This is a genomic window from Streptomyces sp. NPDC085460, from assembly GCF_044541975.1.
GTDB lineage: Bacteria > Actinomycetota > Actinomycetes > Streptomycetales > Streptomycetaceae > Streptomyces.
In genome coordinates this window covers 226,964-280,053 of record NZ_JBITTO010000004.1, presented here as the reverse complement: position 1 = coordinate 280,053, position 53,090 = coordinate 226,964, and the positions used below count along the sequence as shown (strand labels likewise).

At 75.7% G+C, this 53,090-nt stretch carries 46 protein-coding genes (1 of these 46 cut by a window edge); 24 read left to right on the top strand and 22 right to left on the bottom strand.

Translation table 11 applies throughout. The features are described from left to right. Positions 1-169: 169 nt before the first annotated feature. A complete protein-coding gene (locus ACIGHB_RS12330) occupies positions 170-958 on the bottom strand; it encodes an IclR family transcriptional regulator C-terminal domain-containing protein (protein WP_360322542.1) in 789 nt (262 codons plus the stop codon). A 158-nt stretch (positions 959-1,116) separates the two neighbouring features. Here ACIGHB_RS12330 and bla point away from each other — a divergent pair, with 158 nt between their 5' ends. After that, positions 1,117-2,055 (top strand): class A beta-lactamase, encoded by a 939-nt coding sequence (gene bla / locus ACIGHB_RS12325; RefSeq protein ID WP_399912147.1) that lies wholly within the window; start codon positions 1,117-1,119, stop codon positions 2,053-2,055. Here bla and ACIGHB_RS12320 read toward each other — a convergent pair. Next, positions 2,052-2,531, bottom strand: a complete 480-nt coding sequence (locus tag ACIGHB_RS12320; protein ID WP_360322548.1) for a GNAT family N-acetyltransferase — start codon at positions 2,529-2,531, stop codon at positions 2,052-2,054. The two genes, bla and ACIGHB_RS12320, sit on opposite strands and share 4 nt — an antisense overlap. Before the next feature lie 367 nt (positions 2,532-2,898). Between ACIGHB_RS12320 and ACIGHB_RS12315 the strand changes: the two genes are divergently transcribed. The 10 genes from ACIGHB_RS12315 (at position 2,899) to ACIGHB_RS12270 (ending at position 14,858) form a co-directional block, all read left to right on the top strand. Continuing rightward, entirely contained in the window at positions 2,899-4,359 is a 1,461-nt protein-coding gene (locus ACIGHB_RS12315; protein ID WP_360321436.1) for a tetratricopeptide repeat protein, read from the top strand. Positions 4,360-4,583: 224 nt separating this feature from the next. Further along, positions 4,584-6,959, top strand: a complete 2,376-nt coding sequence (locus ACIGHB_RS12310) for a collagenase (protein ID WP_399912142.1) — start codon at positions 4,584-4,586, stop codon at positions 6,957-6,959. Between the two features lie 89 nt (positions 6,960-7,048). After that, positions 7,049-8,350, top strand: coding sequence for an NAD(P)/FAD-dependent oxidoreductase (locus ACIGHB_RS12305; protein WP_399912139.1), 1,302 nt, complete (start codon positions 7,049-7,051; stop codon positions 8,348-8,350). A 5-nt stretch (positions 8,351-8,355) separates the two neighbouring features. Further along, a complete protein-coding gene (locus tag ACIGHB_RS12300) occupies positions 8,356-8,673 on the top strand; it encodes a (2Fe-2S)-binding protein (protein WP_360321427.1) in 318 nt (105 codons plus the stop codon). After that, a complete protein-coding gene (locus ACIGHB_RS12295) occupies positions 8,654-10,063 on the top strand; it encodes an NAD(P)/FAD-dependent oxidoreductase (protein WP_399912136.1) in 1,410 nt (469 codons plus the stop codon). Before ACIGHB_RS12300 ends, ACIGHB_RS12295 begins: the two co-directional genes overlap by 20 nt. A 100-nt stretch (positions 10,064-10,163) precedes the next feature. Beyond that, positions 10,164-11,063, top strand: coding sequence for a dihydrodipicolinate synthase family protein (locus ACIGHB_RS12290; protein WP_360321421.1), 900 nt, complete (start codon positions 10,164-10,166; stop codon positions 11,061-11,063). A gap of 21 nt (positions 11,064-11,084) precedes the next feature. Continuing rightward, positions 11,085-12,089, top strand: coding sequence for a proline racemase family protein (locus tag ACIGHB_RS12285; RefSeq protein ID WP_399912133.1), 1,005 nt, complete (start codon positions 11,085-11,087; stop codon positions 12,087-12,089). Next, complete coding sequence (locus ACIGHB_RS12280; protein ID WP_399912130.1) at positions 12,086-13,156, top strand: proline racemase family protein; 1,071 nt, start codon at positions 12,086-12,088, stop codon at positions 13,154-13,156. The genes ACIGHB_RS12285 and ACIGHB_RS12280 overlap by 4 nt, the downstream gene beginning before the upstream one ends. Then, complete coding sequence (locus ACIGHB_RS12275) at positions 13,153-14,091, top strand: ornithine cyclodeaminase family protein (RefSeq protein WP_399912127.1); 939 nt, start codon at positions 13,153-13,155, stop codon at positions 14,089-14,091. The genes ACIGHB_RS12280 and ACIGHB_RS12275 overlap by 4 nt, the downstream gene beginning before the upstream one ends. Before the next feature lie 50 nt (positions 14,092-14,141). Beyond that, entirely contained in the window at positions 14,142-14,858 is a 717-nt protein-coding gene (locus tag ACIGHB_RS12270; protein WP_399912125.1) for a GntR family transcriptional regulator, read from the top strand. A gap of 75 nt (positions 14,859-14,933) precedes the next feature. On the opposite strand, the gene ACIGHB_RS12265 is transcribed toward ACIGHB_RS12270, so the two are convergent. From ACIGHB_RS12265 to ACIGHB_RS12250, 4 genes are all read right to left on the bottom strand, one after another. Further along, positions 14,934-16,379 carry a glyceraldehyde-3-phosphate dehydrogenase gene (locus ACIGHB_RS12265; RefSeq protein WP_360320297.1) on the bottom strand — a complete coding sequence of 482 codons (1,446 nt, stop codon included), beginning with the start codon at positions 16,377-16,379 and terminating at the stop codon, positions 14,934-14,936. Positions 16,380-16,487: 108 nt separating this feature from the next. Beyond that, a complete protein-coding gene (locus ACIGHB_RS12260; protein WP_399912120.1) occupies positions 16,488-17,018 on the bottom strand; it encodes a hypothetical protein in 531 nt (176 codons plus the stop codon). A gap of 35 nt (positions 17,019-17,053) precedes the next feature. Beyond that, complete coding sequence (locus tag ACIGHB_RS12255) at positions 17,054-18,091, bottom strand: serine hydrolase domain-containing protein (RefSeq protein WP_399912117.1); 1,038 nt, start codon at positions 18,089-18,091, stop codon at positions 17,054-17,056. 97 nt (positions 18,092-18,188) lie between these two features. After that, entirely contained in the window at positions 18,189-19,931 is a 1,743-nt protein-coding gene (locus ACIGHB_RS12250) for a VanW family protein (protein WP_399912114.1), read from the bottom strand. Positions 19,932-20,158: 227 nt separating this feature from the next. On the opposite strand from ACIGHB_RS12250, the gene ACIGHB_RS12245 reads away from it, so the two are divergent. From ACIGHB_RS12245 to ACIGHB_RS12225, 5 genes are all read left to right on the top strand, one after another. After that, on the top strand, positions 20,159-21,193 hold the full coding sequence (locus ACIGHB_RS12245; RefSeq protein ID WP_360320309.1) for a LacI family DNA-binding transcriptional regulator: 1,035 nt from the start codon (positions 20,159-20,161) through the stop codon (positions 21,191-21,193). Between the two features lie 97 nt (positions 21,194-21,290). Continuing rightward, entirely contained in the window at positions 21,291-22,361 is a 1,071-nt protein-coding gene (locus ACIGHB_RS12240; RefSeq protein WP_399912109.1) for a phosphatase PAP2 family protein, read from the top strand. Positions 22,362-22,404: 43 nt separating this feature from the next. Further along, positions 22,405-24,624, top strand: coding sequence for an NADP-dependent isocitrate dehydrogenase (locus ACIGHB_RS12235; RefSeq protein WP_399912105.1), 2,220 nt, complete (start codon positions 22,405-22,407; stop codon positions 24,622-24,624). Between the two features lie 97 nt (positions 24,625-24,721). Beyond that, a complete protein-coding gene (locus tag ACIGHB_RS12230; protein WP_360320318.1) occupies positions 24,722-25,012 on the top strand; it encodes a hypothetical protein in 291 nt (96 codons plus the stop codon). A 133-nt stretch (positions 25,013-25,145) separates the two neighbouring features. Further along, positions 25,146-26,855 carry a sigma-70 family RNA polymerase sigma factor gene (locus ACIGHB_RS12225; RefSeq protein WP_399912102.1) on the top strand — a complete coding sequence of 570 codons (1,710 nt, stop codon included), beginning with the start codon at positions 25,146-25,148 and terminating at the stop codon, positions 26,853-26,855. Positions 26,856-26,862: 7 nt separating this feature from the next. Here ACIGHB_RS12225 and ACIGHB_RS12220 read toward each other — a convergent pair whose 3' ends face one another. The 4 genes from ACIGHB_RS12220 to ACIGHB_RS12205 all read right to left on the bottom strand — a co-directional run bounded on the left by ACIGHB_RS12220 (position 26,863) and on the right by ACIGHB_RS12205 (position 31,199). Continuing rightward, positions 26,863-27,906 (bottom strand): CAP domain-containing protein, encoded by a 1,044-nt coding sequence (locus ACIGHB_RS12220; protein ID WP_399912099.1) that lies wholly within the window; start codon positions 27,904-27,906, stop codon positions 26,863-26,865. Between the two features lie 182 nt (positions 27,907-28,088). Further along, positions 28,089-29,021, bottom strand: a complete 933-nt coding sequence (locus ACIGHB_RS12215; protein WP_399912096.1) for a universal stress protein — start codon at positions 29,019-29,021, stop codon at positions 28,089-28,091. Positions 29,022-29,188: 167 nt separating this feature from the next. Then, positions 29,189-30,499: an acyl-CoA dehydrogenase family protein gene (locus tag ACIGHB_RS12210; RefSeq protein WP_399912093.1), complete on the bottom strand. Its 1,311-nt coding sequence runs from the start codon at positions 30,497-30,499 to the stop codon at positions 29,189-29,191. A 244-nt stretch (positions 30,500-30,743) separates the two neighbouring features. Further along, positions 30,744-31,199 (bottom strand): Rrf2 family transcriptional regulator, encoded by a 456-nt coding sequence (locus tag ACIGHB_RS12205; RefSeq protein WP_360320333.1) that lies wholly within the window; start codon positions 31,197-31,199, stop codon positions 30,744-30,746. A 221-nt stretch (positions 31,200-31,420) separates the two neighbouring features. Here ACIGHB_RS12205 and ACIGHB_RS12200 point away from each other — a divergent pair, with 221 nt between their 5' ends. Together ACIGHB_RS12200 and ACIGHB_RS12195 are read left to right on the top strand one after the other, a co-directional pair. Then, positions 31,421-31,543, top strand: coding sequence for a hypothetical protein (locus ACIGHB_RS12200; RefSeq protein WP_360320336.1), 123 nt, complete (start codon positions 31,421-31,423; stop codon positions 31,541-31,543). Between the two features lie 151 nt (positions 31,544-31,694). Further along, a complete protein-coding gene (locus ACIGHB_RS12195; protein ID WP_399912089.1) occupies positions 31,695-32,582 on the top strand; it encodes a glutathione S-transferase C-terminal domain-containing protein in 888 nt (295 codons plus the stop codon). A 43-nt stretch (positions 32,583-32,625) separates the two neighbouring features. Here the strand turns inward: ACIGHB_RS12195 and ACIGHB_RS12190 are convergent, their stop codons facing one another. Continuing rightward, on the bottom strand, positions 32,626-33,663 hold the full coding sequence (locus ACIGHB_RS12190; protein WP_399912086.1) for an NAD-dependent epimerase/dehydratase family protein: 1,038 nt from the start codon (positions 33,661-33,663) through the stop codon (positions 32,626-32,628). 142 nt (positions 33,664-33,805) lie between these two features. Here ACIGHB_RS12190 and ACIGHB_RS12185 point away from each other — a divergent pair, with 142 nt between their 5' ends. After that, complete coding sequence (locus ACIGHB_RS12185; protein WP_360320345.1) at positions 33,806-34,036, top strand: DUF5133 domain-containing protein; 231 nt, start codon at positions 33,806-33,808, stop codon at positions 34,034-34,036. On the opposite strand, the gene ACIGHB_RS12180 is transcribed toward ACIGHB_RS12185, so the two are convergent. After that, positions 33,942-35,240, bottom strand: a complete 1,299-nt coding sequence (locus tag ACIGHB_RS12180) for an MFS transporter (protein WP_399912082.1) — start codon at positions 35,238-35,240, stop codon at positions 33,942-33,944. The genes ACIGHB_RS12185 and ACIGHB_RS12180 overlap by 95 nt on opposite strands. A 57-nt stretch (positions 35,241-35,297) precedes the next feature. On the opposite strand from ACIGHB_RS12180, the gene ACIGHB_RS12175 reads away from it, so the two are divergent. Then, complete coding sequence (locus ACIGHB_RS12175; RefSeq protein WP_399912079.1) at positions 35,298-35,906, top strand: CGNR zinc finger domain-containing protein; 609 nt, start codon at positions 35,298-35,300, stop codon at positions 35,904-35,906. Between the two features lie 27 nt (positions 35,907-35,933). Here ACIGHB_RS12175 and ACIGHB_RS12170 read toward each other — a convergent pair whose 3' ends face one another. The 6 genes from ACIGHB_RS12170 to ACIGHB_RS12145 form a co-directional block, all read right to left on the bottom strand. Then, complete coding sequence (locus tag ACIGHB_RS12170) at positions 35,934-37,256, bottom strand: D-alanyl-D-alanine carboxypeptidase family protein (RefSeq protein WP_399912077.1); 1,323 nt, start codon at positions 37,254-37,256, stop codon at positions 35,934-35,936. A gap of 738 nt (positions 37,257-37,994) precedes the next feature. Beyond that, positions 37,995-38,282: a hypothetical protein gene (locus ACIGHB_RS12165; RefSeq protein WP_388869384.1), complete on the bottom strand. Its 288-nt coding sequence runs from the start codon at positions 38,280-38,282 to the stop codon at positions 37,995-37,997. 62 nt (positions 38,283-38,344) lie between these two features. Then, on the bottom strand, positions 38,345-38,818 hold the full coding sequence (locus ACIGHB_RS12160; RefSeq protein WP_399912072.1) for an NUDIX domain-containing protein: 474 nt from the start codon (positions 38,816-38,818) through the stop codon (positions 38,345-38,347). Positions 38,819-38,885: 67 nt separating this feature from the next. Next, positions 38,886-39,950 carry an FAD-dependent oxidoreductase gene (locus tag ACIGHB_RS12155; RefSeq protein WP_399912069.1) on the bottom strand — a complete coding sequence of 355 codons (1,065 nt, stop codon included), beginning with the start codon at positions 39,948-39,950 and terminating at the stop codon, positions 38,886-38,888. Next, entirely contained in the window at positions 39,947-41,386 is a 1,440-nt protein-coding gene (locus ACIGHB_RS12150; RefSeq protein WP_399912066.1) for an FAD-dependent oxidoreductase, read from the bottom strand. The genes ACIGHB_RS12155 and ACIGHB_RS12150 overlap by 4 nt, the downstream gene beginning before the upstream one ends. A 236-nt stretch (positions 41,387-41,622) precedes the next feature. After that, complete coding sequence (locus ACIGHB_RS12145; protein WP_399912063.1) at positions 41,623-43,116, bottom strand: FGGY family carbohydrate kinase; 1,494 nt, start codon at positions 43,114-43,116, stop codon at positions 41,623-41,625. A 353-nt stretch (positions 43,117-43,469) separates the two neighbouring features. On the opposite strand from ACIGHB_RS12145, the gene ACIGHB_RS12140 reads away from it, so the two are divergent. Both ACIGHB_RS12140 and ACIGHB_RS12135 read left to right on the top strand, forming a co-directional pair. After that, the gene (locus ACIGHB_RS12140) at positions 43,470-44,453 is read left to right on the top strand and encodes a hypothetical protein (protein WP_360316517.1); all 984 of its coding nucleotides are present in this window, start codon (positions 43,470-43,472) and stop codon (positions 44,451-44,453) included. A 122-nt stretch (positions 44,454-44,575) separates the two neighbouring features. Beyond that, on the top strand, positions 44,576-46,114 hold the full coding sequence (locus ACIGHB_RS12135) for an amino acid permease (protein ID WP_399912059.1): 1,539 nt from the start codon (positions 44,576-44,578) through the stop codon (positions 46,112-46,114). 19 nt (positions 46,115-46,133) lie between these two features. Here the strand turns inward: ACIGHB_RS12135 and ACIGHB_RS12130 are convergent, their stop codons facing one another. After that, positions 46,134-46,979, bottom strand: a complete 846-nt coding sequence (locus ACIGHB_RS12130) for a GntR family transcriptional regulator (RefSeq protein ID WP_388867932.1) — start codon at positions 46,977-46,979, stop codon at positions 46,134-46,136. A gap of 182 nt (positions 46,980-47,161) precedes the next feature. Between ACIGHB_RS12130 and ACIGHB_RS12125 the strand changes: the two genes are divergently transcribed. After that, positions 47,162-48,502 carry a DUF2252 domain-containing protein gene (locus ACIGHB_RS12125; RefSeq protein WP_360316526.1) on the top strand — a complete coding sequence of 447 codons (1,341 nt, stop codon included), beginning with the start codon at positions 47,162-47,164 and terminating at the stop codon, positions 48,500-48,502. A gap of 52 nt (positions 48,503-48,554) precedes the next feature. Here ACIGHB_RS12125 and ACIGHB_RS12120 read toward each other — a convergent pair whose 3' ends face one another. From ACIGHB_RS12120 to ACIGHB_RS12110, 3 genes are all read right to left on the bottom strand, one after another. After that, positions 48,555-49,946 (bottom strand): FAD-dependent oxidoreductase, encoded by a 1,392-nt coding sequence (locus tag ACIGHB_RS12120; protein WP_399912054.1) that lies wholly within the window; start codon positions 49,944-49,946, stop codon positions 48,555-48,557. Between the two features lie 277 nt (positions 49,947-50,223). Beyond that, positions 50,224-50,775 carry a PadR family transcriptional regulator gene (locus tag ACIGHB_RS12115; RefSeq protein WP_399912051.1) on the bottom strand — a complete coding sequence of 184 codons (552 nt, stop codon included), beginning with the start codon at positions 50,773-50,775 and terminating at the stop codon, positions 50,224-50,226. 48 nt (positions 50,776-50,823) lie between these two features. Further along, a complete protein-coding gene (locus ACIGHB_RS12110; RefSeq protein WP_399912048.1) occupies positions 50,824-52,848 on the bottom strand; it encodes an FAD-dependent oxidoreductase in 2,025 nt (674 codons plus the stop codon). Positions 52,849-52,989: 141 nt separating this feature from the next. Here ACIGHB_RS12110 and ACIGHB_RS12105 point away from each other — a divergent pair, with 141 nt between their 5' ends. Further along, positions 52,990-53,090, top strand: the 5' end (the start) of a protein-coding gene (locus ACIGHB_RS12105; protein WP_399912045.1) for a hypothetical protein. It continues 451 nt past the right edge of the window; only the first 101 of its 552 coding nucleotides appear in the window; the start codon lies at positions 52,990-52,992; the stop codon falls past the right edge of the window.

Genomic DNA, 53,090 nt, shown 5'->3' with positions numbered 1-53,090 from the left:
TTGGGGTCTCCCCTGGCCCGCCCCCTCCTATTTGTGGGGGTGGGGTAATCCCCCCCGCGGCGGGCACCCGTGAGGGCCCGGGCCGCCCCCCCGGCCCCCCCCTTCTCGCTTCCCCTCCCGCTCCGCTTCCCCCTCCGCCGGACTCCGTGCGCGCCCCGCGGACACCCGGTCAAGGCTCGTGGCTGTGCGCGGCGACCGCGAAGGTCTGGGCGAGCAGGACCTGCTCCGCCCGTCGCTGGAGCCGGTCCGCCAGGTCGCGCAGCCGCGCCCCCTCGGAGGCGGGGATCGACAGCGCGATCGCCGCCGTCTCCGCGCCGACGGTGATCGGCACGGCGGCGCACGCCGTCCCGAGCGCGTACTCCTGGTGCTCCAGGACGGGGAGCCGTCGCGGCAGGGTGGCGAGCCGCCGCTCGAAGTCGCGGGGCAGCTCGACCGTGTGCGGGGTGAGCGCCGTCACCGGGTGGCGGCGCAGGTGGTCGAGGCGCTGCTCCGGCTCCAGCTGGAGCAGCAGGCTCTGGCCGGCGGCGTGGGCGTGCGCCGTCGCCCGGAAGTCGGCCCACTCCTGGACCGGCGGGCGGGCCGGGTTGTCCGACACGGCGCCGAGCTCGACCTCGCCGTCCCGGTACTGGACGAAGTACACGGCCGCGTCCAGGTCCAGGCTCAGGGTGTTCACCCATGCCTCGATCCGGAGGGCCGGCTCGTGGATCGTGGGGCCGGCGTCCCGGCGCAGCGGCGAGACCAGCGTGTAGACACCGTTGTCGTTGCGGATGAGTCCCTCGTGGACCAGGGTCCGGAGCAGGTGGTACGCCGTCGGCAGCGGCAGCAGCGCCTCGCGGGCCAGCTGCTTGGCGCTGCCCGCGCCTCCGCGCCGCTCCAGCTCGTCCAGCAGCCGTACGGCCCGGCGTACCGACTGGATCAGGGTCGGTGCCGTGCCGCTCTCCCCCTCGCGCAATGCCATGTGCGTCCTTTCCCTGGGCGTGGAGCACTGTGCTCCGGGAACCATGATCGGGCAGTGACGCCCGAATTACATACCGTCAGGTAACCGGGAGTGTCGGAACCGGCACCGCCGCCTCCGCGTGGTGCACTGCGGAAGGACCCACCACCGAAAGGACGTTCGTGCGCCCCCAGAACCCCGGCGCCTCCCGCCGGACCGCCCTCGCCCTCGGTGCCGGCACCGCGCTCACCGCCGCCCTCGGTCTCGCCGGCTCCGGCTCCGCCCACGCCTCGGCCGCCCCCCTCGCGACCCCCGGAGAACGGCGGGCCGCCGCCCGCTTCCGCGCCCTGGAGGAGCGGTACGGCGCCCGGCTCGGCGTCCACGCCCTCGACGTGCGCACCGGCCGCACCCTCGCCCACCGGGACCGCGAACGCTTCCCGATGTGCTCCCTCTTCAAGACCCTGGCCGCCGCCGCCGTCCTGCGCGACCACGACCACGACGGCACGTTCCTCGCCCGCCGCGTCCACTACACCGCCGCGTACGTCGAGCGCTCCGGCTGGTCGCCGCAGACGGGGCTGAAGGAGAACATCGCCGCGGGCATGACCGTCGCCGAACTGTGCGACGCCACCATCCGCTTCAGCGACAACACCGCCGCCAACCTGCTCCTGCGCGAGCTGGGCGGACCCACCGCGATCACCCGCTTCGCCCGTTCCGCCGGCGACCCGGTCACCCGGCTCGACCGCTGGGAGCCCGAGCTGAACTCCGCCGAGCCCTGGCGGGACACCGACACCACCACCCCGCGCGCCATCGCCCGCACCTACGGACGGCTCGTCCTCGGCCGGGTCCTGGACCCCGCCGACCGCGCGCTCCTCACCGACTGGCTGCTCCGCAACACCACCAGCTCCACCCGGTTCCGCAAGGGCCTGCCGGCCGAGTGGACGGTCGCCGACAAGACCGGCGGCGGCGACTACGGCACCAACAACAACGCCGGAGTCGCCTGGCGGCCGGACGGCGGGCCGGTCGTCCTCGCCGTCCTCACCACCCGGACCGACCCGGAGGCCCCCGCCGTGGACGAGCTCGTCGCCGACGCCGCCGCGGTCGTCGCGGAGGAGCTCCGCTAGCGGAGCCCGGTCCCGGGCGCCATGTCGTACGTGATCCACATCGTGCGCGTCGCCACCTGGTCGTACTTGGAGCGGGCGCGGTGGTTGTCGTCGGCCGTGATCCAGCGGACGACGCTCCAGCCGCGCTCCGCGCCGATCTCGCGCAGCGCCGCGAGCAGCCCGTCCGCCGCGCCGGTGCCGCGGCTCGCCGGGTCCACGAACAGGTCGTCGAGCCAGCCGCCGACGGAGGCGGAGAGCGGCCGGGCGAACGGACGGAAGTGCGCGAGCCCGACGAGCCGCCCGTCGGCGTCCTCCGCCACCAGGCCCTCCACCTCGTGCCCCGGGTCGTGGATCCAGGACCAGACGAGCCGCGCGGCCTCCTCGGTCTGCTCGACCTCGTAGAACTCGGCGTACCCGCGGTACAGGGCACGCCACTGGTCGAAGTCCTCCTCCCGGACCGGACGGACCCGGACGGCGGCGGCGTCGGCGACGGACATGAACGCTCACTCTCCTCGTGCACCGCGCCCTGCGGTGCACGAGCAAGTGGATCACGCGGCCCCCGGGGCCGGTGCCGGAGGGAGGCCGTGCGCGCGGGGGCCGGGTGCGAGAGGGACGGGTGCGAGAGGGGCGGACGGCGGCACGCGGGGCGCGCGGGGAGGCGCGGGCGGCGTGGCGCGCCGGCGGTCGGGGCACGCTCCCGGTGCCGGTGCGGAGCCGCCGCTCCGGACGGGCCGGACGGCACGGCCGCGGTCGGCCCGCCGGCCGTACCCCAGGACCGGTCGAGGCCGGACCGCCGTCCGTACCCGAGGACCGGCCGCGGCCGGACCGCCGGCAGTATCCGAGGAACCGAGGTGAGGAACCGCATTGGCGACCGACCGTCACGGCAACACCCTGCACGCCTGCACCCGCGAGGGCGCGGACCATCTGGACCGGGCCGTCGAGGCCCTGCTCTTCTTCCGGCCCGAGGTGACCTCGGCCGTCGAGGACGCCCTCGCGGCGAGCCCCGAGTCGCCCGACGCCCAGGCGTTCGCCGTCTACCTGGGTGTGCTCGGCACCGAGCACACCGGCGCCGCCAAGGCCCGCACCCGCTTCGACGGCTACCTCGCGGGCCGCGACACGAGCGCGCTGCCCGCGCGCGAACGGCTCCACCTGGCCGCCGCCGGCGCCCTGCTCGCCGGCGACCTGCACGGGGCGGCCGGCCTCCTGGAGGAGCTGTCCCTGGCGTACCCGAGGGACGTGCTCGCGCTGTTCGCCGGGCACCAGCTGGACTTCCTCACCGGGGACGCCGTCCGGCTGCGGGACCGGATCGGCGGGGCCCTGTCGGCGTGGGGGAGGGCGGACGAGCACCGGGGGCCGCTGCTCGGCATGTACGCCTTCGGGCTTGAGGAGTCCGGCCATTACGGGCGGGCCGAGGAGACCGGGCTCGCGGCGGTCGAGCGGCATCCCAGGGACGTGTGGGCGGTGCACGCCGTCACCCACACCTACGAGATGCAGGGCAGGGTCGCCGAGGGGGTGGCCTTCCTCGACGCGCGGGCGGACGACTGGACCCGCGGCAACTACCTGACCGTGCACAACTGGTGGCACTACGCCCTGTACGCCCTGGAGGCGGGGGCGGAGGAGACCGCGCTGCGCGTGTACGACGCGGCCGTCCGGCACGAGGAGTCGGCGGGGCTCGCGATGGAACTCCTCGACGCCGCCGCGCTGCTGTGGCGGCTGCGGCTCGCCGGCCGCGAGGAGCCGGAGCGGTGGGCGCGGCTCGCCGACGCCTGGGCCGAGCGGGCCGACCCGCCGTTCTACGCCTTCAACGACGCCCACGCGGTGATGGCCTACGTGGGGGCCGGCCGGCTCGCGGAGGCGGAGGCGCTGGTCGCCGACCGCCGGCGGTGGCTCGCCGAGGGCGCCGCCGACACGGCCCGGCGGACCCTGTCCAACCACGCCATGACGGCGGAGGCCGGACTCCCGGTCTGCGAGGCGCTGGTGGCGCAGGGGCGCGGTGACCACGCGGCCGTGGTCGAGCTGCTGTGGCCGGTACGGCGCAGGATCCAGGTCTTCGGCGGCAGCCACGCGCAGCGGGACGCCGTCCAGCGGACCCTGCTGGAGTCGGCGCTCGCCGCGGGCCACCACGACCGGGCCCGGCTGCTGCTGAGCGAGCGGGACGGGCTGCGCCCGGACAGCCCGTACAACTGGCTGGGCCGGGCCCGCCTGGCCGACGCGATCGGCGACGCGGCCCGGGCCGCGGTGGCGCGGGAGCGGGCGGAGAGTGCCGTGAAGGGGCTGAAGCCGACGGCGCCCGGGCTCGTCCCCGTACCGAACTCCCCGGTCTGACCAGCGGGTTCGGCTCCCGGTCGGGAAACCGGGCGTCCGCCTCCCCCGTTCCCTTCACGGAGGCGGACGCCCGGTGGCGCAACTGACCCGTGCACAGGGGTTGTCAGTGCAATTTCACATTACTATGTTACACCTCGCGTGGTGGACGGCTCCCCGTCAACTTCCGTTCAGGTCCGTCCGATCGGCCGCGCACCCCCGCATCCCCACCCCTCGCAGGAGACCTTGTGTCCCACCACAGAGTCGTGCGCTCCTCCCTCCTCACCACCGCGATAGCCGTGACCCTCCTGGCCTCCGCCGGCCAGGCGGCGCCCCAGGCAGCCGAGGCCCCCGCCGCGAGCGCCGCCACCGCCGTCCCCGGCGCCTTCGCGCCCACGGCCGCCGCCGAGCCGAACCCCTTTGACGAGGTCGAGCGCTTCGCCACCGCCCGGACCGCCGCACCCGCCCCGGCACCGGCGCCCGGAGGCACCGGCGACACCCGGGCCCGCGTCCCCGGCCAGGCGAAGAAGGGCGCGCAGCCCGCCGCCAAGAAGCAGAACGCCCAGGCGGCGCCCGCCGCCACCGCCACGACCGCCGGCGTGCCGTGCACCCTCGACGGCGTCACCGGACTCTCCCCGGCCGCCTTCGCCGACTTCATCGCGGACCCCGCCGTCACCGCCGACGGCTGTCTGGGCGGCCTCATCTGGACCTGGGACGCCCGCCTCGCCCCGGTCATGTCCGACGCCCACGTCCAGGCCGTCGCCCAGCGGATCTCCGGCCTGGCCGCCGCCCACGACGGCCGCAACTCCTCGCACCTGGAAGAGCTGTTCACCTACCTCCACGCGGTCGCCTACCACGACTTCTCGCGCACCGAGATCGACATCACCGACGCCCCGACCGTCGACGCGATCCGCCGCGCCATCGCCGCCTTCGGCTCCGCCGCACGCACCTTCGACGTCACCCCGAGCAACGCCCGCACCCTCCGCGAGGCGCTCTACGCCGGCAGCGCCCCCGGCCTGCGGCAGCACCAGCTGGGGCTCATCACCAAGGTCCTGGCCGCGATGGACCCGGCGCACACCGCCACGCACAAGGACCCGGTCTGGGCCGGTGCCGCGCTCGCCGCCCTCTCCGTCAACTACCTGGGCATCTACTCCGGCAACCAGGACGCGGCCTTCCACGCCGCCGTCGCCGCCGATCCGGCCTACCGGGCCGTGTTCAAGGCGTTCGCCGGATACACCCACCTCAAGGGCACCGCCAACGCCTGGGTCGTCCGCGACGCGCTGAGCGAGTACGGCCGGTTCGGCGAGGTCGCCGGGCTGCGGGACGGGATCGTCGCGGACCTCGGCACCCTGATCGGCCCCGTCGAGTCCGCCTTCGGCTCCGGCAGCCAGCCCTGGGCCAAGATCGTCTCCTGGCTGAACTTCTACGGCGCCTGCGCCCCGTACGGCGTCTGCAAGGCCGACATCGAGGCCCGGATCTTCCCGTACACGTACACCTACGACAACGGCGCCCTCAAGGTCCGCACCGGTCTCGACCGGGCCACCGTCGACCAGCTCTACTACGCGAGCAAGCAGGTCAAGGCGCAGTTCCACCGGGTGGTCGGCAGCGAGCAGCCGCTCGCCGGCGACCCCAACACGACGCTGAACATCGTCCTGTACGGCTCGCGCGCCGACTACGAGAACTACCACCCGGTCCTCACCGGGTACGACACGAACAACGGCGGCATCTACATCGAGAACGGCGCCACCTTCTACACCTACCAGCGGCGCGTCCCGCAGGACTCCTCGCTCACCCTCGAAGAGCTGTTCCGCCACGAGTACGTGCACTACCTCAACGGCCGCTTCGCCGTCCCGGGCTTCTTCGGCCAGGGCCCCTGGTACCAGGGCGACCGCACCACCTTCATGGACGAGGGCACCGCCGAGTTCTTCGACGGCGCCACCCGGGACGACGGCATCGCCGTCCGCAAGTCCCTGGTGCGGGGGGTCATCAACGACACCGCGGCCGGCGGCCCCCGTATGAGCGTCCGGCAGATCCTGCACGCCACCTACGCGGGCGACGGCTTCCGCTTCTACAACTACGCGGGCACCTTCTTCGAGTACCTGTGGACCGAACGCCCCTCGCTCATCCGCGAGATGTACGACCGGCTGCGCGCGAACGACGTCACCGGGTACGACGCCTGGCGCGGGCGGCTGAGCGCCGACACCGGTCTCCAGCAGGGCTACGACCGCTTCCTCGACGCCCAGATCGCCCAGGTCGACCGGCTCTTCGTCCCGAACACCACCTACACCGCCAACGGGTACCTGAAGGACTGGGACGTGGCCGCCGTCCGCTCCGCCTTCGCCGCGGCCACCCAGAACACCCCCGACTGCGCCGAGGCGGGCGAGTACGGCAAGCGCCGCTTCGTCTGCACCGGCCGGATCACCGCCAACCTGGCGGACGCGAACGACCCCGACAAGGTCTTCAAGGACATGTCCGAGACCGTCGACTACTTCATCCTCGACCGGGCGGGCGCCGCCACCAACAACCTGGCCGACATGAACTGTTCCTTCGGTCCGGTGGACATCTGGTCCAATCGGGTCGCGGGCACCTCGGCCTTCCGCTGCGAGGGCCCGCTGCGCAGCTGACGGTCCCTCCGCACGCGCCCGCCGAAGGTTCCGGTGCCCGGGCCCGAAAGGGTCTGGGCACCGCCTGAAGAATGTGACATATTACTGCCGTGCCCAACAGACACTCCCCGGACGTGGTGATCGTCGGAGCCGGCGCCGTCGGCGCCGCCTGCGCCTACTACGCGGCCCGCTCCGGACTCACCGTCGCCGTGGTCGACCGCGGTCCCGTCGCGGGCGGCACCACCGGTGCCGGGGAAGGCAATCTGCTCGTCTCCGACAAGGAGGCGGGCCCCGAGCTCGACCTCGCGCTGCTGTCCACGAGACTCTGGCGCGACCTCTCCGCGACACTCCCGCCGGAGACCGAGTACGAGCCCAAGGGCGGGCTCGTCGTGGCGCCCGACGAGCCCGCCCTCAAGGCCCTCCGCGTCTTCGCGGAGGGCCAGCGGGCGGCCGGCGTCACCGCCGCCGAGATCCCCGCCGACCGGCTCGCCGACCTCGAACCCCACCTCGCCCCCGGCCTCGCCGGCGGCTTCCACTACCCGCAGGACGCCCAGGTCCAGCCCGCCCAGGCCGCCGCCCGGCTGCTCGCCGCCTCCGGCGCCGCGCTCCACCTCGGCGAGGAGGTCACCGGGATCCTCCTCGGCCCGTCCGGCGCCGTCCGGGGCGTGCGCACCGCGCGCCGCGAACTCCTCGCCCCCGCCGTCGTGAACGCCGCCGGCACCTGGGGCGGCGAGCTCGCCCGGATGGCCGGCGTCCACCTCCCCGTCCTGCCCCGCCGCGGCTTCGTCCTCGTCACCGAACCCCTGCCGCGGATCGTCCGGCACAAGGTCTATGCCGCCGACTACATCGCCGACGTGGCGAGCGGCTCCGCCGCGCTCCAGTCCTCGGCCGTCGTCGAGGGCACCCCCGGCGGCCCCGTCCTCATCGGCGCCACCCGCGAACGCGTGGGCTTCGACCGCGGCCTCTCCACCGAGGCCCTGCGCCGGCTCGCCGCCCAGGCCGCCGCGCTCTTCCCGGTCCTCGCCGACGTCCAGGTGCTCCGCGCCTACCACGGCTTCCGCCCCTACCTGCCGGACCACCTCCCGGCGATCGGCGCCGACCCCCGGGTCCCCGGCCTCCACCACGCCTGCGGCCACGAGGGCGCGGGCATCGGCCTCGCCCCCGCCACCGGCGCCCTCCTCGCCGCCGCCCTCACCGGCGCCGCGCCCCCGCTCGACCCGGCACCCTTCCGCCCCGAGCGCGACTTCGGCCCCGCGGACCCCGCCGGTACCGCGGAATCCCGTACCGCGGACACCGGTACCGCAGAATCCCGTACCGCGGACACCGGTACCGCAGAATCCCGTACCGCAGACACCGGCCCCGCAGAAGCCGGCCCCGCAGACCCCGTTCCCCCGCAGGAGCAGCAGAGTTGAGCCGCTTGAGCCGTCGCACCCCGCGCGCCCTCGTCGGAGGCGCGCCCCAGGAGACCTTCACCTTCCGCTTCGACGGGCGGGAGATCCCGGCCGCCGCCGGGCAGACCGTCGCCGCGGCCCTCTGGGGCGCGGGGATCCTCGCCTGGCGCACCACCCGGCACGGCGGTGAGCCCCGTGGCGCCTTCTGCGGGATCGGCCAGTGCTTCGACTGTCTCGTCACCGTCGACGGCGCCCCGAACCGCCGGGCCTGCCTCGTCCCCGCCCGCCCCGGCGGTCTCGTCACCAGCCAGGAGGGAACCGGCCATGACGACCTCGCCGTGTGACCCCCGGCCCGAGCCCGCGGACCTCGCCGTCGTCGGCGCCGGGCCCGCCGGCCTCGCCGCCGCCGTCACCGCCGCCGCGCTCGGCCGCACCGTCATCCTCCTCGACGCCGGCTCCCGCCCCGGAGGCCAGTACTACCGCCACCCCGACCCCGCCCTCGGGGCCGTCCGGCCCCAGGCCCTGCACCACGACTGGGCGGCCTTCGCGGACCGCGAGGCCGAGCTGCGGGCGCACGAACGGGCGGGCCGCGTGCAGTATCTGGCGGACCATCAGGTCTGGGGCGTGACCGGCTCCGGAACCGACTGGACCGTCCACGCCCGGACCGACTCCGCCGCCGAGCCCGTACGCGCCCGCGCGGTGCTGCTCGCCACCGGGGCGTACGAACGCCAGCTGCCCTTCCCCGGCTGGACCTTGCCCGGGGTCGTCGGCGCCGGCGGAGCGCAGGCCATGCTCAAGAGCGGGCTCGTGCTGCCCGGCCGCCGTGTCGTGGTCGCGGGCAGCGGTCCGCTGCTGCTCGCCGTCGCCGCCTCGCTGGCCGCCGCGGGCGCGCGGGTCCCCGCCGTCGTCGAGGCCGCCGGGTACGCCGGGTACGCCCGCCACACCGGCACCCTGCTGCGCAACCCCGCCAAGCTCGCCGAAGGCGCCCTCTACGGCGGGGCGCTGCTCCGCCACCAGGTACGCCCGCTGCTCCGGCACGCCGTCGTCGAGGCGCACGGCACCGACCGGGTCGAGGCGGTCACCGTGGCCCGGCTCGACCACGCGTGGCGGCCCGTGCCCGGCACCGGGCGCCGCGTCCCCTGTGACGCGCTCGCCGTCGGCCACGGCCTGGTCCCCGAGCTCTCCCTCGCCACCGCGCTCGGCTGCGCCACCCGCACGGCCGCCGACGGCACCGTCGCCCTCGTCCTCACCCCCGGGCTGCGCACGTCGGTGCCGGGCGTCTGGGCGGCGGGGGAGACGGGCGGTGTCGGCGGGGCGCAACTCGCCCTGACCGAGGGCGAGATCGCCGCCCACTCGATCGCCGGGCGGGCCGTTCCCGCCGCCCTGGCGCGGCGCCGCGCGCGGCTGCGGGCCTTCGCCGACGCCATGGGCGCCGCCCACCGGCCGGGACCCGGCTGGACCGGCTGGCTCCGCGAGGAGACCGCGGTCTGCCGCTGCGAGGAGGTGCCCGCGGGGCGCGTCCGCGAGGCGGTGGAGGAGCTGGGCGCGACCGACGCGCGCACGGTGAAGCTGCTGACCCGGGCCGGGATGGGCTGGTGCCAGGGCCGGATGTGCGGTCCGGCCGTCGCCGCGCTCGCCGGCGGCGGACCGACCCCCGACCGGCGTCCCCTGGCCTGCCCGGTCCGCCTCGGCGAACTCGCCGGGCTCCCCGTCGACCAGGGCCCGTCCGGCTGATCCGCCGGACACGCCCTGGACCCCTCCGGTGGCGACCGCACTCTTGTGGCCGCCGCACACCCCCTAGTAAAATGTCACACACTACAAAGGAGCTCTCACGATGACCGACACCCGCACCCGCCCCTGGCACGGCATCATGGTCGCCACCACCCTCCCGCTGCGCGACGACCTCTCCGTCGACCTCGACGCCTACGCCGACCACGTCCGCTGGCTCCTCGCCCACGGCTGCGACGGCGTCGTGCCCAACGGCTCGCTCGGCGAGTACCAGACCCTCACCGACGACGAGCGCGCCGCCGTCGTCCGCACCGCCGTCGAGGCCGCCGGCGACGGCTCCCGCGTCATGCCCGGCGTCGCCGCCTACGGCTCCGCCGAGTCCCGCCGCTGGGCCGAACAGGCCGCCGAGGCCGGCGCGGGATCCGTCCTCCTCCTGCCGCCGAACGCCTACCGCGCCGACGAGGAAGCGGTCCGCGCCCACTACGCCGAGGTCGCCCGCGCGGGGCTGCCGATCGTCGCCTACAACAACCCCATCGACACCAAGGTCGACCTCACCCCGGCCCTCCTCGCCCGGCTCCACGCCGACGGGCACATCGTCGCCGTCAAGGAGTTCAGCGGCGACGTCCGCCGCGCCTACGAGATCGCCGAACTCGCCCCCGGACTCGACCTCCTCATCGGCGCCGACGACGTCCTCCTGGAGCTGGCCGTCGCGGGCGCCGTCGGCTGGATCGCCGGCTACCCCAACGCCCTCCCCGAGTCCGCCGCCACCCTCTACCGCGCCGCCGTCGCCGGCGACCTCAGCACCGCGCTCCCGCTCTACAAGGCGCTGCACAGCCTCTACCGCTGGGACTCCAAGACCGAGTTCGTCCAGGCCATCAAGCTCTCGATGGACCTCGCCGGACGCCCCGGCGGACCCACCCGCCCGCCGCGCCTCCCGCTCACCGGCGCTGTCGAGACCGCCGTCCGCGCCGCCACCGAGAAGGTCCTGGCCGAGGGCCTCCGCTAGATCCAGGGGGAAGACCAGCCCATGCGCACCCGACACGTCTACCACGCGGTGGACTCCCACACCGAGGGCATGCCCACCCGGGTGATCACCGGCGGAGTGGGGGTGATCCCCGGCGCCACCATGGCCGAGAAGCGGCTCCACTTCATCGAGCACCGCGACTCCCTGCGCACCCTGCTCATGTACGAGCCGCGCGGCCACGCCGCCATGAGCGGCGCGATCCTCCAGCCCCCGACCCGGCCCGACGCCGACTACGGAGTCCTCTTCGTCGAGGTCTCCGGACTGCTCCCGATGTGCGGCCACGGCACCATCGGCGTCGCCACCGTCCTCGTCGAGACCGGCATGGTGCCGGTCACCGAACCCGTCACCACCGTCCGCCTCGACACCCCGGCCGGCCTCGTCACCGCCGCCGTCCGCGTCGAGGACGGCGCCGCCCGCTCCGTCACCCTCACCAACGTCCCCGCCTTCGCCGTCGGTCTCGACCTCAAGGCCGACGTCCCCGGCCACGGCACCGTCACCTACGACCTCGCCTACGGCGGCAACTTCTACGCCTTCGTGGAACTCGACGCCCTCGGCCTCCCCTTCGACCGCGCCCACAAGCAGGAACTGCTCACCGCGGGGCTGGCGATCATGGACGCCATCAACGCGAGCGACGACCGGCCCGTCCACCCCGAGGACCCGGCCGTCGCCGGAGTCAAGCACGTCTACCTCGCCGCCCCCGGCTCCGACGCCACCCGCTCCCGGCACGCCATGGCCATCCACCCCGGCTGGTTCGACCGCTCCCCGTGCGGCACCGGCACCAGCGCCCGCATGGCCCAGCTGCACGCCCGCGGCCTGCTCGCCCTGGACACCGACTTCGTCAACGAGTCCTTCATCGGCACCGAGTTCACCGGCCGGCTCGTCGCCGGGACCACCGTCGGCGGCCGGCCCGCCGTCGTCCCCACCGTCACCGGACGGGCCTGGATCACCGGCACCGCCCAGTACTTCCTCGACCCCACCGACCCCTTCCCCGCCGGATTCCTGCTGTGACCGCGCTCCCCGCGGACGGGATCCGCGTCACCGACTCGGACGGTATCCGCGTCACCGACTACCACACCGCGGGCGAACCCTTCCGGATCGTCGCCGAAGGACTCCCGCCCGCCCCCGGAGACACCGTCGCCGAGCGGTGCGCCACCGCCATCGGCTCCGGCGGCTCCGGCACCGCCCCCCGCCCCGGCCCCCTGGACGCGTTGCGCCGCCTCCTGGTCCAGGAGCCGCGCGGGCACGCCGGCATGTACGGCGGCTTCGTCGTCCCGCCCGACGACGACGGCGCCCACCTCGGCGTCCTCTTCTGGCACAAGGACGGCTTCTCCACCGCCTGCGGCCACGGCACCATCGCCCTCGCCGCCTGGGCCGTCGACACCGGACGCGTCCCCGCCGGCGCCGGCGACCGGGACGTGCCCGTCCGGGTGGACGTGCCCTCCGGGCGGGTCACCGCCACGGTGCACCGGTCCGGCGGCCGCACCACCGGCGTCACCTTCCGCAACGTGCCCGCCCGGGTCACCGCCCGCAAGGTCCCCGTCGCCACCGGCCTCGGCATCGTCGAGGTCGACCTCGCCCACGCCGGCGCCTGCTACGCCTCCGTCTCCGCCCGCGACCTCGGTCTCACCGTGGACAGGGCGACCCTGCCCGAACTCACCCGGGTGGGACGGGAGATCCGCACCGCGCTCGCCGGACACCCCGCCACCTGGCACCCCGAAGGGCCGCTGCTGTCCGGCGTCTACGGCGTCATCCTGTACGAGGAGCTGCCCGACACCGCCGAGGGGCCGCGCCAGCGGAACGTCACGGTCTTCGCCGACGGCCAGGTCGACCGCTCCCCGTGCGGCTCCGGCACCTCCGCCCGGCTCGCCCTCCTCACCGACGAGGGCCTGCTGAAGGAGGGCCAGGTCCTCACCCACGAGTCGATCGCCGGCACCGTCTTCACCGGCCGCGCGGTCCCCGGCGGCGACCCGGCCACCGGGCTCGTCACCGAGGTCACCGGCACCGCCCACCGCACCGGCGAGGCGCGCTTCACCCTGGACCCGGACGACACCCTCGGCGCGGGGTTCCTCCTGTGACCGCGCTTCCGTACCTTGACGGCGGCGCCGTCGCCCGGGCCCTCACCCCGGCGGCGGCCGTCGAGGCGCTCGCCGGCGTCCTGCGGGACGGCCTCGACCCCGAGACCTGCCCGCCCCGCTCCGCCGTCCCCGTCCCGGCCGGCGAGCTGCTCCTCATGCCCGCCGCCGCGGGGAGCTGGGCCGGGGTCAAGATCGCCGGGGTGGCGCCCGGCAACGCGGCCCTCGGACTGCCCCGCATCACCGGCGCCTACCTCCTGCTCGACGGCGCCACCCTGAGGCCCCGCGCCCTGCTCGACGGCGCCGCGCTCACCGCGCTGCGCACCCCGGCCGTCTCCGCCCTGGCGGTCCGCCACCTCACCTCGGGGGAGCGGCCGCTGCGGGTGGTCGTGTTCGGGTCGGGGCCCCAGGCGTACGGGCACGTCGACGCGCTCCTCGCGGTGCGGAAGCTCGCCTCCGTCACCGTCGTCGGCCGCGACCCCGGGCGGGCCGAGGGGCTCGCCGCGTACGCCCGGGCGGCCGGCGTCCCCGAGGCCCGCGCCGGCACCGCCGCCGAGGTGGCCGGGGCGGACCTGGTGGTCTGCTGCACCACCGCGCGCGAACCTCTGTTCGACGGGCGCCGGGTGGCGCCGGGGACGGTGGTCGTCGCGGTCGGCTCGCACGAACCGGACGCCCGTGAGACCGACACCGCCCTGGTCCGCCGCTCCGAGGTGTGGGTCGAGGCGCGGACGGCGGCCCTGCGGGAGGCCGGTGACCTGCTGGTCCCCGAGGCGGAGGGGGCGATCGGCCCCGGCCATGTCACCGGCACCCTCGCCGATCTCGTCCGGGGCCCTCGGCTGCCCGCCCCGGGACCCGCTCCCCGCCTCTTCAAGAGCGTGGGCATGGCCTGGCAGGATCTCGCCGTGGCCGTCGCGGTCCACCGGGCGGCCACCGCCTGAGAAACGTGACATTGTACGCTGGGCGCCTGCGGATTCTCGGAGGATACGGCGTGGGTGACCTGAAGCAGCACAGTCTCATCAAGGCCCAGGAGCGGCTTCGCGACCAGGTGGGCCACGCGCTGCGCGCGGCTCTCACCGCCGGCGAGCTGAAGCCCGGGACCGTCTACTCGGCCCCGGGCCTCGCGGCCGAGCTCGGGGTGTCGGCCACCCCGGTGCGCGAGGCCATGCTCGACCTCGCCCGCGAGGGCCTGGTCGAGCCGGTGCGCAACAAGGGCTTCCGTATCACCGAGGTCAGCGAGCGCGAGCTCGACCAGTGCACCGAGCTGCGCATGCTCATCGAGGTGCCGACGGTCGGCCGGGTCACCGAGACCGCGACGACCGAGGAGCTGGAGGCGCTGCGTCCGCTGGCCGAGGAGATCGTCGTCAACGCCCGCGAGCACAACCTCATCGGCTACCTGGAGGCCGACCGGCAGTTCCACCTCACCCTGCTCGGCCTGTGCGGCAACGACCGGCTGGTGGAGACCGTGGGGGACCTGCGCAAGCGGTCCCGGCTCTACGGGCTGACCGGCCTCGACGAGGCGGGCAAGCTGGTCTCCTCCGCCGAGGAGCACGTCGAACTGCTCGACCTCATGATCGCCCGTGACCGGGCGGGCGCCGAGGCGTGCATGATGCGCCACCTCGGCCATGTGCGCTCGCTCTGGGCCGAGGCCCGGGACGAGCCGGTCGAGCCGGCGACGGGCGCCCTCCGCCCCGTACGCAAGGGCTGACCGGTACCGAGAACGCGGCGCGCCGCACTCCCGGCGGGGAGTGCGGCGCGCCGTTTCGCGTGGCGGGGGCGGGGATCAGACCGCCGGGGCCGGGAAGGTCGGGTACTCGACGCCCGAGACGTGCTGGACGACGCGGATGACCTGGCAGGAGTAGCCGAACTCGTTGTCGTACCACAGGTACAGGATCGCGTTGTCGCCGTCGACCTTGGTCGCGCCGGCGTCCACGATGGAGGCGTGGCGCGAGCCCACGAAGTCCATCGAGACGGCGTCGGGAGCCGTGGTGAAGTCGATCTGGCGCTTCAGCGGCGAGTGCAGCGAGACGTCGCGCAGGTACTCCAGGACCTCGTCGCGGGTGGTCTCGCGGCCCAGGCGCAGGCTGAGGATGGCGATCGAGACGTCCGGGACGGGGACGCGGATCGAGCTGCCCGTGATCGGGGCCTTGAGCTCCGGCAGCGCCTTGGCGACGGCCGAGGCGGCGCCGGTCTCGGTGATCACCATGTTGAGCGGCGCGGAACGGCCGCGGCGGTCGGCCTTGTGGTAGTTGTCCAGCAGGTTCTGGTCGTTCGTGAACGAGTGGACGGTCTCCACGTGACCGCGCAGCACGCCGTACTCGTCGTCCATCGCCTTGAGCGGCGGGACGATGGCGTTGGTGGTGCAGGAGGCGCAGGACAGGATCTTCTCGTCCGGCTTGATCGTGTCGTGGTTGACGCCGTGCACGATGTTCGGCACGTCACCCTTGCCGGGCGCGGTCAGGACGACCTTGTCGATGCCGGGGCGCAGGTGCTTGGAGAGGCCCTCGCGGTCCCGCCACTTGCCGGTGTTGTCGATCAGGATGGCGTTCTCGATGCCGTACGCCGTGTAGTCGACCTCGGAGGGGTCGTTGGCGTAGATGACCTTGATCGTGTTGCCGTTGGCGACGATGGTGCTGTTCGCCTCGTCGACCGTGATCGTGCCCTGGAACTGGCCGTGGATCGAGTCCCGGCGCAGCAGGGAGGCGCGCTTGACGAGGTCGGCCTCGCCGCCGCCGCGCACGACGATGGCGCGCAGGCGCAGGCCGTTGCCCGAACCGGCCTTCTCGATGAGGAGGCGGGCGACCAGGCGGCCGATGCGGCCGAAGCCGTAGAGGACGACGTCCCGGCCGTCACGGCGCTCGATCTTGTTCGCCCCCGTGGCGCCGGCGACGGCCTCCGCGGTGAACTCGGCGACCGTCAGGCCGCGCGAGTCGGCCTTGTACTCGGCGGCGAGCATGCCGATGTCGATCTGCGAGGGGCCGAGGTCGAGGGTGGTGAGCGTCTGCAGGAAAGGCAGCGTCTCGGTGACCGAGAGCTCCTCGCCGGCGATCTGGCGGGCGAAGCGGTGCGTCTTGAGGATGCTGACGACCGACTTGTTCACCAGGGAGCGGCTGTGAACGAGGACGGTGACGTCCTGCTCACGGTGCAGCTTCCCGATGATCGGGATCATCGACTCCGCGATCTCCTCACGGTTCTTCCAGCTGGTGAACGAGTCATCATTGACAGTCACAAGATTTATCTTTCGAGCTAGACGGCGCTCATATGGTAACCCGCTGCTCCTCGCCCCCCACAAGGGGGCCCGAACGTCTGTCCGCGAGCTCACACCCGGGGGTGAGGGTCAGGCGAAGCGGTCGGCGACGAGCCGCCGCAGCTCGGCCGCCGACGCGGGCGCGAGCCGGTAGATCCCCTGGAGGCTGTTCGAGCGGAGCAGCCGCCCGTCCTCCACGTACTTCAGGGTCCGCTCGCCCCGGCGGGCGGTGAAGGTCAGCCGCTCCAGGAGGTCGCCGGGCACCACCGTGTCGAAGGAGAGCGGGGAGCCCGGCGGGCCGATCAGCACCTCCGACACGAAGCCGGTCTTGAGCCGCCGCCAGTACAGGAGCTTCGCGTAGTCGTCGTCGTGCAGCTCCGCCCCCGCCTCCTCGTGCGTCAGGACGCGGGACACCTCCATCGCCCCGAGGACATGGAGCCGGGTGCGGTGCGCCCGCACCGGGTACACGGTGTCGCCGGGCCGCACCCCGGCCCGCAGGAAGCTGGGCTGCGAGCCGAAGGGCCCGCCGAAGAGGATCGTCAGCCGCAGGCCCTCCTCCCCGGAGCGCTTCAGTTCCCGGCAGAGGGCGTCGGTCCACAGCGTCGTATAGGAGTTCGCCACGGCAGCACCGTAGGGCCCGGCACCGACACCCGGACTCAGGCGAACGCGTACGCCCGGAACGCCTCGCGGACCCGCGCCAGCGGAGCCGGGTCCCGCGTCACGTACAGCCGGTTGGTCAGCAGGACCGCCCAGCGGGCGCGGGCGGGGGAGACCCACATCGCCGTGCCGGTGAACCCGAAGTGGGCCCACACGTCGTCGCCGGGTCCGGTGCCCGGCGCCGGGTGCCAGAGCAGCCCGCGCGGCGGGACGAGCGCGCCCGTGCCGACGCGCAGGGACGCGGCCGTCCAGGCGGCCGAGAAGGTGCCGGGGGGCGGGGCGAGGACCCCGCGCAGGAAGCGGCCGGTGTCGCCGGCCGTGGTGAAGACGCCGGCGATCCCGCAGGCCCCGCCGAGGAGCCGGGCGGAGAAGTCATGGACCGTGCCCTTCAGATGACGGCCGGTCTCCTCGTCGTACTCCGTGGGCGCGCAGCGCGCCGCCGCCTCCGCGGGCAGCGGACTCCAGTGGGTCTCGCGCATCCCGAGCGGCCCCCAGACCCGCTCCCGCGCGAGCTCGGCCAGCGGCCGGCCGGTCAGGTGCTCGGCCAGCCAGCCGAGGACGAGCGCCGCCCGGTCGGTGTACGCCACGGCCGCGCCCGGCGGATGCCGCAGCGGCTCGGCGAGGACCCCGTCCCTGACGTCCTGCGGGTCGGAGCCGTACAGGAAGCGCAGATTGGCCCGCAGCGGCATCCCCGCCGTGTGGGTGAGCAGCTGGTACGCGGTCACCGAGCCGACCGGGCGTCCGGCCGCCGCCGGCCAGGAGGAGCCGAGCGGCTCCGACAGGTCCAGCTTCCCGGCGTCGACCAGCGTGCCCGTCACCGCCCAGACCGTCAGGATCTTGGTGAGGCTCGCCACGTCGAAGAGGGTGTCCGGACGGACCGGCTCCTCCGGCCGCGCCGGGTCGAGGACCCCGACCGCGCCCGCCGAACGGGTGCCGCACCGGTCGCCGACCGCCCACACGGCCCCCGGGCACACGCCGCCCTGGACCGCCCCGGCCAGCAGCCGGGCGAACGGGGGAACCTCGGTGCGCTCCGCCACGGCACGCCTCCCACGGGGGTCGGCGCGGCCCGGTCCGGCCGCACCCAGGCATGCATGCCCCGACGGCCCGAGGAGGACACCCTTCCGCGTCCGCCGGTCAGTCCTTGCAGACGACCTCGTCGCGCGGGGTGTAGTGGGTCTTGAAGGTCTGCCGCTTCACTTCCTCGCCGCCGTTCTTGAAGACCCGGTCGACCGCGATGTCGAAGCCCTCCAGCGGCGCCTGCGGCACGCACTTCTCGCCGGTGGCCTCGCGCTTCTTCGGCTCGGTGACGTTGGTCCGCGGCCCGGCCACCGCCTCCACCGAGTCGTACTTCTTCGTCCCGTAGAAGGTGATGGTCACCGAGGAGTCGGTGGCGCTCGCGGCGATGTAGATCGGCTTGCCGGAGTCGTTGCGGAACTTCTGGTCCAGGCTGCCCCAGGCCACGGTCGCCTCGCGTCCCGCCGGGTAGCGCTCGATGTAGAAGGAGTGGGCGCCGTACTCGACCGGCTGGACGCCCGCGAAGAAGACCGCGTTGAAGACGGTGGTCGCCACCGCGGAGACACCGCCGCCCGGGGCCTCTTGGTAGCGGCCGTCGAGGATCATCGTCCCGTCGACGAAACCGTTCTCCTCGGTGCGCTCGCCCACCGTCTCGTTGAAGCTCCACACCTCGCCCGGCTGTACAAGCGAGCCGTTGATCAGCTCGGCGGCCCGGCCGATGTTGGTCGTCCGGTAGGGGGCCGTCGGGAAGTTCACGGTGAAGCTCGACATCTGCTCCTTGATGCCGAGCGAGTCGAGGGTGGCGCTGCTCACCTGCGGCTGGGTGACCTTGGTGGCCACGGCGGCGGTACGGGCCGCCTCGCCGGTACGGGTGAGGAGCGGGTCCACCGCGGCGCCGAGCGCCCGCTCGGTCACCTCGCGGCCCGGCTTGCCCTCCTTCACAACGACGACCTTCCCGTCCCGCACGCCCAGGGTGCCCTCCACCGGAGCGCCCGTCATGGCGGCGAGCGGGCGGGCCACGTCCGGGTCGCGCAGCAGCGCGGCGGAGTCGAGGGAGCCGCTCAGCCGGCCGTTCTCGTTCTTCACGGTCAGGTGGTCGCCCAGGGTCTCCGGGGAGATCCGCAGCCGCTGCTCGCCCACGGTCAGCGTCACCGGGCCCGAGACGGCGGGCTTCGCGTACGCGTCGAGGAAGCGGGTCAGCTCGGACGCGGCCAGCTTCGGCTGGGTCACCGAGACCGGCAGGGTCACGGCGGCGGCGCCGGGGGCCGCCGGGTAGGCGGCGCGCAGGGCCTCGGCGGCCTTGGCGGTGTCGAGCTTCTGGCCGGCGACCGGCCGGGTGGAGACCGCCTCGCCGTCCTTGAAGGAGACCGCGCCCTCCGTGACGGTCCGGTCGTTCTCCTGCGCGAGCGCGGCGACGGCGGCACCGGTCTTCGCCGCGTCGTGGGCGAGGACCGGCTCGATCTCGCGGTCGCCGGAGGAGAAGAGCCGGCCGATGACGGTGAACGGGTCCCGGGACGGATCGGCGGCCCGCTCGGCCGTCGCCTCCGCGTCCACGGTCAGCCCGGCCTCGGCCGGGCTGACGTTCTCCGTGCGCTCGCCGACCTTCACCGCGATCGGCGCCGTCCACGCCGCCGGAGCCTGCGCCCGAAGCCGCTCGGCGGCCTCCGCCTTGCTCAGCCCGCCGATGTCCACACCGCCGGCCCGGGTGCCGGCGGATATGTCGTCGCCGGTCGTCACCAGACCGGCCACGTACAGCCCGCCCGCCGCGACGGCCACCACGCCCGCGGCGATCGCGGCCGTCCGCCACCGTGGGCGGCCCGCGGCGGCGGGCGTCGGGGCATGGTCGGTCCTGGGGCGGGGCACACGCTCTCCCGGGGCGTCGGGGACAAGGGGATCCCCACGACCGTACGCCGAAAGAGTGTCAAATGCACATAAAGCACGGTTGACCTGCGGAGATACCCCCCGAAACCGCACCGCCACAGACGGTGCGCGCCCTCGGGGCCGACCCGCCGGAAGCCGCCCGCCCGCCTGATAGGTTCGCCGCACAGCACGGGCGGGCGGCGTCCCGGGGCCGAGGGGAGAAGCGGCGCATGGCGGTGAGCGGGCGGCAGACCGGCAGGCCCACCCTGGAGGAGGTCGCGGCCCGTGCCGGAGTCGGCCGCGGCACGGTCTCCCGGGTCATCAACGGCTCGCCCAAGGTGAGCGAACAGGCCAAGGCGGCCGTCGAGAAGGCCGTCGCCGAACTCGGCTACGTCCCCAACCGGGCCGCCCGCGCCCTCGCCGGCAGCCGCACCGACGCCGTCGCCCTCGTCGTCCCCGAGACCGAGGCCCGGCTCTTCGCTGAACCGTACTTCCTCGACATCATCCGCGGCGTCAGCAGCGAACTCGCCGCCGCCGACAAACAGTTGCTGCTCACCCTGATTCGCAGCGACCAGGAGCGGCAGCGCTTCGAGCAGTACCTCGCCGCCCAGCGCGTCGACGGCGTGCTCCTCGTCTCCGTGCACGCCGACGACCCGCTGCCCGACCAGGTCCGCGCCCTCGGCCTGCCCGCCGTGCTCAACGGCCGCCGCCGCGAGGACGAGCCCGTCGCCTTCGTCGACTCCGACAACACCGGCGCCGGCCGCACCGCCGTCGCCCACCTCGCCGCCGGCGGCCGCACCCGCGTCGCCACCATCACCGGCCCCCTCGACATGTACGGCGCCCGCTGCCGCCTCGACGGCTACCGCGAGGGCCTGGCCGAAGCCGGCCTCGCCGCCGACGACGCCCTCGTCGCCACCGGCGACTTCACCGAGGAGGGCGGCCGCCGCGCCATGCGCGAACTCCTCGACCGCGCCCCCGACCTGGACGCCGTCTTCGCCGCCTCCGACGTGATGGCGGCCGGCGCCCGCGCCGTGCTCCGCGAGGCCGGCCGCCGGGTCCCCGACGACGTCGCCCTCGTCGGCGTCGACGACTCCGCCGTCGCCCGCCTCATGGACCCGCCGCTCACCAGCGTCCGCCAGCCCATCGAGGAGATGGGCCGCACCATGGCCCAGCTCCTCCTGGCCGAGATCGCCGGCCCGAGCGAGCCCGACGACCAGCCCCGCCGCATGCTCCCCACCGAACTCGTCGTCCGCGCCTCCTCCTGACACCCCTCCCGGCCCGCCCGCGGCCGAATTCCGCCCCCGCGAGTCGTTCGGACGATCCCAGCGGGCGCCCCGGCCACGCCTGGGTTCGAATCGGGGCATGGCTTCCTACGACAGGCGAATAGGCGGCTCCCCGAAGCCGCGCAGAGCCGGTGACACCTGGTGGTACGCCGCCGTGGCGGGCGAGGCCGCGGACTCCTTCAGCACCCGGGTCCGCACCCGGACCCGGCGCGCCTGCCTCGGGGCCGTCCTGCTGCTCACCCTCGTCTACGCGGGCCTCGTGCTGACCGCGACCGGCCGCCGCTGGGGCGACGCCGCCGTCACCGGCCGCCGCGCCGACACCCGCGTCGCCGCCTTCCTGCGCGACCACCCCTCGCTGGACGGGGCCGTCACGCTCTCCCTCGTCCTCGCCTGCCTCCTCCTCGTCGGGATCGGCGTCCTGCGCAGGCGGCACGCGCTCACCGGCGCCGCCGCCGGGGCCGTCGCCGTCTCGCTCGCCGTCACCGGCCTGCTCCAGCTGTACGCCCCCCGCCCCCGGCTCGCCGCAGGAGCGGGGGCGCTCGCCCCCAGCGGCTTCCCCAGCGCCACCGCCACCCTCGCCTTCGGCGTCGCCTTCGCCCTGCCCCTGGTGGTGCCCCGCCGCTCCCGGGAGCTCGTCACCGGCGCCGCCACCCTCTGGGCCGTCGCCGTCGGCGCGTACTCCGTCGCCGACGGCGACCACCGCCCCGGCGACGTCATCGCCGCCGCCCTGCTCGCCCTCGCCGTCCAGTGCGGCCTGATCGCCCTCGTCGCCCGCCGCGGCAAGGTCCGCCCCGGCACCCGGCGCGGCACCACCGCCCGCGGACTCCCGGCCACCCTGACCCTCGCCCTGATCGCCGCCGGCGGCCTCGCGGCCGGATTCCTGCTGCTCGGCGACACCCTCGGACTGCCCGCCAGCGCCCCGTACGACCCCGCCGAACTCCGCCTCGCCCACCGCTGCGGCCAGGCCCTCGCCGCCGGAGTCGGCGCCGCCTGCGGCCTCGCCCTGCTCCTCCTCGTCCGCCACGTCGAGCTGGACGGCGGACCCGCCTCGTACCGGCTCGGCGGGCCCTTCGTGGAGGACTCCGGAGCCCCCGACCAAGGCGAGCTCGTGGGGCCCTTTACGGAGAACCACGATCACGAGATATCTTGATGTCGAGCAATCTCGCATACGCAGACGTGGAGCGGAGCACCTGGTGACTGACTCGACCATCATCTACACCCACACCGACGAGGCGCCTGCCCTGGCGACGTACTCGTTCCTGCCCGTGATCCAGGCGTATGCCTCCACGGCCGGCGTCACGGTCGAGACGCGTGACATCTCGCTCGCGGGCCGCATCATCGCGAGCTTCCCCGAGTTCCTGGAGGAGGGCCAGCGCATCAACGACGCCCTCGCCGAGCTCGGCGAACTGGCCAAGACCCCCGAGGCCAACATCATCAAGCTGCCGAACATCTCGGCCTCGATCCCGCAGCTGAAGGCCGCGGTCGCCGAGCTCCAGGCGCAGGGCTACGCCCTCCCGGACTACCCGGACGACCCGAAGACGGACCAGGACAAGGACGTCCGCGCCCGCTACGACAAGGTCAAGGGCTCGGCCGTGAACCCGGTCCTGCGCGAGGGCAACTCGGACCGCCGCGCCCCCGGCTCGGTCAAGAACTACGCCAAGAACCACCCCCACCGCATGGGCGCCTGGACCTCCGAGTCCAAGACCGAGGTCGCCACCATGGGGCAGAACGACTTCCGGTCCACCGAGAAGTCCACCGTGATCGCCGAGGCCGGCAGCCTCCGCATCGAGCACGTGGCCGCCGACGGCACCACCACCGTGCTGCGCGAGTCCGTACCGGTCCTCGCCGGCGAGGTCGTCGACGCCTCCGTGATGCGCGCCGCCGCCCTGCGCACCTTCCTCTCGGAGCAGGTCGCCCGCGCCAAGGCCGAGGACGTCCTCTTCTCCGTGCACCTCAAGGCCACGATGATGAAGGTCTCCGACCCGATCGTCTTCGGCCACGTCGTGCGCGCCTTCTTCCCGAAGACCTTCGCGCAGTACGGCGAGGTCCTCGCGGGCGCCGGCCTCTCCGCCAACGACGGCCTCGGCACCGTCCTCAAGGGCCTCGACGCCCTCCCGAACGGCGCCGAGATCAAGGCGTCCTTCGACGCCGAGATCGCCGAGGGCCCGGCCCTCGCGATGGTCGACTCCGACAAGGGCATCACCAACCTGCACGTGCCGTCCGACGTCATCGTCGACGCCTCGATGCCGGCCATGATCCGCACCTCCGGCCACATGTGGGGCCCGGACGGCCAGGAGGCCGACACCCTCGCCGTCCTCCCGGACAGCTCCTACGCCGGCGTCTACCAGGCCGTCATCGAGGACTGCAAGGCCCACGGCGCCTTCGACCCGTCGACCATGGGCTCCGTCCCGAACGTCGGCCTCATGGCGCAGAAGGCCGAGGAGTACGGCTCCCACGACAAGACCTTCGAGATCGGCGCCGCCGGCACCGTCCGCCTCGTCGACGCCTCGGGCGCCACGGTCCTGGAGCAGGAGGTCGCCGAGGGCGACATCTTCCGCGCCTGCCAGACCAAGGACCTCCCGATCCAGGACTGGGTCAAGCTCGCCGTCACCCGCGCCCGCGCCACCGGCGACCCGGCCGTCTTCTGGCTCGACGCCGAGCGCGCCCACGACGCCCGGCTCATCGCCAAGGTCGAGCAGTACCTGCCGGAGCACGACACCGAGGGCCTGGAGATCAAGATCCTCTCCCCGGTCGAGGCGACGAAGTTCTCCCTGGAGCGCATCCGCCGCGGCGAGAACACCATCTCCGTCACCGGCAACGTCCTGCGCGACTACCTGACCGACCTCTTCCCCATCCTGGAGCTGGGCACCAGCGCCAAGATGCTGTCGGTCGTCCCGCTCATGGCGGGCGGCGGCCTCTTCGAGACCGGCGCCGGCGGCTCCGCCCCGAAGCACGTCCAGCAGCTCGTCAAGGAGAACTACCTCCGCTGGGACTCCCTCGGCGAGTTCTTCGCGCTGGCCGCCTCCTTCGAGCACCTGGCCACCACCACGGGCAACGCCCGCGCCCAGGTCCTCGCGGACACCCTGGACCGCGCCACCGGCACCTTCCTCAACGAGGACAAGTCGCCGACCCGTCGCCTCGGCGGCATCGACAACCGCGGCAGCCACTTCTACCTGTCCCTGTACTGGGCCCAGGAGCTCGCCGCGCAGACCGACGACGCCGAGCTCGCCAAGGCGTTCGCCCCGCTCGCCGAGACCCTCGCGGCGAACGAGCGGAAGATCGTCGACGAGCTGAACGCCGTCCAGGGCTCCCCGGCCGAGATCGGCGGCTACTTCCAGCCCGACCCGGCCAAGGCCGCGGCCGTGATGCGCCCGTCCGCCACCTTCAACGAGGCCGTCGCCGCCCTCGCCTGATCCGGCGGCCGACGCGGAACCGCCCCGGCCGGAACGATTCCGGCCGGGGCTGTCCCGTCGGTGGCGCGTAGGCCATCCGGGTGTGACCCTGGAGGGCATGAGCTGGGCATCTTGGACGACCGCCGGTGTCTACACCGGGCGTGGTGGGGTGCTGACCGTCGAGGGCGGAATCGTCACGGGCGACCTGACCGTGCACACGACCTTCGTCGACGGTGAGGCACGTGTGGCCGTGCAGTACAGCGGCGCCTCCGACTGGTTCACCATGTCGGGCAGTCCCGTCCCCTGCTCCTCGGAGGAGGAGAGCCGAGAACTCCACGACGCCGTCGTGGAAGCCGTCCGGGAGGGCCACGGGGCCACGGTCCCACGCCTGCCGCACCCGACCGGCTAGCGCCCCGGTCCGCCGGCCGGCCGTCACGGCGGCCACCGGCCGGACCCCCGAGCGAAAAAAGTGTTATCCCTACCCGGCCCCTCGGGTCTCCACCAGGACGGGGACGCGGACCGGGGACAAGGGAGCACCATCCATGCACAGCGACGAGCAGCGCACCACCGCCCTGGTGGAGGCGGCGCGCGCGGGCGATCCGCACGCCAGGGACGAACTGGTACGCGCCTGCCTGCCGCTCGTCCACAACGTGGTGGGGCGCGCCCTCGACGGGCACGCCGACACCGACGACGTCGTCCAGGAGACCCTGGTCCGCGCCCTCGACGGGCTGCCCGCGCTGCGGGACCCGGCCCGCTTCCGGTCCTGGCTCGTCGCCATCGCCATGAACGGCGTCCGCCGCCGCTGGCGGGAACGCTGGCAGGCACCCGTCCCCGGCCTCGACCGGGCCGTCGACCTCGCCGACCCGGCCGGCGACTTCACCGACCTCACCATCCTCCGCCTCGGCCTCACCGGACAGCGCCGCGACGTCGCCCGGGCCACCCGCTGGCTCGACGGGGACGACCGCGAACTCCTCTCGCTGTGGTGGCTGGAGGCCGCCGGCGAACTCACCCGCGCCGAACTCGCCGAGGCCCTCGCCCTCGACCCGGCCCACGCCGCCGTCCGCGTCCAGCGGATGAAGGAGCGCCTGGAGACCGGCCGGGCCGTCGTCGGAGCCCTCGACGCCCGCCCCCGCTGCCCCGGCCTCGAAACCGTCCTCACCGCGTGGGACGGCCGGCCGTCCCCGCTGTGGCGCAAGCGGCTCGCCCGCCACCTGCGCGAGTGCCGCACCTGCGCGACCGGCCGCGCCCGCCGCGGCCTCGCCCCCGTCGAGGGCCTGCTGGTCGGCATCGGCCTGGTCCCGCCCGTCACCGCAGCCCTCCTCGACGCCGGAACGCACCCGGCGTACGCGGCGGAACCGGCCGGTACGGCGGAACCCCTGGCCGCGGCCGAACCGACGGGCCTGGTCGAGCCGTCGGGGGCGGCCGAGGTGACGGGCCTGGCCGAGTCGTCGGGGGCGGGCGAGGTGATGGGCGCTGTCGACGCGACGGGCGCTGTCGACGCGACGGGCCCGGCCGGTGCGACAGCGGGGCAGCCGGCCCTGCCCGACCCGCAGGCCCTGCCCGGCGCGCCGGCCACGGGCGGATCCGGCGGGCACGCCGCCCCCTACTGGACCCTCGGGCGCCGGGCGGGAACGGCCGGTGTCGCCGCCGTCGCCGTGCTCGGCGTGCTCGTGCTGACCCTCCCCGAAGCGAGCGACCCCCGCCCCACGCCGCCCCCGCCGGCCGCCGCACCCCCCGTGACCACCCCGCCGCCCACACCCGAGCCCGCGCCGAGCACCACCACCCCGGCCGCCACCCGCCCCGCGCCCACCCGCACGCCCACCACCGCGCCCCCGACCCCGACCCGAACCACCCCACCGCCCCCGGCCGACCCGGGCGAGCGGGTGACGGAGCTGGTCAACCGGCTGCGGGCGGAGGCGGGATGCGGACCGCTGCGCACCGACGCCCGGCTGACGGCCGCCGCCCGCGCCTACGCCCAGGACATGACGGCCCGCGGCTATTACGGGCACGCCAGCCCCGAGGGCGAGTTCGCGGACAGCCGCATGACCGAGGCCGGCTACGACTGGTCGGCCTGGGCGGAGAACCTGGCCCAGGGCCAGCGGGACCCCGCGACCGTCGTGGAGAGCTGGCGGGACGACGCCGGCCACGAGCGCAACCTGCTCGACTGCTCCTACCGCGACACCGGCGTGGCGGCGGTGCCCGGCCCTGACGGCACGGTCTGGGTGCAGAAGCTGGCCGCGCCCGCGAACTGAGCGGACGTCAGCCCTCGGTCCCGAAGTCCTGTACCCACCACGGCCCGTCGGCGGTCAGGGCGACACCGACCCCGATGTCACGGAAGCCGCAGTTGACGATGTTCGCCCGGTGGGCCGGGCTCTCCAACCAGCCGTCCATGGCCAGTTCCGGGGTCTTGGGCCCCTTGTGGATGTTCTCGCCCCACGCCGACCAGGTGTAGCCGGAGGCCGTGATCCGGTCGCCGCCGTCGCGCCCCTCCGGGCTGGCGTGGGCGTAGTAGTCGCGGGCGGCCATGTCGTCGGCGTGCGCCTGGGCGGCCTTGGCGAGCCGCGCCTCGGTCCGCAGCGGGTCGCAGCCGGCCCGGTCCCGTTCGGCGTTGGCCAGCGCGACGACGTCCTGGACGTAGCGGGACGCGCGGGCCGGCGCGCTGACCGGGGCGGCGACGACGGATCCCGTCTGCGGGGCGAGCCCGCCGTCCGGCCTGCCGGCGCCGTCGCCCGGGAACGCGGCCGGGTCGAGGCGGGCCTTGGCGCGGGCGCCGGGCGAGGCGGGGGCCGGAGTGGGAAGGGCGGGGGGCCGGACCCCGGGCGCGGAGGGCCCGGCCGCGCGGGGAGCGGGGGAGGAGGGCGGGGTGGCCGCGTACAGACCGAGAAGGACGGTGACGGCGGCGGCGGTCGTGCCCGCGGCGAGGACGGCCGCCGGGAAGGACGGGCGGCGGAGCACGCGGTGGAGCGCGCGGCGGCGGGCCGGCCCGCCGCGGCGGTGACGGCCGGAGGCGGGGGAGGGGGCGGGGGCGGGGGCCGAGGGGGCGGAGGCGGGGACGCCGGGCTCGTCGGCGTCGTGGGTGTCCTGGGTCTCCGGGGCGTCGGGGGCGTCGGGGGCGTCGGGGGCGTCGGGCGAGGGGGTGCGGGACGCGGGCGTGCCGGGCGTCGGGGCGCCGGGTGGGGGCGTGTCGGGGCGGGTGTGTCCGAGAGGGGCGGACGGGTCGGGGCGGGGGTGTCCGAGGGGGGTGGACGGGTCGGGGCGGGGGTGGGCGCGGGGGTCGGAAGGGTCGGGGTCGTCGTACCGCATGGGGCTCCGCTCTCTCGCCTGCGTCGCCCTCCGGTCCGGTGGCCCGCCGTTCGGGCCACCGGGGCGACGGGGTCAAGGCTTTCCGTGCTCCGCCGCCCCGACACCCCACGTCAACCCGGCGGGTCAACTCCGTGAGTCAACCCGCCGCACCGACTTGACGCGCTCGCCGGACGCGTACCCGCTCAGCCGCCCTGCGGGATCACCGCCACCGGGCACGGCGCCAGATGGAGCGCCGCGTGCGCCACCGAGCCGATCCGCTGCCCGAGCGCCCCGCGCTTCGCCCGGCGGCCCACCACCAGGAGCTGCGCCGCGCCGGAGGTGGTGAGCAGGACCTGGCCGGCGCTGCCGAGTTCGACGTGCTCGGTCACCGGCACGTACGGGTACCGCTCGCGCCACGGCGCCAGCGCCTCGCGGAGCGCCTTCTCCTCGAAGGGCACGAGGCCGCCGGCGTCGTCGGCGAGCCGCAGCGACGTCGGGCTGTACGCGAAGAGCGGCGGCAGGCTCCAGGCCCGCACCGCGCGGATGGCGGCGCCCCGGGCGGCCGCGGTCTCGAAGGCGAACCGCAGGACCGCCTCGCTGTCCTCCGGGCCGCCCTGCTGGCCCACCAGGATCTCCCCGGTGGGCGGTTCGGCGGCCCGGTCGTCGCGGGCGCGCACGGCGACCACCGGGCGGGTCGCGGCGGCGATGACCTGCTGCCCGTACGAGCCGAGCAGGAAGCCGGCCACCGCGCCGTGTCCGCGCGAGCCGATGACCAGCATCTCGGCGTCGTCGATCGTGCCGAGCAGCGCGGAGACCGGTGTGTCGGCCAGCACCTCGGAGGCGACCGGCACCTCCGGGTGCCGTTCCGCGATCTCCGCCTCCGCCGCGCGGACCACCTCCTCGGCGGCCCGCTCCTGCGACGCGCGGTCCTGGACGAGCGGCAGGTCGAGCGGTTCCCACCGCCAGGCGTGCGCGAGCCGCAGCGGAACGCCCCGGTGCCGCGCCTCGCGCGCGGCCCAGTCGGCGGCGGCCAGGCTCTCCGGCGAACCGTCCACCCCGGCCACGATCTCCCGGCCCGCTCGGGACTCCCGCGCCTCGCCGGTGCCTGCTCCGGTCTCGTGGGCCTCGCGACTCATCTGACGTCCTCCCTGGTCGTGGCGGCGGGCCCGGCCCGGCGGCCGGCCCGTGCTCTCCCTCCAGCTTGGGCCCATGGGCCGTTCCGGATGAGGGTCGGAGGTCCCGACATGCCGGTCCGTCCGTCCCAGGGCCCAGCCCCCCCCGCCCGACCTGGTGCGGGGCTCGCTCAGGCGCTGCGGGCCAGGCGGGCGTGGGTGCCGTTGAGGTAGTGGTCGCCGATGTCGCGGAGCCGGTGGGAGGGGCGGGTGCGGGCCGTGAGGGCACGGGCGTTGCGCCAGAAGCGGTCGAAGCCGGGGCCGCCGCCCCCGGCGCCCGGCGCGGCCGGCGGGGCGCCGTCGACGAGTTCCAGGATCCGGCTGGTCAGCCGGACCGCCGCCCGGCCGGTGACGGTCTCGGCGGCGGCGACGAGGACCGCGAGGTCGGCGCGTTCCTCGACGCCGAGGGACCAGCCGGCGCGCAGTCCGCCGGCGAGGGCGTCGGTGGCGCGTTCGGCGACGGCGGCCGCGGTGTGCGCGGCGGTCGCCAGCTCCCCGTAAGAGAGCAGCAGGTACGGGTCGTCCCCCTGGTCCGGGAGGGCGTGGGCGCGCACGCCGTCCTCGGGTGCGCGGCCGTGCTCGGGGGCGGCCGACCGGTTCACGTCGCGGGCCTCGGCGAGCGCGCCCTCCGCGATGCCGAGCGCCACGTGCACGAGGAGCAGCCGGAGCACCAGCGGCGCGAGCGTGGTGAACGGCGCCACGGTGTGCTCGTCGGCCGGGAGGCGGCCGAGCACCCGGGCCCGGGGGACGGGCACGTGGTCGAAGGAGACCGTGCCGGCGCCGGTCAGCCGCTGCCCGACCCGGTCGGCCGCGGCCTCGGCGGACACGCCCGGGTGGGCCGGGTCCACCAGGACCACCAGCAGATCGCCGGTGCCGGCCGGGCGGGCGGCGACCACGAGCCGGTCGGCGACGGTCACGGCGGAGTCGAAGGCGCGCCGGCCGTCGAGCAGCCAGCCGCCCCGGTCGACCCGGGTGAGGGTGAGGCCGGAGGCCGTGGCGGCACCGGCTGCGGCAGCGCTCGCCGCGCCGGGCGGCACGGGCTCGGTCGCCCCGGCGAGGAGCCACCCCTCGGCCGCCGTACGGGCGTCGAGGCGCGGGAAGGTTCCGGCGGCCCGGCCGCCGGGGCCGGCGAGGAAGCGGCTCGTCCAGGACAGGGCGTAGTGGTGGGCCAGGAGTTCGCCGACCGAACTGTCGGCGGCGGACAGCTCCCGTACGGCGGAACACGCGGTACGCAGATCGGCGCCGTGTCCGCCGGAGAGCGCCGGGTCGGCGGCGGTGAGGAAGGCGGGGAGCCCGGCCTCCTGGAGTCGTTCGACCTCGTCGAGGGGGGTCTCGCCGGCCCGGTCGCGGGCGTGCGCGTCGACGGCCAGATCGTCGGCGAGCTCCCGGACGACCCGCCGCCAGAGCGTGTCGTCCCTCGGCGCCGTCTGCTGCGTGCTCATCCCACCCCACCTGCTTCCCCGTCGCTTCAACGGCACAGCGGCATGCCGCCGATGTAATCCCACTGGATCACTAGGGATAGTGGCAGAGGGAGCCCGTGGGCCCCAAGGGGTGTCCGCTATGTGGATCGGGGTGTTTCGGTGGGCGGGACGGCGTCAAGTCGGCGCGGGAGGCCCAGGGTTGAGCGGCGGGTCGGCTCGGCGCCGGGTGCCGGTGACGGCACCGCGAGGCACGCGGGGGCACCCCTCAGGGGTTCGTCCACGCCTCCGGGTCGTCCGCCCGTGCGGCGATCTCGGCGGGCAGGCGGGCCGAGGCGACCTCCGCGAGCGAGACGCCCAGCACCTCTCGGACGCCGGACCGCAGCGCGATCCACAGCGGCAGCAGCGACTCGGCGGGGCCCGTGTACGACAGGTCCGGCGGGCGCTGGCCGCGCACCGACACCAGCGGCCCGTCCACGCAGCGGATGACATCCGCGACCGAGATGGTCTCCGCGGGCCGCGCCAGCCAGTAGCCGCCGCGCCCGCCGCGCTGGCTCTCCACGAGGCCGCCCTTGCGCATGTCGCCGAGGATCCCCTCCAGGAACTTGTGCGAGATGCCCTGCCCCTCGGCGATCGCCTCCGCCTTCAACGGCCCGCCGTCCTCGGCGGCCGCGAGCTGGAGGGCGGCCCGCACGGCGTAATCGGCCCTGGCTGAAATGCGCATGCGGCGCATTATTCCGTACGGCTCCGAGGGGTGCCCGGCACCGGTCGCCCGGGTCCCGCACACGCCGGTGCGGGGTGTCTCCGCGCCGCGTCCGGCCGGGTGGCCGCGGCCGGACGGCCGGGCGGGAACGCCACCGGCCGGTCCTGTCCGCGCCCTTGACGGCGTCCGCCGCCGGTCCGACACTCGGGGCAGGGAATCCGAGCGGACGGGTAGGGAATCGCATGCTGCACGGCGACGGGTTCGACGGCCGGACGGCCCGCCCCTCGCCGCGTCCCCTGCCGCGCCTCCTGGCCCTCACCTCGCGCCGCCATATCGACCTGCTGCGCGTCTGCAGCGCGGCCTGACCGCGCACGTTCGCGCCACGGCCGCCCCTTTCCCCCTTCGGCCTCCCTCTCCCTCTCCCCCTTCCCGTCACTCCGCTGCCGCCGCGCGGGCGTTCCCGTACGCCTCGGCGAAGCCCGCGCGGACCCAGCGCCGAGCCACCCTGGGAGCACCATGCCCGTCGTCGTCCCCTCCTCCCTGCTGCCCGCCGGCTCCGCCGCGCCCGCCTTCCGGGGCCGGATCGGCCGCAGCGCCGACAGCGGCCACTACGCCGTGCCGCACCGCTACCGGCTCCACCTCGCCCCGGCCGACCCCGTCTGTCTGGGCATCGCCGTCACCCACGGACTCCTCGGTCTCGACGCCACCCTCCCGCTGCGGCTCCTCCCCGAACTCCCCGACGCCGCCGACGGCTCGTACGCCCGGCTGCGCCCGCTCTACGAGGCCAGCGCCCACCTCTACACGGGGCCCGCCGCCGCACCCGTCCTCGCCGACACCTGGACCGGGCGGATCGTCAGCACCCACGCCCCCGACATCCTCCGCGACCTCGCCCTCCGCTTCCGGGGCGACGGGCCCGAACTGCTGCCGGAGGAGCACCGCGAGGAGATCGAGGCCCTCGCCGCGCTCTGCGCGGACGGCGTCCACCGGGCCGCACAGCGCGCCGGCTCGCTCGGCCTCGACCCGGAGGCCGGCGCCCGGCGCGAGGCGGAGCGGGCTCTCGGCACGCTCTTCGGCGCCCTCGCCGCCCTCGACGCGCGGCTCACCGGCCGGCCGTACCTCCTCGGGTCCGCCCCGACCCTCGCCGACGTGCACGTGTGGGGCGCGCTGGTGCGTCTCGACACCGTCCACCGCTGGCACCTGGACGCCGCGGCCCTGCACCGCGTCGCCGGGCACCGCGCGCTCTGGGCGTACGCCCAACGGCTCGCCGCCCACCCGGCGTTCGCCCGCCACCTCGACGTGGACGCCGTGCTGCGCCGCCACCGCGCCCACTGCACGGGGCGGGAGGCGGCCGGCGCGGCGATCCGGATCGTCGACTGGGACGCGGCGGGTACGACGGTCCGCTGACGGCCCGCCGTACGAGGGAACCCCGCCGCACCAGGGCTGGGGATCAGGCGGCGCGGCGGCCGGCCAGCGGCGCCGTGTCGTCGCCCGCGCCGGAGCGCACCCCGCGCAGGAACGCCTCCAGGGCCTCCACCGAGCTCGCCCTGGGGGTCCACTCCAGCTCCTCGCGCGCACGGGCGACGGACATCACCGGAGCGTGGCGGAGCAGGTCGAACAGGCCGGGGGAGGCGGGGGCGAGCCGCAGGTGCCAGGCGGCGGCGAGAGCGCCCCGCACCGCGCCCGCCGGGACCCGCACCGGCCGCGCCCCGAACAGCTCGCCGAGCAGCGCCGCGTCCACCACCGGCTCCGCCGCCAGGTTGAACGCGCCCCGCACATCCCTCAGCACGGCCCGCAGATAGGCGTCGGCGGCGTCGTCGGTGTGCAGGACCTGGAAGCGCAGCCCCTCGAACTCCGGCAGCACCGGCAGCAGGTCGGGCCGGACCAGCTGCCCGGGCAGGAAGCGGCCGGCGAAGATCCGGCGCTGCTCGCTCGCCGCCTCCTCCTTGAACAGGAACGCCGGCCGCATCCGGACCACCCGCGTCTGCGGATGGTCGCGCTCGAAGGTGTCCAGGACCCGCTCCACATACGCCTTCTCCCGGCTGTAGGCGGCGCCCGGCCAGCCGTGCGTCGGCCATGCCTCGGAGACCGGCGCGCCGCTCTCCGGGCCGGGGGAGTACGCCCCCACCGAGGAGGCGCAGACAAGCGCCGGCACATGGGCGTCCGCGACCGCGGCGCAGACCCGCAGCGTGCCCTGCACATTGGTGTGCCAGGTCGCCACGGGGTCGTGCGTCGGCTGGAAGCGCCACGCCAGGTGGACGACCGCGTCGGCGTCGGCCACGTAGTGGGCGAGCCGGGGTTCGTCGCCGTCGTCGGACAGGTCCACGGCGGCCCACTCCACGCCCGGCAGCCGCAGCTCCGGCAGCCGGCGGGCGAGCCCCAGGACGGAACCGACCTGCTCGTCGCGGGCCAGTGCCCGCACCACGCTCGTACCCACGTTGCCGGTGGCGCCCGTGACGACCACCCTGAGTCGCGTACTCGGGTTCATGTCTTCGACCCTCCGCCATTCGGGCGGTCCCCGCACCTCGACCCACCCGGCGTGACCGAGCGTGACCGCAGGGGTCGCGCGGGTGGGCCGTCACGCGCACCATGAAGCGACGCACGAGACGGGGGCCGCCACGGAGGAACCCATGCTGCTGCCCGACCGCAACACCGTCGAACGGCTCCTCCGGCACTACCGCGCCCAGGAACGCACCGTCCAGGGCGCCCCCGGCGACCTCTCCCTCCGCCGCCGCTTCGAGGACACCGCGTACACGCTGTGCGTGCTCATGGGCGTCCGCTCGACCCCGGAAGCCCTCCGCGCCGCCGAACGGTACGTCGCCCCGCGGACCGCCGCCCGGGTTCCTCGGTCGCCGCTCTGACTCCGTCCCGGTCCCGCGCGTACGGCAGCGCCGACACGGCGCAGACCACCGCCGCGAGCAGCAGCGCCGCCGGAACGGACCGGGCCGCCACCGGCCCCGCCACCGCCGCGCCCACCGCGAAGCCGGTGATCTTCAGGCCGGCGCCGGTGGTGAACACCCGGCCGCGCAGCCCGTGCGGGGTCTCCTCGTGCCGGACGGCGAACAGGGCGGTCAGCTGCGGGCCCTCGGCTGCGCCCGCCACCGCGAACGCCGCCACGAGGCCCACCGGCCCGCCCGTCGCGGCCAGCGCCCACGCGCCCGCCTGCACCAGGGCTCCGCCCCACAGCACCCGCCCCGGCGGCACCGCGCGGGGCCACCTGGCGTGCAGCGCGGTCGCCGCGAGGGCGGTGGCCGCCGCCACCGAGAGCAGCAGCGCGCCCCGCCCCGAACCCCCCAGCGCCCGCGCCCCGAGCACCGGGAGACAGGCGGCGACCACACCCTGCGCGGTGGCGCAGCCGACCGAGGTGACCGTCGCCCGCAGCAGCGGGCCCCGCCGGAACACGGCCACGACGCCGCCCCCGCCCCGGCGGCCCGGAGGCCGCCGACCGGGCGGGCGGTGGTCCGGCGCGGCGGCGGGCAGCGACCAGGCGACCGGTACCGCCGTCGCGACCAGGGCCGCCGCGAGGACGACCGCCGTCGGCGCCCCGAAGAGCAGCGCGGCGCCGCCGGCGAGCGCGGGACCGGCCAGCGCCGCGAGGGAGAACGTCAGCGCGTCGAGCCCGTGCAGACGGGGCATCCGGTCGGCGGGCGCGATCCGGGGCAGCTGCGCGGTCCAGCCGCCCGAGAGCGCCGGACCCGCCAGCCCGGCGACCACCGCGAGCAGCGCCGTCACCGCGAACGGCAGCCGGCCGAGCCCCAGCAGGATCGCCCCGAGCCCCGCCGCGTGGAGGGAGAGCGCCGCGGCCAGGAGCCGGCCCGGCCGGCGGACCCGGTCCAGGAGCGCGCCGAGCAGGGGGCCGCCCACCGCCGCCGAGACCGTCACGCAGGCGAGCAGCGTCCCCGCCCCCGAGGTCGAGCCGACGGCGGCGAACCCGGCGAGGGCGAGGGCCGGACCGGACATCTCGTCCCCGGTCCTGGCCGCCAGCGCCCCCGTCAGATGGGCGGCGGCGGACGGGAGATGGGCGGCGGCGGACGGGAGACGGGCGGTTCGCGGACGGGTGCGCATGGCGCCCGAGGCTACGGAGGTAACTCAAAACCTCGCAATATGCGTTACATTCGGCCGATGCCCGTCCTTCCCGACCGGTCCACCCGGCACTCCGCCGTCGCCATGGCCCTGCGCACCGCGGCCCTCGTGAACGCGCTGGCCGACCCGACGGCCGGCCCCCGCGAGGTCACCGCCGTGCTCCTCGCGCACGGCGAGCCCCCGCCGGCCGCCGTGACCGACGAGGAGGTCACCCTGCTGCGGGGCGCCGCCGCGCACCTGCGGGAGGTGTTCGCCGCCGGCTCCGCCGACGAGGCCGCCGCGCTCCTCAACTCCCTGCTCGCCGCCCACACCGGCCCCCTCCGGCTCACCTCGCACGGCGGCAGCGCCCCCTGGCACCCGCACGCGGACGCCGACGACGTCGCGCCCTGGACCCCGTGGTTCCTCGCCTCCGGCTGTCTGGCGCTCACCTTCCTCCTCTGGGACCGGCAGGCCCCGCCGGGCCGGACCTGCGCCTCCCCGGCGTGCGGGAACGTGTTCGTCGCCCACGGCAGCGGGCCCGAGCGCCGCTACTGCTCCCGCCGCTGCGCCACCCGGGAGCGGGTGGCCGCGCACCGGCGTTCCCGCACGCCGACGGCCGCCCCCGGCGCGGGCCGGCACCCGGCCGGGGGCGTGGCGGACGCGACCTGATCCGGCGTCGTACCCCGGGGAGGGCCGTCAGGCGCGCACCCGGCGGCGCCAGCTCCACACGACGAGCGCCGCCGCGCAGGCCGAGACGACGAGCGCCAGCGGCAGCGTCACCGACGGGCCCTGGGCCGAGGGTTCCACCGTGGCGGCGGTCCGGGCCGCGGAGGCGGCCTGCGCGGCGCCCGGCGCGCCGGCCCCGCCGCGTACCGACACCGCCCGAGCGTCCACCGGCTCGGTCTCCGCCTTCGGTTCCGCCGTCGGTTCCGCCGTCGGTTCCGCGTTCGGTTCGGGCAGCGTCTCGGGCTCGGGTTCCGGCTTCGGCGACTTCGGCGGCAGCAGCGAGCCGACCGGCCGGACCTTGCCCGCCGCCTCGAAGCCCCAGTCGAGGAGGTCGCGGGCCTCCTCGTACACGGCGAGCCCGCCGCCCGACTGAGGGTTCATCACCGACACGACGAGGGTGCGCTCGCCCCGCCGGGCGGCGGCGACGAGCGTGTTGCCCGCGTTGCTGGTGTAGCCGTTCTTGATGCCGATGATGCCCGGGTAGCGGCCGATGCCGTCCTCGCCGGTGACGAGACGGTTGGTGTTGGCGATGCCGTACGACCACGAGCCCGCCGGGAAGTCGGCGTACGCGGTCGAGCAGTAGCGGGTGAACTCCGGGTCCTGGACACCGGCGCGGCCGAAGACGGCCAGATCGTACGCGGACGAGACCTGGCCCGGCGCGTCGTACCCGTCCGGGGAGACCACGTGCGTGTCCTTGGCCCCCAGCGAGCGGGCCTTGTCCTGCATCTGGCGGGCCACCGACTCCCAGCCGCCGCTCATCGACGCGAGGACGCGCACGGCGTCGTTGCCGGAGCTCAGGAAGACGCCGTTCCACAGGTCGGAGACGCGGTAGGTGTACCCCTCCTTGATGCCGACGAGGCTGCTGCCCTCGCCGATCCCCATCAGTTCCTCGTCGGCCACCGTGTGCTGCTCGGACCCCTCGTGGTACGGCAGCGCGGTCAGCGCGAACAGGGTCTTGAGCGTGCTGGCCGGCGGCAGTTTCCGGTGCGCCGAACGCGCGGCGAGCACCTCGCCGGTCCCCGCGTCGGCCACCACCCACGACAGCGCCGAGACGGAGGGCACGTCCGGCGCGCCGGCCAGGGGCTGCACCTGGGTCCCGGCCCGGTCGAGCCGGGTCTGGTCGACGAACCGCCGCGCGGGAGGGGTCGGTTCGGTGACGGAGCCCGCTCCGAGAGCGGGGGCGGCGGCCGGGGCACGGGGCGGGGTCGCGGCGCCGGCCACGGGGGCGGAGAGCACGAGCAGCATCGCGGCGGAGCCCGCGGCGGCATGGCGAAGGGCTGACGTGACGATCATTCAGCCACCGTAGGAACGCGGCGGGCAAGCGCGCCGGACGGAGTCCGCCACCCGGCCCAAAGAACGCGACGTCGAGCGGCGCGTCGTGCCGCCGGTCGGGTGGTCGTACGAACGCCACCCCCACCACCCGACTGCCCCCCCGTCCGCGCGGCCGCGCCGCCCCCGTCCGCCCGGCCACGCCGCCCCCGGGCGCTCGCCGTCCGTCCGGCCCCCGCCGCTCGCCCGGCGCTGCCCTCTGGGCTCCGCCGTGCGTCCGGCCGTGCTGCCCCCCCCGGCCGCTCGCCGTCCGTCCGGCCCCCGCCGGCTGTCCGGGCGCTGCCCTCCGGGCTCCGCCGTGCGTCCGGCCGCGCTGCCCCCCGGCCGCTCGTCGTCTGTCCGGCCCCCGCCGCTCGCCCGGGCGCTGCCCTCCGGGCTCCGCCGCTCGCCCGGCCGCGCTGCCCCCGGCCGCCGGCCGTCTGTCCGGCCCCCGCCGCTCACCCGGGCGCTGCCCTCCGGCCCCCGCCGTGCGTCCGGCCGCGCCGCCCCCCGGCCGCTCGCCGTCCGTTTGGCCCTTGCCGGCCGGCCGCCCGCCCCCCCGCCCACCCCCGTCCGCCGGCCCGGCGCGGCCGTCGCGTGCGCGGGGCCGGCGCGGGGCGGCCGTTCAAGGCGCGGGGGCGCTCGTTCAGGCGTGGGCCGGGGGTTCAGGCGCGGGGGCGCCCGTTCAGGCGTGGGCCGGGGGTTCAGGCGTGGGGCGCCGGTTCAGGCGCGGCGGCCCCAGTCCGCCGTGGGGATCGTCGCGCCGGGGGTCGGGCCGCCGGGAGGTGGCGTGGGGGAGGCGCGCAGGGTGGAGACGAGGCGGAGCAGCCGGTCCTCGTTCCCCGAGAGGCCGGCCGCGCGCAGCGCCTCGTCGGCCTCCGCCATGGGGTTCGTCAGCATCACCCCCGCGTACGGGGCGAGGCGCGGATCCGTCAGCACGGCCTGAGTGGATTCGAGGAGGCGGAGATACGCCTGGGCCGCGGCGCGCTCGGTGGCGGTGATGGTGGTCATGTCGGGCTCCCTCTCGACGGCTTGACGCACCCCACCCTCTCGTACGGGTCTGACAATGCCCCTCAGGCCCGCCCGCGCACCCGCGTGACGAGCCGCTCCAGGAACGCCCGCTGGCCCGTGACGAGCAGCGGCTCCGCCGCCTCCGGGGTGAACCAGCCCACCCGGTCCACCTCCGGGAACTCGGCCGTGGTGCCCGAACGGGGCGGCCATTCCATGGTGAACGTGCCGGGCACGACGGCCGCCGGATCGAGGTCGCCCTCCACCGCCCACACGGTGACGGTCTTGCCGCCCGCCTGCCGGACCTCCCCGAGGTCGAGCCAGTCGCCGTCCGGGACGGGCAGTCCCAGCTCCTCCCGGAACTCGCGCCGGGCCGCGTCCTCCGGTGCCTCCTCCGGCCCGTACTCGCCCTTCGGCACCGACCAGGCGGCCTCCTCCCGGCGCGCCCAGAACGGCCCGCCCATGTGCCCGATGAGCACCTCGATCCCGCCGCCCGTCCGCCGGAAGAGCAGCAGACCCGCGCTGCGTGTGGCCGTCATGCCGCCAGTCTGCCCGCGCCGCCGCGCCCACGCGCGCGCTGAGGGACCGGCAGGTCCTGGCCGGCGGTCAGGACCCGCCGGTACGGGGCGCGGTCGGCGCCCCGGGCGGAGGCGGCGCCGGGGCGAGGCCCGTGAGGTTCGCCGGCTCCGGCGGCGGTCCGGCCCGGCCGGCGGGACCGGCCAGGTGGGTCAGGACCGCGTCGGCGACCGCGCGGCCCCCGGCGGCGGCGCGGAGCGCCGGGGTGCCGCCGTGCAGGAGGCCGCCCGCCGCGAACACGCCCGGCACGCCGGTCCGCAGGGCCGCGTCCACACAGGGGGCCCGGGTGCCGGGGGTGAGCGGCAGGCCGCCCGAGCGGGCCAGTTCGTGCTCGGGGATCCAGTCGCCGGTGAGCACGAGCGCGTCGCACCGGACCGTGCGCGTCCGCCCGTCCCGGCCGCGTACCGTCACCCCGGTCGGCCTGCCCCGCCCCGTCACCTCCGTCACCACCGTCCGGGTGAGCACGGGGACGCCCCCGACTCCGGCCGGCGGCCGCGCCTCCTCGCACACCACGGCCGCGACCGTGACGCCCGCGCTCCGCAGCGACCGGACGGCGTGTCCGGCCTCCGGACCGCCGCCGACGACCACGGCGCGCCGCCCGATCCGCTCCGGGCGCGGCCCGAAGAGGGCCACCGTCCGCTGGAGCTCACCGGTCGTCAGCACGCCCTCGGGGCGGGTCCCCGGCAGCAGCCGGGCCGGGCGGGCCCGTTCGCGCGCTCCGGTCGCCAGGACCACCGCCCGGGCGGCGATCGTCTCAAGGCCGGTGGGCGCGGTCGTCTCCAGGCGGAGCGGGCCCGCCCAGCCGGTGACCGACACGCCGGTACGCAGCACGGCGCCCGCCCGCAAGGCCGCGCGGACCGTCCGCCGGGCGTAACCGGGGCCGTCCAGGGCGCGGCCCCGCGCGTCCGCGCCGAACCCGGGGCGGACGCAGTGGCGGGGCGCGCCGCCCGCCTCCGGCTCCCGCTCCAGGACCTCGACCCGGCCGGCGCCCGCCGCAGCGAGCCGGGCCGCCGCGGCGAGCCCCGCCGGGCCCGCGCCGACGACCAGCACGTCGACCGCGCGGGCGTTCCGTTCCTGTGTGGGCTGCCGGTTCACCGGTCCTCGTCCCCCTTCCCGTACGTCCCGTGAGCCCCATACATCCCGTACGTCCCGTACTCCTCGAAGAGGGCGCGCAGGGCGGGCCGGCAGTGGCCGCCCTGGCAGCGTCCGGCGCCGGCGCGGGTGCGGCGGCGCAGCCCGTCGAGACCGGCCGGCGGGATGTCCGAGGAGAGCGCGGCCCGCACCTCGCCCCGGGTGACGTGCTCGCAGTGGCAGACGACCGTGCCGAAGGCGGGGTCGCGGGCGATGGCGCCGGCGTCCCGGTACGGGCGGGGGAACGCCTCGCCGAGGTTCGGCATCCGCACCGGCGCGAGCGGGCGCTCAGGACCGGTCCGCAGTCCGCACTCGGCGAGCAGCCCGAGGACGTGTTCGGCGAGCGCGAGGGACGCGGAAAGGCCGGTGGAGCGGATCCCGCCGACCGTGACGTACCGGAGCGCGGGGCGGGCGACGCACTTGTAGTCCTCCTGGCCGGTGGCGGCCCGCAGCCCGGCGTAGGCGGCCGTCACCTCCTCCTCGACGAGCGCCGGCAGGATCCGGGCGCCCCGCTCCCGCAGCCCGGCGAGACCGCCGGCGGTGGTGCCGGTCGCGGTGCGGTCGCCGAGGTCCTCGGCGGTCGGGCCGAGCAGCACGTTCCCGTACACGGTGGGCGCGACGAGGACGCCCTTGCCGAGCGGGCCGGGGACGGGCAGCAGGATGTGCCGTACGAGCGCGCGGGCGGCCTTGTCGTACACGAGCAGCTGGCCGCGCCGGGGCGTGACGGTGAAGTCCCGGACGCCGAGCAGCGCGTCGAAGCGGTCGGCGTACAGTCCGCAGGCGTTGACCAGGTACCGGGCGGTGAGCGGGCCGCGGGTCGTCGTCAGCCGGTGGGGACCTCCGGGGGCGGTGTCGACGCCCGTCACCCGGCGGCCGCGCAGCAGGCGGACGCCGGAGCGGACCGCCTGGGTGGCGTAGGCGAGGGTGGTGGTCCAGGGGCAGATCACCGACTCGCCGGGCACGGCGAGCGCGGCGAGCGCGCCGGGGCCGAGGTGGGGTTCGCGGCGGCGGAGTTCGGCCGCGCCGAGGATCCGGGTGGCGTGGTGGCCGTTGCGGGCGGCCTTGGCGGCGAGGCCGGGGAGCGCGGCCCGCTGCTCCTCGTCCCAGGCGACGAGCAGGGCGCCGACGGGCTCGACGGGGATCCCTGCCTCGGCGGCGTAGCCGGAGAGGAGCCGGTGGCCCGCGCGGACGAGACCGGCCTCCAGGGTGCCGGGAGTGGCGTCGAAGCCGGTGTGGAGGATCGCGGTGTTGGCCTTGGAGGTCCCCTCGCCGACGTCGTCCGCGGCCTCGACGAGCGCGACCCGCAGCCGGTAGCGCGCGAGCGCGCGGGCGATCGCACACCCCACGACCCCGGCCCCCACGACGACGACGTCGAACACCTCCCCGGCCCGTCCGGTCACCTCCCCGGCCCGTCCCGTCACTTCCCCGGCCGGTCCCGTCACTTCCCCGGCCGGTCCCGGCAGCGCCCCGCGTCGTCCGTCGTGCCCGGGGCCGTCCCCGGCGGACCCGGTCCCTCCCTGTGAGGCCGCGCCGCCGTCCCGCGCGCGCCCCGCCCGGCCCGGCAGCGCCCCGCGTCCGCCGGCGCGCCCGGAGCGGGTGTCCTCCGTGCCGCCCGCCGGGCGTCGCCCGCTCCGGGTCACGCCGGCGTCCCCGGCGTCCCCGGCGTCCCCGGGCGGGGGTCCCCGCCGTGGGGCGCGGGGCGGGTCAGCAGGGCCGCGACTTCGGCGCGGAAGCGGCCGAGGCGTTCCGCCGCCTCGTCCGCCGAGATGGCGGGTTCGTACACGGCGGACGGCTTCCAGGGCGGTACGGCCTCCGGCACGGTGAGCCCCGGTTCGTGCCCGAGGCGGGCCGTCGCGCCGACGCCGAGGGCCGTGGCGTCCGGCAGCACGGCCACCTCCACCGGCAGCTGGAGCAGGTCCGCCTGGGTCTGCATGAGGAGGGCCGAGCGGGTCAGGCCGCCGTCGGCGCGCAGGGAGTCGAGCGGGGCGCCCCGGTCGGTGGCGGCCGCCGCGGCGAGCTCGACGACCTGCGCGGCGATGCCCTCGACCAGGGCCCGCACCAGCTGCCCGCGGCCGGTGTCGAGCCCGAGGCCGGTGAGGGTGCCACGGGCCTCGCCGCGCCACCAGGGGGCGGCGAGCCCGGCGAGGGCGGGGACGAAGGTGACGCCGCCGCTGTCGGGCACCGAGCCGCCGACGGCGTCCAGGTCTCCCGCGCCGGAGACGACCCCGAGGTCGGTGAGCCAGCGGACGGCGGACGCGACCGTGTACACCTGCCCGTCGAGGCAGTGCTCGGTACGGCCCCGCAGCCGCCAGGCCACGCAGCCGACGAGTCCGGTGGTGGTGCGGCGGGGGACGGGCCCGGTGCGGGCGAGCAGGAACGCCCCGGTGCCGTAGGTGCACTTGGCGGCGGCCGGCGCGGTGGCGCTCTGCGCGAGGAGGGCGGCCTGCTGGTCGACGACGAGCCCGGTGAGGGGGAGGCGGGGGCCGAACGCCGTGGTGGTGCCGACCGGTTCGTCGCAGTCGACGATCCGGGGCAGCCGCTCGCCGCCGAGCCCGTAGAGGTCGAGGGCGGGCGCGGACCAGGCGACGGCGGTCGGATCGAGAAGCCCGGTGCGGCCCGCGGTGGCCGCGTCGGTGACGAAGGCGCCCGTCAGCCGGTGGACGAGCCAGGCGTCGCTCGTCGTCACCACCCCGGCGCCGGTCGCGTGCCGACGGATCCAGGCCATCTTCGGCGCGGCGAAGTAGGGATCGACGGGCAGGCCCGTCAGCGCGGTCAGCTCCTCCTCGTGGGGCGCCAGTTCCGCGCACAGGCCGGCCGCTCTGCGGTCCTGCCAGACCAGCGCGTCGGTGAGGGGTTCGCCGGTGGCCGGGTCCCAGGCGAGGACCGTCTCGCCCTGGTTGGCGAGGCCCACGGCGACCACCGGGACGCCCGCCTCGGCGAGTGCCGCGCGGCCCGCCGCGACCACGGAACCGTACAGCTCGCCGGGGTCCACCTCGACCCGTCCGCCCGGCAGATGGCGCGGTCTGACCGGCGCGGTGCCGGTGCCGAGGACACCGCGCAGGGGGCACAGGACGAGCGCCTTCGTGCCGGAGGTGCCTTGGTCGACGGCGAGTACCGGGCCGCCCGTCATGAACCTGCTCCCGTCCTGGGGTCCGCCGGACGCGCCCGGGGGAGGCCCGCCGGGCCGCCGCCGGGTGATCGTCCGGTCACGGAAAGGGGTCAGGTTCGCGGGCGGACGGCGGCCCGTCAAGTCCTCCCGGACGAAGCCGTCAGGTCGGCGGCCCCCACCCGGCGACACGTCAAAGGCGGTCGCTGGCCTGATAGTTGCGGTCAAGAAGATGATCCGGACGATCACCTTCGGTCGCGCCTATAGTGGGCGCCGCTCGCCGACGGACCGCGGGCCGTTCGCCGACCGCCCGCGCCCGACCGAGGACCGATGACCACGCCCACCGCCCGGCCCGCCCCGCCCGGCACCGTCCGCTGATGCCCGGCGGCGGCTTCCGGCCCGTCTTCCACCCGGCGGGCCACGACCACGCCCTGCGCCACGCGCTCCAGGACCTGCGCACCGGCCGCTGGGGCGAGATGGCACGGCTCCTGGAGGAGACGGCCGACGGGGAGCGCTGGGACGAGTGGACCCGCCGCACGCAGATCCTCGCCACCGTCGCCGCCGGCACCGACGTCGTCCACGCCTGGCGCGCCGAGGAGCCCGCGAGCCCCGCCGCGGCCGTGATGCACGGCCGGGTCGCCGTCGAACGCGCGGTCCGCGCCCACCGCGCGGCGCACGCCGGCACCCGCGTGCTCCTCCGGGAGGCGTGGGACGCCTGCCGGGTGGCCGCCGACCACGCCCCCGCCGACCCGGTGCCCTGGATCGGGCTCCTCGCCCTCGCCGCCCTCGACGCCCGCCGGCCGGGCCCCGACCACCGCGTCCCGCCGCCCGCGCCGATGCTGCCGCCCGGCCCCTGGGGGCTGCTCGCCGAGGCCGAGAAGCGGGACCCGTACAACCGCGAGGCGTACCACCGCATGCTCCAGTACCTCTACGCGCGCCGCGACGGGCCGCTGTCCGAGGCCGTCAACTTCGCCCAGTGGGCGGCCTCCACGGCTCCCCGGGGCTCCGCCCTGCACGCCCTTCCGCTCTACGTGCGGGTCGAACGCTACCGGCGCGACAAGGGCCACCAGCACGCGCTCGACCTGCACTGGGTCGCCGAGGACGCGGTGCGCGAGGCGCGCCGGGCGATGGATTCCTGGTTCCTCTTCTGCGCCGTGCCCGAGGCGTCCCAGCCGGACCTCAACCACCTGGCGCACGCGCTCTACGGCGCGCTGCGCTTCCCCGACGCGGCCCGCGTCTTCGAGGCCCTCGGCCCGTACTACACGCCCGTGCCCTGGGCCGACCGCACCCCGCGCCCGGACGACCGCGCCCTCGCCGAGGAGGTCTTCCTGCGCGCCCGCGCCCGCTGCCTCGCCGACTGAGCCGGCGACGCCCCGGCGGCGGACCGAGGTTGCCTCTCCGGTCGCCTTCCGACAGCCCAGCCCAGCCCAGCCCAGCCCAGTCCGTTCCGCTCCGTCCCTTCCCGTCCCCCGGAGGTTCCCCGATGTCCCGCACCGCCCCCACGGACGCGCCCCGCAAGCCGTCCGCCGACGCGTTACCCGACGAGGAGGCCCGGCTGCGCGAGCTGGGCTACCAGCCGGTGCTGGCCCGCCGGATGGGCGGCTTCGGCAACTTCGCCATCAGCTTCTCGGTCATCTCCGTGCTCTCCGGCTGCATGACCCTGTACGGCTTCGGGCTCGGCACCGGCGGCCCGGCCGTCATGCTCTGGGGCTGGGCCGGCGTCGGCCTCTTCGTCCTCTGCGTCGGCCTCGCCCTCGCCGAGGTCACCAGCGCCTACCCCACCTCCGGGGCGCTCTACTACATGGCCGACCGGCTCGGCGGGCGCCGCTGGGGCTGGTACACCGGCTGGCTCAACCTGCTCGGTCTGCTCGGCGCCATCGCCGGCATCGACTACGGCGCCGCCCTCTTCACCGGCGCCTTCCTCAACCTCCAGTGGGGCTTCACGCCCACCCCCGGCTCCACCTTCCTGATCTTCCTGGTGATCCTGCTGCTCCACGCCGTCCTCAACCTCTTCGGCGTCCGCCTCGTCAGCGTGCTCAACTCGATCAGCGTGTGGTGGCACCTGGCCGGCGTCGCCGTGATCGTCGGCGCGCTCGCGATCGTCCCCGACCGCCACCAGTCGGCCGGCTTCGTCCTCACCGAGTTCGTCAACGACACCGGCTGGGCCAACCCGTTCTACGTCGCCGCGATCGGGCTGCTCCTCGCCCAGTACACCTTCTCCGGCTACGACGCCTCCGCCCACCTCTCCGAGGAGACCGCCAACGCCTCCGTCACGGCGGCCAGGGGCATCGTCCGGGCCATCTGGGTCTCCTGGATCGCCGGCTTCGCGCTCCTCGCCGGGCTCACCTTCGCCATCCAGGACTACGCGGGCACCGTCGGCACCGCCACCGGCGTCCCGCCCGCCCAGATCTTCCTCGACGCCCTCGGCACCGGCGGCGCCACCGCCCTGCTCCTGGTCGTCATCGTCGCCCAGCTGTTCTGCGGCAACGCCGAGGTCGCCGCCGCGAGCCGCATGGTCTTCGCGTTCAGCCGCGACAACGCTTTGCCCGCCTCCGCCACCTGGCGGAAGGTCAGCCGCCGCACCCGGACCCCCGTCCCGGCCGTCTGGCTCTCCGTCGGCGCCGCCGCCGTGATCGCCCTGCCGTCGCTGTACTCGGCCACCGCGTACGGCGCGGTCACCGCGATCAACGTCATCGGCATCACCCCCGCCTACGCCATCCCGATCTACCTGCGGCTGCGGGCCGGGCGCGCCTTCACGCCCGGCCCGTGGAGCCTCGGCCGCTGGAGCCGGCCGATCGGCATGGTCGCGGTCGGCTGGGTCGCGGTGGTGACCGTCCTCTTCTGCCTGCCCCAGAAGAGTCCGGTGACCGTCGACACCATGAACTACGCGGTGATCGCCCTCGCCGTCGTCCTGCTCCTGGCGACCGTCTGGTGGTACGTCGCCCGGCGCTCGTACGGCACGCCGACGCCGTACGGCGGCAGCGCCCGCGAGGAGGCGGACATCGCGGAGGGGATCGTCTGACGGCCGCGGGTCCGGGCGGTCAGAGGCTGTACTCGTACGTCCAGGCCGCCTCCTGGGCCGAGAAGTCGATGTCCGTGACCTCCAGGACGTGCCCGTGCTGATCGCTCACCACCCGGTGGACGCTCAGCCGGGCCGCGCCGCCCGCCGTCGTCCCCGCGGCGCCGGCCGGCACCCGGACCGACTCCCGGTGGGTGGCCCGCAGCCCCGCCTGGTGCATCCAGTGGTAGAGCAGCCGCAGATCGGGCTGGCTGACGCAGGGCCGGGCCCGCCGGTAGCGGGCCAGCTGCGGGATCTCGTCCAGGGCCGGCCGGGAGAACCAGGACACCGCCCGCTGGAGCTCCCGGCCCTGCGGGGCCAGCACCCGGTGACGGTGGACCAGCGTCGGCTCGCCCGGCGCCAGGTGGAGCCGCGAGGCGAGCCCCGCGGGCGGTGGCTCCCAGCCGAGCGAGGCCCGCACCAGGGCCTCCGCCGCGCGCGGACCGCCCGGGAAGACGGGCCGCGCGGCGCACGGCGCCGGTGGCGGTCCGGGCGGCGCGGCCCCTTCGGGCTCCGCCCCGGCCGCGGCGAAGGTGCCGCGCCGGTCGGTGACCACCAGCCGCTCCTCGCGCAGCAGTTGGAGCGCGCTGCGGACGGTCTGGCGGTTCACGTGGTACCGCTGCGCCAGGGAACGCTCCGAGGGGAGCCGGCCGCCGGGGACCAGAGCCCTGCGGGCGAGATCGTCCCTCAGGGCGGCGGCGACCTTCAGATAGCGCGGGACCTCCCCGTCGGGGGGATCGGACTCGGGCCGGGAATCGGGCCGGTGGACGGGCCGGAGCCCGAACTGGGAATCGGGCCGGGAATCGGGTACGGCTTCGGGTACGGCCATGATCAACCCCTTCTTCGCTCAGCGTGACAGCGTGGGCCGTATGGGTGATCAATTCCTATCATTGGTCTAAACCATTTCGCTAGGGCGGCCGTGCAGAGTGGCCGAAACCCGCGCCGCACCCTGTAATGGGGACCAGGCGACAGGACCGGCCGATGCCGGCGGCGGAACAGGGGTGAGGCCGGATGACGACGCCCTCGGAGCACGCCCACCGTGGCCGCGCGGCCCGCAAGCGGGTCCCGCGCTCCTCGCACGGGCGCTGGATACCGAGCTCCCAGCGCCCCGACCCGCTGACCGTCCTGGAGCGCCAGGCCGCCGACCGGCTGCCCGACCTCGCGCCCGTGCGGTACGGCAGGATGGCCGCCTCGCCCTTCGCGTTCCTGCGCGGCGCCGCCGCCGTCATGGCCGCCGACCTCGCCGCCACCCGCAACACCGGGCTCACCGTCCAGCTCTGCGGCGACGCCCACCTGCTCAACTTCGGCGTCTACGCCTCACCCGAACGGGCGCTCCTCTTCGACGTCAACGACTTCGACGAGACCCTGCCCGGACCCTTCGAGTGGGACGTCAAGCGCCTTGCCGCCAGCGTCACCGTCGCCGCACTCCAGAACGGCGGCTCCCGGAGCAAGGCCCACCGCGCCGCGCTCGTCGCCGCCGAGTCGTACCGGACCACCATGCGGCGCCTCGCCGGGCTCGGTGAGCTCACCGTCTGGTACGAGCGGATCGACGCCGACGAGCTGGCCGGCCTCGTCCGCCGCCGCGAACGCGAGCGGGTGGCCCGCGGCCTCGCCAAGGCCCGCCGCCGCACCAGCCTCCAGGCCCTCGACAAGCTCACCGTCCCCGACGGCGACGGCGGCCGGCGGATCGCCGAGGACCCGCCGCTCCTGGAGCGGGTCGCCGATCTGGACCGGGTCACCCTCGGCAAGATCTTCAGCGACTACCGCAGCTCGCTCTCCGAGGAGCGCCGCCTCCTCCTCGACCGCTACCGCTTCCGCGACGCCGCCCGCAAGGTCGTCGGCGTCGGCAGCGTCGGCACCCGCTGCTTCGTCGTCCTCCTCGAAGGCCGGGACGAACGCGACCCGCTCATCCTCCAGATCAAGGAGGCGGGCCGCTCGGTCCTGGAGGCGTACCTGCCGCCCACCGCCTACCCCCACCAGGGCCGGCGCGTCGTCTGCGGCCAGCGCCTCACCCAGGCCGCCAGCGACATCTTCCTCGGCTGGATGACCGGCCCCGAGGAGCGCCACTTCTACTGGCGCCAGCTGCGCGACATGAAGGGCTCCGCCGAGGTCGAGACGATGACCCCCTCGATGCTGCGGGAGTACGCCCGGCTGTGCGGGCGCGCCCTGGCCCGCGCCCACGCCCGCTCGGGCGACCGCATCGCCATCGCCGCCTACCTGGGCTCCTCCGACGTCTTCGACCGCGCGGTCGCCGACTTCTCCCTCGCCTACGCGGGGCAGAACGCCGACGACTACGCGAGCCTCGGCGCCGCGATCGCCGCCGGCATGGTCACGGCGGCCCCGGGGGTCTGACCCCGGAGCCGCCGTCGCCCTGGTGGGCCCCCGTCGCCCTGTCGCCCCCTCGTCAGCCGCCGAGGCGCAGCGGAGGCTCCGCCGGGGTCTCCGGTACCGGCGAGAACAGCGCGGCCCGCAGCACCGACGGGGCGAACAGGCTGGTCAGCGGAGCCGACAGCGTCAGCACCGCGCGGAACGGCACGCCGACGACGGCGTCGCCCGCCGCCCGTTCCTGCACCCGCGCCAGGTACCACCCGGTCACCCGGTCCGTCGGCTTCGACCGGGCCGCGTCGCCCGTCGCGCCCGGCATCTTCTTGTCCGCGCCCGCCGAGATGTCCCACGCCTGCCGGGACGCGTCGAGCAGCGCCCGCTGCACCCGCCGGGTGGACGGCACCCGCCGGGTGTCCGCGAGCGCCCGGCGCAGCGCCACGGCGCCGAGCGCGGCGGTCGCCATGCCCTGCCCGTAGATCGGGTTGAACGCGCACAGGGCGTCGCCGGTGGCGAGGAAGCCCGCCGGGCGGCGGCCCGGACGGTCGTACCGGCGGCGGATGTTGGCGGTCTGCCGGAAGCCGTGCGCCGGTGTGACCGGCTCCGCGCCGGCCACCCACTCGCTGATCACCGGGTGCGGGAACCGCTTCGCGTACTCCTCGAACTCGCCCTCGTCGGTGGGGGGTTCGTCGCCGCGCAGACCCGAGAAGGTGACCATGTGGTGCCCGTCGCCGAGCGGGACGATCACTCCGCCGTACGGCTGCCGGGGGCCGGGCACGATGTAGTAGCCGAGCGCGTCCGTGGCCGGCACGGCGTCCGTCGCCTTGTAGATCCGCGAGCTGTAGGCGAGACCGGTGTCGAGGGTCTCCTCGTGCGGTGCCTCGGCGCCGATCGCGGCCAGCCAGTCCGCCGCCTTCGTGGACCGGCCCGAGGCGTCCACCACCAGGTCGGCGGCGAGCGTACGGGGCTCCTGCCCCGTGCCCGCGCCGCGCTCCCGCAGACGGACGCCGGTGACCCGCGCGGCGGTGCCGGTCAGGCCCACCGTCTCGGTGCCCTCCACGAGCGTGATGCGGGGATCGGCCAGCACGCGCCGCCGCACCAGCCATTCCAGCTGCGGCCGGGGGCCGCTGTAGAAGTGCGCGGAGGCGGGCAGCCGGGTGAACCACTGGCCGGCCTGCCACTGGACCATGTCGGTCGGCATCGCCACCTTGGGCGCGCCGAGCTCCCGCAGTTCGTCCATGAAGCCGGGCAGCAGTTCGTCGATCGCCTGCTGGCCGCCCTCGATGAGCACGTGCAGGTGCCGGCCCTGCGGCACTCCGGGCCGGGCGTCCGGCCCCTCCGGCAGCCGGTCGCGCTCGACGACGGTGACCCGTTCCGCGTGTTCGGCGAGGACCCGCGCCGCCAGGAGTCCGGCGAGACTTCCCCCGATGACCACCGCGTGACGTGTCCCGCGGTGCCCCAAGTCGTCGGCCATACCCGCCCTTTCGTGTCGTGGACAAGACGTGGTACCGACCAGTATCCACGGCGGGGAGGGAGCGCACCGGCGCGCGGCGGGGGCGGAAGGGCGCGGGGCGGGGGCGCGAACGGCGTGCCGCCCGGGCTGCTTCAGGCCCCGGCGTCCTCCCTCGCCGCCGTTCCGGACGAGGCCCCGGCGTACTTCCTCCGCCGTTCCGGACGAGGCCCCGGCGTACTTCCTCCGCCCTTCCGGACGAGGCCCCGGCGTCACGCCCTCGCCGCCTTCCGGCCCGGCGTCACCCCCCGGGGCCCGCCTCGGGCCCCAGTTCGTCGAGCGCCGAGGTCACCCACTCCACCCAGAAGCGTTCCAGCTCGATCCCGCCGCGCAGGACGAGGTGGCGCAGCCGGTCGGGCTCGGTCAGGCGCCGCTCGGCCGGGAAGTCCCGCTCCTCGATGGCGCGGTACTCGTCGAGCTGGTCCCGGTGCAGGGCGAGGTGGCGCTCCAGCTCGGCGCGCAGTCCGGCCGAGCCGACCACGGCCGCGGCCCGCATCCGCAGCAGCAGCGCGGACCGCAGCGGCTTCGGGTCCTCGGCCGCGCCGACCCACTCCCGCAGGAACTCCCGGCCCGCGGGCAGCACTTCGTACTCCTTGCGTTGCCCTCGGACGGGTACGGGCGAGGGCAGGGCGCGGATCTGCCCCGCCTCCTCCAGGCGTCCCAGCTCGCGGTAGATCTGCTGGTGCGTGGCCGACCAGAAGTAGCCGATCGACTTGTCGAAGCGGCGCGTCAGTTCGAGGCCGGAGGACGGCTTTTCGAGCAGCGCGGTGAGGATCGCGTGCGGGAGGGACATGCTCGCATCCTAGGTTCGGGTCGCGCGCCGTACGGACGGGTCAGCGGGTCACAGGGCGGCGGCGAGCCGGGTGCCCTGGTCGATGGCGCGCTTCGCGTCGAGTTCGGCGGCGACGTCGGCCCCGCCGATGAGGTGCGCCGTGCGGCCGGCGGCGACCAGCTCCTCGTACAGGCTCCGCCGGGGCTCCTGGCCGGAGCAGAGGACGATGGTGTCGACCGGCAGCAGCTGAGCCTCGCCGTCGACGGTGAGGTGCAGGCCCTCGTCGTCGATCCGGTCGTAGCTCACGCCGGCGACCATGGCGACGCCGCGGTGCTTGAGCTCGGTGCGGTGGATCCAGCCGGTGGTCTTGCCGAGTCCGGCTCCGACCTTGGTGGTCTTGCGCTGGAGCAGGTGCACCTGGCGCGGCGGCGCGTTCCGCTCGGGCGTGCGCAGTCCGCCCCGGTTCTCGTAGGAGGTGTCGACGCCCCACTGGCGGAAGTACGTCTCGGGGTCCTGGCTCGCGCCTTCGCCGCCGTCGGTCAGGAACTCGGCGACGTCGAAGCCGATGCCGCCGGCGCCGATGATCGCGACCCGCTCGCCGACCGGAGCGCCGTCGCGCAGCACGTCGAGGTAGCTGACGACGCTGGGGTGGTCCTGGCCCTCGATGCCGGGGGCGCGGGGGGTGACGCCGGTGGCGACGACGACCTCGTCGTAGCCGTCGAGGTCGGCGGCGGTGACGTGGGTGCCGAGGCGGACGTCGATGCCGTGCTCGGCGAGCTGGACGCGGAAGTAGCGCAGGGTCTCGTCGAACTCCTCCTTGCCGGGGACCCGCTTGGCGACGTTGAGCTGTCCGCCGATCTCGGCGGCGGCGTCGAAGAGGGTGACGGAGTGGCCGCGTTCGGCCGCCGACACGGCGCAGGAGAGGCCGGCGGGTCCGGCGCCGACGACGGCGATCCGCTTGGCGAGCCGGGTGGGGGAGAGGACCAGTTCGGTCTCGTGGCAGGCGCGCGGGTTGACCAGGCAGGAGGTGATCTTGAGGTTGAAGGTGTGGTCGAGGCACGCCTGGTTGCAGCCGATGCAGGTGTTGATGGTCTCGGAGCGCCCGGCGGACGCCTTCCGCACGAAGTGGGGGTCGGCGAGGAAGGGGCGGGCGAGCGAGACGAGGTCGGCGCGGCCGTCGGCGAGGATCTCCTCGGCGACCTCGGGGGTGTTGATGCGGTTGCTGGTGACCAGCGGCACCGACACGGCGCCCATCAGCTTCTTGGTCACCCAGGTGTAGGCGCCGCGCGGGACGGAGGTGGCGATGGTGGGGATGCGGGCCTCGTGCCAGCCGATGCCGGTGTTGATGATCGTCGCGCCCGCGGCCTCGATCTCCTTGGCGAGCCGGACGACCTCCTCCAGGGTGGAGCCGCCGGGGACGAGGTCCAGCATGGAGAGCCGGTAGACGACGATGAAGTCGGCGCCGACGCGCTCGCGGATGCGGCGGACGATCTCCAGCGGGAAGCGGACCCGGTTCTCGTACGAGCCGCCCCAGCGGTCGGTGCGGTGGTTGGTGGCGGCGGCGATGAACTCGTTGATGAGGTAGCCCTCGGAGCCCATGACCTCGACGCCGTCGTATCCGGCCTCCTTGGCCAGCTCGGCGCAGCGGGCGTAGTCCTCGACGGTCCGCTCGACCTCGGCGTCGGTCAGCTCGTTCGGGACGAAGGGGCTGACGGGCGCCTGGATCGGGCTCGGCGCGACCAGGGCGGGGTGGTAGGCGTACCGGCCGAAGTGCAGGATCTGCATCGCGATCCGGCCGCCCTCGGCGTGCACGGCGCCGGTGATCAGCCGGTGCTCGGCGACCTCCTCCGCGGTGGTCAGCTTGGCGCCGCCGTCCCACGGCCGGCCGGCCTCGTTGGGCGCGATGCCGCCGGTGACGATGAGGCCGACGCCGCCGCGGGCCCGCTCGGCGTAGAAGGCGGCCATCCGCTCGAAGCCGTGCTCGGTCTCCTCCAGGCCGACGTGCATCGACCCCATGATCACCCGGTTGGGCAGGGTGGTGAAGCCGAGGTCGAGCGGGCTGAGCAGATGCGGGTACGGGGTCGTCGCGGTCACGGGGGCGCCTCCTCGCGCAGGGATCGTCGCACCCTTTTGTAGGCGACCCGCCACCCCTTATGCAACTAGTTGCAGAAGGGTGGGGGTGTGATGGTTACTACGCGGTAGGAAGGCTTGACTCACTTCGCCTACGCTCACGCCGTGGAAGCGACACTCACCCACGACGGCGCCGCCTTCGTGAACTTCCGGCACTTCGCCTTCGCCGAGCCGCACGCGCACGCGTACCGGTGGCTCGACGTGAA

Bases quoted from the DNA above. Each gene is read 5' to 3' on its own strand.
- ACIGHB_RS12330 (WP_360322542.1), bottom strand. From the start codon at position 958: ATGGCATTGCGCGAGGGGGAGAGCGGCACGGCACCGACCCTGATCCAG.
- ACIGHB_RS12240 (WP_399912109.1), top strand. From the start codon at position 21,291: ATGGCTTCCTACGACAGGCGAATAGGCGGCTCCCCGAAGCCGCGCAGA.
- ACIGHB_RS12175 (WP_399912079.1), top strand. From the start codon at position 35,298: ATGCCCGTCCTTCCCGACCGGTCCACCCGGCACTCCGCCGTCGCCATG.
- ACIGHB_RS12210 (WP_399912093.1), bottom strand. From the start codon at position 30,499: ATGAGCACGCAGCAGACGGCGCCGAGGGACGACACGCTCTGGCGGCGG.
- ACIGHB_RS12320 (WP_360322548.1), bottom strand. From the start codon at position 2,531: ATGTCCGTCGCCGACGCCGCCGCCGTCCGGGTCCGTCCGGTCCGGGAG.
- ACIGHB_RS12295 (WP_399912136.1), top strand. From the start codon at position 8,654: ATGACGACCTCGCCGTGTGACCCCCGGCCCGAGCCCGCGGACCTCGCC.
- ACIGHB_RS12205 (WP_360320333.1), bottom strand. From the start codon at position 31,199: ATGCGCATTTCAGCCAGGGCCGATTACGCCGTGCGGGCCGCCCTCCAG.
- ACIGHB_RS12115 (WP_399912051.1), bottom strand. From the start codon at position 50,775: ATGTCCCTCCCGCACGCGATCCTCACCGCGCTGCTCGAAAAGCCGTCC.
- ACIGHB_RS12215 (WP_399912096.1), bottom strand. From the start codon at position 29,021: ATGAGTCGCGAGGCCCACGAGACCGGAGCAGGCACCGGCGAGGCGCGG.
- ACIGHB_RS12130 (WP_388867932.1), bottom strand. From the start codon at position 46,979: ATGGCCGTACCCGAAGCCGTACCCGATTCCCGGCCCGATTCCCAGTTC.
- ACIGHB_RS12180 (WP_399912082.1), bottom strand. From the start codon at position 35,240: ATGCGCACCCGTCCGCGAACCGCCCGTCTCCCGTCCGCCGCCGCCCAT.
- ACIGHB_RS12290 (WP_360321421.1), top strand. From the start codon at position 10,164: ATGACCGACACCCGCACCCGCCCCTGGCACGGCATCATGGTCGCCACC.
- ACIGHB_RS12190 (WP_399912086.1), bottom strand. From the start codon at position 33,663: ATGAACCCGAGTACGCGACTCAGGGTGGTCGTCACGGGCGCCACCGGC.
- ACIGHB_RS12245 (WP_360320309.1), top strand. From the start codon at position 20,159: ATGGCGGTGAGCGGGCGGCAGACCGGCAGGCCCACCCTGGAGGAGGTC.
- ACIGHB_RS12120 (WP_399912054.1), bottom strand. From the start codon at position 49,946: ATGGCCGACGACTTGGGGCACCGCGGGACACGTCACGCGGTGGTCATC.
- ACIGHB_RS12230 (WP_360320318.1), top strand. From the start codon at position 24,722: ATGAGCTGGGCATCTTGGACGACCGCCGGTGTCTACACCGGGCGTGGT.
- ACIGHB_RS12185 (WP_360320345.1), top strand. From the start codon at position 33,806: ATGCTGCTGCCCGACCGCAACACCGTCGAACGGCTCCTCCGGCACTAC.
- ACIGHB_RS12145 (WP_399912063.1), bottom strand. From the start codon at position 43,116: ATGACGGGCGGCCCGGTACTCGCCGTCGACCAAGGCACCTCCGGCACG.
- ACIGHB_RS12285 (WP_399912133.1), top strand. From the start codon at position 11,085: ATGCGCACCCGACACGTCTACCACGCGGTGGACTCCCACACCGAGGGC.
- ACIGHB_RS12225 (WP_399912102.1), top strand. From the start codon at position 25,146: ATGCACAGCGACGAGCAGCGCACCACCGCCCTGGTGGAGGCGGCGCGC.
- ACIGHB_RS12125 (WP_360316526.1), top strand. From the start codon at position 47,162: ATGACGACGCCCTCGGAGCACGCCCACCGTGGCCGCGCGGCCCGCAAG.
- ACIGHB_RS12170 (WP_399912077.1), bottom strand. From the start codon at position 37,256: ATGATCGTCACGTCAGCCCTTCGCCATGCCGCCGCGGGCTCCGCCGCG.
- ACIGHB_RS12160 (WP_399912072.1), bottom strand. From the start codon at position 38,818: ATGACGGCCACACGCAGCGCGGGTCTGCTGCTCTTCCGGCGGACGGGC.
- ACIGHB_RS12195 (WP_399912089.1), top strand. From the start codon at position 31,695: ATGCCCGTCGTCGTCCCCTCCTCCCTGCTGCCCGCCGGCTCCGCCGCG.
- ACIGHB_RS12220 (WP_399912099.1), bottom strand. From the start codon at position 27,906: ATGCGGTACGACGACCCCGACCCTTCCGACCCCCGCGCCCACCCCCGC.
- ACIGHB_RS12135 (WP_399912059.1), top strand. From the start codon at position 44,576: ATGTCCCGCACCGCCCCCACGGACGCGCCCCGCAAGCCGTCCGCCGAC.
- ACIGHB_RS12165 (WP_388869384.1), bottom strand. From the start codon at position 38,282: ATGACCACCATCACCGCCACCGAGCGCGCCGCGGCCCAGGCGTATCTC.
- ACIGHB_RS12140 (WP_360316517.1), top strand. From the start codon at position 43,470: ATGCCCGGCGGCGGCTTCCGGCCCGTCTTCCACCCGGCGGGCCACGAC.
- ACIGHB_RS12200 (WP_360320336.1), top strand. From the start codon at position 31,421: ATGCTGCACGGCGACGGGTTCGACGGCCGGACGGCCCGCCCCTCGCCG.